This window comes from Kitasatospora sp. NPDC001603 (assembly GCF_040298365.1).
In the GTDB taxonomy this organism is placed as follows: Bacteria; Actinomycetota; Actinomycetes; order Streptomycetales; family Streptomycetaceae; genus Kitasatospora.
Map to the genome: position 1 here is coordinate 67,958 of NZ_JBEPAA010000014.1, position 55,524 is coordinate 123,481.

Here is a 55,524-nt window from a genome sequence, read left to right on the forward strand (position 1 = left end):
CTCGCTGCGCTCGGCGTCCGCTTCGCGAGACACGCCCCTGCCCCATGATTCGCTCGCTGCGCTCACTCATGACAGCTGCTCCTCGCTGGCGCGGGCGGCCCACTGGGCGAAGCGCTCGCCCTCGGCGCGGTCGGCCTGGTAGCGCGTCAGCACCCGCTCGACGTAGTCCGGCAGGCCGTCCTTGGTGACCTTGAGGCCGCGGACCTTGCGGCCGAAGCCGGCCTCCAGGCCGAGCGCGCCGCCCAGGTGCACCTGGTAGCCCTCGACCTGCCGGCCGTCGGTGTCGGTCACCAGCTGGCCCTTGAGGCCGATGTCGGCGACCTGGATGCGGGCGCAGGCGTTCGGGCAGCCGTTGATGTTGATGGTCAGCGGCTCCTCGAAGTCCGGCAGGCGCTTCTCCAGCTCGTCGATGAGCGTGCGGCCGCGCTCCTTGGTCTCGACGATGGCGAGCTTGCAGTACTCGATGCCGGTGCAGGCCATGGTGCCGCGGCGGAAGGGCGAGGGGGTGACCCGCAGGTCCAGCGCCTCCAGGCCGGCCACCAGCGACTCGACCCGGTCCTCGGCGATGTCGAGGACGAGCATCTTCTGCTCGGCGGTGGTGCGCAGCCGGTCGCTGCCGTGGGCGGCGGCGAGGTCGGCGATCCGCCCGAGCAGGGCGCCGTCGACCCGGCCGACCCGCGGCGCGAAGCCGACGTAGTAGTTGCCGTCCTTCTGCCGGTGCACGCCGACGTGGTCGCGCCAGCGGCCGGCGGGCTCCTTCGGCGCGGGGCCGTCCACCAGCTGGTACTTGAGGTACTCGTCCTCCAGGACCTGGCGGAACTTCTCCACGCCCCAGTCGGCGACCAGGAACTTCAGCCGGGCGCGGTTGCGCAGCCGGCGGTAGCCGTAGTCGCGGAAGATGCCGATGACGCCGCCGTAGACGTCCGCGACCTCGTCGAGCGGGACCCAGGCGCCCAGGCGGACGCCGAGCTTGGGGTTGGTGGAGAGGCCGCCGCCGACCCAGAGGTCGAAGCCGGGGCCGTGCTCGGGGTGCTCGACGCCGACGAAGGCGATGTCGTTGATCTCGTGCGCGACGTCCAGCAGCGGGGAGCCGGAGACGGCGGACTTGAACTTGCGCGGCAGGTTGGAGAAGTCCTTGTTGCCGATGAAGCGGCGCTGGATCTCCTCGATGGCGGAGGTGCCGTCGATGATCTCGTCCTCGGCGATGCCGGCCACCGGGGAGCCGAGGATGACGCGCGGGGTGTCGCCGCAGGCCTCGGTGGTGGACAGGCCGACGGCCTCCAACTTCTGCCAGATCGCGGGGACGTCCTCGATCCGGATCCAGTGGTACTGGACGTTCTGCCGGTCGGTCAGGTCGGCGGTGTTCCGGCCGTAGAGCTCGGAGACCTCGGCGATCGCCTTGAGCTGGGCGACGGTCAGCCGGCCGCCGTCGATGCGGACGCGGAGCATGAAGTACTCGGCGTCCAGCTCGTGCGGGTCCAGGATCGCGGTCTTGCCGCCGTCGATGCCTTCCTTGCGCTGGGTGTAGAGGCCCCACCAGCGCATCCGGCCGCGCAGGTCGGCGGGGTCGATCGAGTCGAAGCCGCGCTGCGAGTAGATCGTCTCAATACGTGTCCGCACATTGAGACCGTCGTCATCCTTCTTGAACTGCTCGTTGGCGTTCAGAGGAGTGAAGTGGCCCATGCCCCACTGGCCCTCACCGCGGTGGCGGGTCACCTTGCGAGGCGCGGCGGGGCGGCGTGCCTCGGCGCGATCGGCCGTCGGCTCGGCGGTCTCGGGGGTGGTGGCCATGGTGAAGTCCTTCGGGGCAGGTGGCTCTGACGCCGGATCGGTCGCTGGGCGTGCTCGGCCGGGCGCTGCTGCTGTGACCTGCGGGTTTCTCAAGGCCGGGAGAGCAGTGACCGTGGCCGGGCGGGCGCCTGCGCATCCGCGTCGGCGGGGATGGCGGGGTGGTGGCGCCGGGTGCGGTGGGTGGCGGCGGGGTGGGGCTCAGATCACCGGACAGATGGCGCTGGACACGCGAAGGAGATCGACGTGGAGTCGACCTACTAGGGTGGTTCCGGCGCTAGGCATGGCAAGAGATTCGCACGGAGCACGACGCGAGGTCCACTAACGTCCGAATGATGGACGCAAAGGTTTCGCATACCGAGATGCTGGGGCGTTCCCCCCGCTCCCCGGATCGGACCCCCGTCGAACGGCCCGCGACACGGGAGATCAGCGGACCTGCCCCGGCCCGATACCGTTAGCCCTGTGCAAGCAGCAGGCGAAACGACGAGACCGAACCCGGAGCGGCCCTCCCGTCGTCGGGGCAAGGGCTCCCGACGGGCGGCCAAGGCCACCTGGCGCACGACGGCCTGGGCGCTGGTCAGGGACACCACCAACACCTGCGTCGAGTACCGGGTCACCGGGCTCGCGGCGGAGGCGGCGTTCTTCACCCTGCTGTCCATCCCGCCGCTGCTGCTCTGCCTGGCCGGCACCCTCGGCTACCTGGACGACCTCCTCGGCGCGGGCACGATCGACAAGCTGAAGCAGGACATCCTCAAGGCCTCCGGGACGGTCCTCTCGGACTCGTCCATCCAGGACGTGGTGATCCCGCTGCTGGACGAGGTCTTCAAGCACACCCGCCCGGACCTGGTCTCGATCGGCTTCCTGCTCTCGCTCTGGTCCGGGTCCCGGGCGCTGTACATCTTCATCGACACCATCACCGTGATGTACGGGCTCGACGGGAAGCGCGGCATCGTCAAGACCCGGCTGATGTCGCTCGGCCTCTACCTCGGCGCCCTGGTGATCGGCTCCCTGGTCCTGCCGCTGCTGCTGGTCGGGCCCGGGCTGGTGCAGAACACCGTCCAGGACCTCGCGACCGTGGTCAACGCGCTCTACTGGCCGGTCGCGATCCTGTTGCTGATCGTCTTCCTGACCACCCTGTACCACCTGGCCGTACCCGTCTCGACGCCCTGGCGGGAGGACATCCCGGGCGCGCTGGTCGCGCTGGTGGTGCTGGTCTTCTGCAGCGTCGGACTGCGGCTGTACCTGGTCAGCTCGGTCGAGGGCCCCTCGGTGTACGGCTCGCTGGCCGCGCCGGTGGCCGTGCTGCTCTGGATCTTCGTGGTCGCGCTCGCGGTGCTGATCGGCGCCGCGATGAACGCCGCCATAGACCGCCGCTGGCCGACCCTGGAGACCGCCGACGCCCGCGCCGAGAACGAGCGCGCGCAGGAGGAGGCCGCCGCCGCCGTGGTCCGCGAGGTGGCCGCCCGGCGCGCCGCCGAGCGCGCCCGGCGGGCGCGCGAGCTCGGCCTCGCCGAGGGGGCCGAGGAGGAGCACGCCGAGGAGGGGGAGGACGTCGACGTGCCCTCCGAGTACCCCGAGCGCTGGGCCGACGTGCTCGCCGCCGACAACGTCCGGGCCCGGCTCACCAGCCGGAGCGGTCCGCACCACCGGCCGACCCCGCCGCCGCCGGACAGCGACCGGCCGACCGCGCCGCCGCCCGAGCGCACGCTGCCCAGCCACCCGCCGCGGCCGCCGTGGGACCAGCGCTGACGCGCCGCGGCGCCGGGCGCTCGGCGCGGCGCCGGCCGGCGGCGACCGGATCGTCGGCGACCGGATCGGCGCAGGTGAAAAACCGGTTGGCAGCTCCGGAGACGGCCGCTACGGTGTGACCAGTTCGGTTTGAGGGGACCGCTGTACCGGTCCACGGAGAAGAGACGAGGTGAGCCTTGTGACCGTCTTTGCCGTCACGGCTGCCCTGGGCAGCGCTCGCACCCACCACCTCTCCCTCCCGGCCGCCGGCTGACGCCGCCTTCGCGCGCGCAGCCGTAGCCCGGCGGGATCACTCTCCTCCCGAAGGGCCCACTGCGTTGTTCAACGCTGCCTCCGTTTCGTCCCTCCTCTCCTCCGATTCCGACTCCTGCGATGTCCCGCTGACCGACTACGGCTGGACGGCCGAGTCCGCGGAGCTCTTCGCCCCGCTCGCCGAGGCCGGGCTGACACCCGCCCGGATCGTCCGGGTGGACCGCGGCCAGTGCGACGTCGTCCTGGCCGACCCGTCGACCGGCGAGCCGCGCACCGTCCGGGCCGACACCCGGTCGGTCGGCGACGTCGACATGATCAACTGCCCCTGCACCGGCGACTGGGCGGCCGTGGACCTCGCGGCCCAGCCGATGCCGGCCGTCGCGGCGCTGCTGCCGCGCTCCACCGCGATCATCCGCAAGGTGGCCGGCAAGCGTTCGGACGGCCAGGTGCTGGCGGCCAACGTCGACACCGTCCTGATCGCCGCCTCGCTCGCCGCCGAGCCCGACCTGGGCCGGATCGAGCGCTTCCTGGCCCTGGCCTGGGAGTCCGGCGCCGATCCGGTGGTCGTCCTCACCAAGGCCGACCTGGTGGACGACGCCGACTTCATCCGGGCCGACGTCGAGGCCATCGCCCCCGGCGTCACGGTGCTGGTGGTCAGCGCCGAGACCGGCGAGGGGGTGGACGTGCTGCGCGCCTGCACGCCCGGCACCACCGCCGTGATCGGCCAGTCCGGCGTCGGCAAGTCCACGCTCACCAACGTGCTGGCCGGTGCCGAGGTGATGACCGTTCAGCAGGCCCGCGCGGTCGACCAGAAGGGCCGTCACACCACGACCACCCGTGAGCTGATCCCGCTGCCCGGCGGCGGCGTGCTGATCGACACGCCCGGCCTGCGCGAGGTCGGCCTCTACGGCGGCGAGGGCGTGGCGATGGCCTTCTCCGACATCGAGGAGCTGGCCGAGGGCTGCCGCTTCCACGACTGCGGCCACCACACCGAGCCCGGTTGCGCGGTGCGGGCCGCGCTGGAGGACGGCACGCTCCCGCAGCGGCGGATGGACAGCTACCTCAAGCTCCAGCGCGAGAGCGAGTGGATCGCCTCCCGTTCGGACGCCCGGCTGGCCTCGGCCCGGCTGAAGAAGTGGAAGACCATCACCAAGTCGGTGCGCGCCCGGGGCGTCGTCAAGCGGTGACGGCGGACCGGCGGGACGGCGGGCGCGCTACGGCGGCCCGTCGCCCCGCCGGGCGCGCGCCGCTACGCTCGACCGCGTGGACGAGATCGACGGGGTGGAGGTCCTCGCCTTCGCGGACGCCCGGGCCTTCGAGGACTGGCTGGCCGCCAACCACCCGCGCCACGAAGGCGTGTGGATCAGGATGGCCAGGCGGAAGTCCGGCATCGCGTCGGTCACCGACGACGAACTGGTCGACATCGGGCTCTGCTACGGCTGGATCTCCGGGCAGCGCCGCGCGCTCGACGAGCGGTACTACCTGCAGAAGTACGTACCGCGCCGGCCCAGGAGCCTCTGGTCGCAGGTGAACGTCGACCGGGTGGCGGTCCTGACGGCCGAGGGCCGGATGCGCGAGCCCGGGCTCGCCGAGGTGCGCCGCGCCCAGGCGGACGGCCGGTGGGCGGCGGCCTACGCCTCGCAGCGGGCCGCGACGGTGCCGCCGGAGCTGGCGGCGGCGCTGGAGGCGGACCCGCGGGCCCGGCGGGCGTTCGAGGCGCTCGACCGGACGGCGCGCTACCGGCTCGTGCTCCCGCTGCTCCAGGCGCTCACCCCGCGGGCCCGGCGGGACAGGCTCGACCGGGCCGTGCGGCGGCTGACGGGCGACGGCGGCCCGGCGGCGTAGCGGGCGGCGGGCGGTGTGCGGGGCGAGGCGGCCCCGAGCGGCCGGCGTCGACGGCCGGTCGGAGCTCCGTCAGCGCAGGAGGTCGGCCACCACGCGGAACCGCTCCAGCACCACGGGAGTGGAGTCGTCGACGGTGAAGCCGGGATCGCCCAGCGCCGCCCGCAGCTCCTCGCTGTGCCAGTAGTCCTCGTGGCCCGCACGCCACGCGGCCACCGTGGTGAAGCCCTCGCCCTCGTCCACGGCGTGCCGCAGGTCGACCTCCGCGAGCGGGACGACCCGGACGTCCGTGGTCTCGGTCACCGCCACCGCCCGGCCGTCCGAGTCGATCACCGCCGAGCGGACGCCCACCCTCGGCAGCGGTTCGCGCTCGTGCTCGTACTCGGCGAGCAGGCTGGTGGTGCTGGTCTTGGCGCCGCTGACGACGGCCGCGACCAGCCGGTCGCGCAGCGGCCCGGGGAAGGCGAACTGCTCCACCCGCAACGCGGTGACCCGGGGGTCGTCCGGGCCGGTGTACGGCTGCTCGGTCACGGGAGGCTCCTTGTCGCGGGGAGAAAAGGGTCAGTCGGTCGGGCGGATCGGGTGCCCGGCCCGGCCAGGGTAGCCGCGGGCCCGGCCGCCCGGCTCGTGGTTTTCCCGGCGCGGGCGAGCGGCCGGAAAGCCGCTCCGGCGGACCCGCACGCCCATGTCCGATTCCCGCCAGTCCCACCCCGCCGAGTGCCGCAGACTGGACAGCGTGATTGACGACGACATCCGGTACCGAGCCGTGGACAGCAGGGACTCCCGCTTCGACGGCGTCTTCTTCACGGCCGTCACCTCGACCGGCATCTACTGCCGGCCGAGCTGCCCCGCCGTGACCCCCAAGCGCGTCAACTGCACCTTCTACCCCAGCGCCGCCGCCGCCCAGGGCGCGGGCTTCCGCGCCTGCCGGCGCTGCCGCCCCGACGCGGTGCCCGGCTCGCCCGAGTGGAACCACCGCGCCGACCTGGTCGGCCGGGCGATGCGGCTGATCGGCGACGGCATCGTGGACCGGGAGGGCGTCGCCGGTCTGGCCCACCGCCTCGGCTACAGCTCCCGCCAGCTCCAGCGCCAGCTCACCGCCGAACTCGGCGCCGGGCCGATCGCGCTGGCCCGCGCCCGGCGCGCCCAGACCGCCCGGCTGCTGCTGCAGACCACCGAGCTGCCGGTCACCGAGATCGCCTTCGCGGCCGGGTTCGCCTCCGTCCGGCAGTTCAACGACACCGTCCGCGAGGTCTACGACCGCACCCCCAGCGGGCTGCGCGCCGAGGTCGCGGCGGGGCGGCGCACCGCGACCCCGGCCGGCGGGCTCACCCTACGGCTGGCCTACCGGGGCGCGCTGGACAGCGACCACCTGATCGGCTTCCTGGCCCTGCGCGCCGTGCCCGGGGTGGAGGAGGTGGTCCCCGGCCCGCGCCCGGGCCTGCGCACCTACCGCCGCACCCTCACGCTTCCGTACGGCCACGGCATCGCCGAGGTGGACGGGCTGGCGGCCGACGAACCCCGGACCCGCGGCTGGCTGGACTGCCGCCTCTTCCTGACCGACCTGCGGGACCTGCCGACCGCCGTCCAGCGGCTGCGGATCCTGTTCGACCTGGACGCCGACCCGGACGCGGTGGACGGCCGGCTCGGCACCGACCCGGTGCTCGGCGCGCTGGTCCGCGCCCGCCCCGGGCTGCGCTCGCCCGGTCACGTCGACCCGCACGAGCTGGCGGTCCGCGCCGTCCTCGGCCAGCAGATCACCGTCGGCGCGGCCCGCACCCTGGCCGGGCGGCTCGCCGAGAAGTACGGCGCCGTCCTGCCGGAGCCGAACGGCGGGCTGCGGCTGCTCTTCCCGACCGCGGCCGCCCTGGCGGTGGCCGACCCCGAGGACTTCGCGATGCCGGCCGCCCGCCGCCGGGCGCTCACCGGTCTCTGCGCGGCGCTGGCCGAGGGCGTCGTCCGGCTGGACGGCGGCGTCGACCGGGAGGAGGCGGCGGCGCAGCTGCTCGCCCTCCCCGGCATCGGCCCCTGGACCGTCGGCTACCTGCGGATGCGGGCCCTCGCCGACCCGGACGTCTTCCTGCCGAGCGACGTCGGCGTGCGCCACGGCCTCGTCCGGCTCGGCGCCCCCGGCGACCCGAGATCCGCCGACCGCGCCGCCGAGGCCTGGGCCCCCTGGCGCTCCTACGCCGTCCACCGGCTCTGGGCGGGCGCCGCGAGTGACCTCAGCACTGGAACGGAGAACACCCGAGCATGAGCACCACCGTCTTCACCTTCATGGAGAGCCCGTTCGGCCGGCTGCTGCTCAGCGGCGTCCTGCCGACGGACGGCGGACCGGCCGCGCTGGCCACCGTCACCGCCCCCGGCCAGAAGTACGCGCTCGCCGAGCCCGCCGACCACTGGGTCCACGACCCGGACGCGCTGGTCGAGCCGGTCGCCCAGCTCACCGCCTACTTCGCCGGTGAGCGCACCGCCTTCGACCTCCCGCTGGCCCCGGTCGGGACCGACTTCCGCCGCAGCGTCTGGGCGGCGCTGGACGACATCCCGTACGGCGAGACGGTCACCTACGGCCGGCTCGCCGAGCTGGCCGGTGCCTCGCCGAACGCGGTCCGCGCGGTGGGCGGCGCCGTGGGGGCCAACCCGCTGCTGATCGTCCGGCCCTGCCACCGCGTGATCGGGGCCAGCGGCTCCCTCACCGGCTTCGCCGCCGGGGTGGACCGCAAGCGCTGGCTGCTGGAGCTGGAGGGCGGCACGCTGTTCTGAGCCCGGCGGGGACCGCGCCCGGCGTGGTCCCCGCCGGGCCCGGTCCGTCAGGAGGGCCGCTCCGGCCCGTCAGGAGGACGCCAGGACGTGGCGGTCACGGCTCGCGCCGAAGGCCGCGACGGTCTGGGCGACGAGCACGGCGAGCAGCACGGCGACCCGCAGCGACCATCCCCCGCTCGCGGAGTGCAGCAGGCCGAGACCGAGCGGGCCGAGGCAGGCGATGAGGTAGCCGATCCCCTGGGCCATGGTCGAGAGCCGGCCGGTGTGGTGCGCGTCGGGCGAGCGGGCGACGATGTAGCCGAGGGCGAGACCGACGGCGAGGCCCTGGCCCAGCCCGAGCGCGGTCATCCAGAGGTAGGCGCCCGACACGGGGGACGTGAGCAGGCCGACGAAGCCGGTGGCGCACAGCAGGGACGCCGCCAGGGGCGGGACGAAGGCCGGGCGCAGACGGTGCTGCAGCCAGGGGGCCGCGAAGGACGCGGCCATCCCGGGGAAGCTGGAGAAGGAGAGCATCCAGCCGGCCTCGCTGTCGCTCATGCCGTGGTCCCGCAGGAGCGTCGGCAGCCAGGAGAGGATCGCGTAGTAGCCGAGGGACTGCAGACCCATGTACAGGGTCACCGCCCAGGCGGTCCGGTCGCGCCACAGCGACCCGGGTGCGGCGGTACCGGCTCCTCCCCGCTGCACCGGCTCCGGTCGCCGGCGGCTCGCGGAACGCCGGTCCGGCACGAGCAGTTCGGGAAGCCAGGCGAGAGCGGCCAGGAGGGCGGGGACCGCCCACAGCGCGAGCACCGGCCGCCAGCCCCAGCCGGTGGCCGACGCCAGCGGGACGACCAGGCCCGCGGCGAGCGCGGCTCCGCCGGACAGGGCCAGGGAGTAGCAGCCGAGCATCAGCCCGGCGCGGCCGGCGAAGTCGTGCTTGATGAGCTGCGGCATGAGGACGTTGCCGACCGCGATCGCCACCCCGGCGATCAGGGTCCCGCCGAACAGGGCGGGCACTCCCGGGACGGAGCGCAGCACGATGCCGCCGGCCAGCGCGAGCAGCGCGTACCAGAGCAGGTGGTGGGGGCCGAAGCGGCGGGTGAGCCGGGGCGCGAGGAACGCGAACGCCCCGAAGCAGACGACCGGCACCGTCGAGAGGGCTCCGGCGCCGAACGACGAGAGGTGTTCGTCGTGCTCGACCTCCGCGAGGACGGGGGACAGGGACGCGACGGCGATGCGCAGGTTCAGCGCGGCCAGGCTGAACGCGAGAGCGGCTTGTACGGCGCGTGCTCCGGCCGGTCCGGGGAGGGACGGCTGCCGGGACGCCGACGGATGGGCCGCTGGGGCCTGATGGGTCGCTGGGGCCTGATGGGCTGCTGGGGCCTGATGGGTCGCTGGGGCCTGATGGGCCGCCGGGGCCTGATGGGTCACTGGGCTGGTCATGCCGTCCACTCTCGGGCGGGGCCGGGGTGGCGGGCCACCGATAGGATGCCAAGTTATGAGGGAAACCCGCCATCTCGATCCCGCGGAACGCGGCCGCATCGCCCTGGCGCACGGGCAGCGGCTGCCCGTCCATGCCCACGACCGCGGTCACCTGGTCTATCCGGCCACCGGCGTGCTGTCCGTGACCACCGTCGGGGGCACGTGGATCGCCCCGCCGACCCGGGTGGCGTGGACTCCCGCGGCCTTCGAGCACCACCACACCGCGCACGGCAACGCGGACATGCGGATTCTGTTCCTGGTCGACGCGCTCGCCGCCCGGCTGCCCGCGCGCCCGGCCGTGCTCAGCGTCTCCGGGCTCGCCCGCGAAGCCCTGCTCGCCCTCACGGCCGAGGGGGCTGCCGCCGGCGGGCGGGCGCCGGAGGCGGTCGACCGGCTGCACGCCGTCGTCGTCGACGAGCTCGCCCTGGCGCCCGAGCAGCCGCTGCACCTGCCCGAGCCGGCCGACGACCGGCTCCGGGCGCTGACCGGCATCCTCTACGCCGACCCGGCCAACCAGCAGACGCTCGCCGAGCTCGGGGCGCGGGTCGGGGCGAGTGAGCGCACGCTCAGCCGGCTCTTCGGGCAGGAGCTGCGGATGAGTTTCCACCAGTGGCGCACTCAGCTCCGCGTCCACCACGCGCTCACCCGGCTCGCCGCGGGGAAGTCCGTCACCGAGACCGCTCTCGCCTGCGGCTGGGCCAATCCGACGACCTTCATCGAGGCTTTCGCCGCTCTCGTCGGCGAGACCCCCGGCCGTTACCGCACCCGTCAACTCCCCGGCGGGCGGGGCTAGGCGGGGTCCGCGCGGAGGTCCACCCGCCAGTCGTTGCTGCGCATGGGGCGCCCGGGCGGGAACTCGAAGGCGGTCTCGCCGAGGAGGGTGAAGCCGGCCTTGCGGCAGACGGCGTTCGAGGCGGGGTCGGCCACGCCGGGGAAGGCGTGCAGATGGGGGCGGCGGGCCTCGCGGCGGGCCGCGGCGACGGCGGCCCTGGTGGCGGCCACCGCGATGCCCCGGCCCTGGTGGGCGGGCAGGACGTTCCAGCCCATCTCGTGGACGGTCGCGCCCTGCCACGTCCGGGTGCCGTAGCCGACGGTGCCGACCGGCTCGCCGCCGGGGAGCAGCACGATGCGGTACATGCAGCCGACGCCGGAGGGGACGAAGCCGAGGTAGCGGCGGTGCCGGTGGAGGAGTTGCCGCTCCGTCTCCGGGCCGCCAAGGTGCCGCTTCATCTCCGGGGTGTTGACCTGGCGGAGCAGCGCCGGATCGGCGTCCGTCCAGGGCTCGATCCGTATCCGTGCGGCGGCCGCCCGAGGGCTCTCCATCCACGGACGGTAGCCGCCGCCGGGCCCGCTCGTCACCCGACTATTCGGGCCCGGTCCGCTGCTCGGGCGCACCCGGGTCGGCCAGCGCGCGGGCGAGCCGGTCGAGGGCGGGGAGCGCCTGCATGACGGCCTCGCGGTCGGCCGCGGTCAGGGTGGCGAGGGCGGTGGCGATGCGGCGCTCGTGGGCGTGCCGCCAGTCGTCCAGCTGGCGCAGACCCGCCGGGGTGAGCGCGATCCGGGCGGTGCGGCGGTCGCCGGGATCGGCCTGGCGGTCGACGAAGCCGGCCTCCAGCAGCTTGCCGACCAGGCCGCTGACGGTGTTCGGGGCCAGCCGCTGGCGGGCGGCGAGTTCGCCGACCCGCAGCGGCGCGGCGGCGAGCGTCTGGAGGAGTTCGACCTGCGCCATCGGCAGGGACTCCCACGGGTACTCGGTGCGGATGCTGCTGCGCAGGGCGCGGCGCAGCCGGGTGACCACGTCGGTCAGCCGCCGGGCGCGTTCGATCGCCGGAGCGGGGAGCTCCGCCGGGACCCCGCGGGCGGCCTGGGTGTCGGCAGGCGCGGCGGCGGGGTCGGGAACGGGGGGTGACGACGGCATGGCGGACAGCGTAGCGCCTGGTGGCGGCCGCGCCGTCGGCCCGATCACCTGCCGAGAAGGGGTCGATCGCCCACCTCCGGCTGCCCGCCGACCGGCCACCCCCGGCCGCCCGCCGGCCGCCCACCCCCGGCCGCCCGCCGACCGGCCGCCCGCCGACCGGCCACCCCCGGCCGCCCGCCGACCGGCCACCCCCGGCCGCCCGCCCCCGACCGCCCGCCGGAGGCTGCGGCCTCCGGTCGCGTACCGTCTCGACACCGGGCCGACGCCCATCGGCGACCGAACAGCTCGTAGAAGGAACATATCTGCGTCCGATATATTTCGCCGTATGAACGCCACCGCCCTCGCCACCAGGCTGCTCGCCGAGCGCCCCCGGCCGCGCGGCATCGCCGGGTGGCGGCACGCCCACTGGCTGGCCGTCGGCACCGTCTGCCTCGGGGCGTTCCTCGGCCAGCTCACCGCCGGCATCACCGCCCTGGTGCTGCCCGCGCTCGGCGGGCACTTCCGGGCCGGCTTCGCCGCGGTGGAATGGGTCGCGCTGGCCTATCTGCTGGTGCTGGTGGCCCTGCTGGCCCCGGTCGGCCGGCTCTCCGACCTGGTCGGGCGCAAGACGATGTACCTCGGCGGCTTCGCCGTCTTCGCCCTGGCCTCGCTCGGCACGGGGTTCGCCGGCGGCCTCTGGATCCTGGTGGCCTGCCGGGCCGTGCAGGCGGTCGGCGGCGCGATGATGCAGGCCAACAGCGTCGCCCTGGTGGCTCGCGGCGTCCCCGGCCACGCGATGCGCCGGGCGCTGGGCATCCAGGCGGCCGCCCAGGGCCTCGGCCTGGCGCTCGGGCCCAGCCTCGGCGGGCTGCTGGTCGAACACGCCTCCTGGCGCTGGGTGTTCTGGATCAATGTGCCGATCGGAATGTTCGGCATCCTGGCGGGCTGGTTCCTGCTGCCCCGCACCCGCGCCCGGGCGTGGGTCCCCGGTGTCGCCGACGGCGACGGGGGTGGGGGCGGGGGCGTTACCGGGGGCGGCCGGTTCGACCTGTCCGGGCTGCTGCTGCTCACCGGAGCCAGCACCGCGCTGCTGCTCGCCCTCTCCACCGCGTCCGGCCTGCCCCTGCCCGGGTGGGCCGCGGCGGCCCTGCTGCTCGCCTCGGCGCTGCTCACCCTCGGCCTGGTCCGCCAGGAGCGGCGGGCCGCCCGGCCGATCCTGGCGCCGGGGCTGGTCAACACCCCGGGCGTGCGGCCCGGGCTGGCCGTCGCGCTGATCGGCTATCTGCTGCTGTTCTGCCCGCTGGTGCTCGGCCCGGTGCTGCTCGCCGGGGCGGGCGTCCCGGTGGTCCGGGCCGGTCTGGTGATCACCCTGCTCCCGGCCGCCTTCGCGCTCGCCGCGACCGTCGGCGGCGCGCTGCTGCCGCGGGGCTGGTCGGACGTCGACCGCTGCCGGTTGGGCGCCGCCGTCGCGGGCGCCGGGCTGCTGCTGCTCGCGCTGCTGCCGGTGGGGGCGGCGACGCCGGCGGGCCCGCTGCTGGTCGCCGGGTACGGGCTGGGGCTGCTGCTGCCGGCCAACAACGCGCTGGTGATGCGGGCGATCCCGCCGCAGTGCTCGGCGGTCGGCGGCGGCATGGTCAACATGGCCCGCAGCCTGGGGACGGCGCTCGGCACCGCGCTGCCCGTCCTCGGTGTCCATCTGGCGGGCGCGGCGTCCGGCGGGCGGACGGTCCTGCTCGCGCTCGCCGCCGTGGCCGTCCTCGCGGTGGCGCTGGTCCGCCCGGCCGGGCGGACGCCGGGGCGGTCGGAGCCGGGCGGGGCCTGACCGGTGGCGCCGCGGAGGGCCACCGGGGCGCCGGCCCCGGTGGCCCGTCACCCCTCGGCCCGGGCCTTGAGGTGGTGCAGCCAGGCGTCCAGCGAGGCGTCCAGCGCCGCCTGGAGTTCCGGCCGGGCGGCCTCCACCGGTGCCCCGGCCCAGGACTCCTCGGTGTGGACGCGCACGCCGTCCCGGACCGGGGTGAAGGTCCAGACGTGCACGGCGGTGATCCCCTGGGCCGGGCCGCCCCAGACGATCCGGTGCGGCGGGCGCACCTCCCGGACGGTGGAGGTGATGTCGCTCAGGCCGTGCACCGACCAGCGGAACACCGAGCCGGTGCGCAGCGGGCCGGGAGTCAGCCACTCGGTGCGGGTGACGTCGGGCTGCCAGGTCGGCCAGGCCCCGATGTCCGTCTGGATCCGCCAGATCCGTTCCAGCGGCGCGTGGATGACGATGTCGTCGCGGGTGATCACCGGGGCCCGGTGATCGATCCGGACGGCGGGCTGCTGCCCGCCGCCTCCGCAGAGCCCGGTGACGACGGCGACGGGCAGGGCGGCGGCCCTGGCGGCGAGGGTGGTGAACACGGTGGGTCTCCTGGTCTGGTGGCCTGAGGGGGATGCCTGGGGGGATGCCTGGGGGCGATCGGGCGGGGCCGTGCCTACGGGACGAGGACGACCTTCCCGGCGACGGTGCCGGACTCCGCCAGGCGCATCGCCTCGGCGGCGCGTGCCAGCGGCAGCTCGGCGGCGATCCGGGCCGTGATCTCGCCCCGGTGCAGGGCCGCGAACACCTGGGAGAGGTCGGCGCGCAGGCGGGCCCGGAACCGGTTCGGGGTGAACGCGCGGCTGGCCCAGACGTTGTAGAAGTAGGCGTGGCGCCCGTTGGGCAGCAGGTTCCACAGCCACACCCGGCCGAGCAGCGCGAGCACGGGCAGCTGCTTCGAGCCCTCGGCGTCGCGGGTGGCGGCGCTGCCGTAGGAGACGAGCGTGCCGCCGGGGGCGAGCAGCCGCCAGGAGTCGGTGATGCCGCGGCCGCCGACGTGGTCGAACACGGCGTCCACGCCGCCCGGGGCCAGCTCCCGGACCCGGGCGGGGACGTCCTCGCGGCGGTAGTCCACGGGCGTGACGCCGAGGGCCCGCAGGGCGTCGTGGTGGCGGCCCGAGGCGGTGCCGATCACCCGGGCGCCGGCGCCGAGCGCCAGCTGGACCAGCACCGAGCCGACCCCGCCGTTGGCGCCGTGGACCAGGACGGTCTGACCGGCCCGCACCCGGGCCTTGCGGTGCAGCATCTGCCAGGCGGTCAGGCCGTTGACGACCGCGGTCTCGGCCTCCGCCGCGCCGACGCCGTCCGGCACCTCGACGAGGTCCGCGGCGTCCAGCGCGACGTGGCTCGCCCAGCCGCCGGTCTTGGTCATGGCGGCGACCCGACGGCCGACCAGCTCGGGCCCGACGCCGGGGCCGGCCGCCAGGACCGTACCGACCAGGTCGTACCCGGGGACGAAGGGGAACGCCGGCTGGTCGTAGTAGCGGCCGCGCCGCATCTGCTGCTCGGCGAACGAGACCCCGGTGGCCTCCACCCCGACCAGGACCTGACCGGCGGCGGGCACCGGGAGCGGCAGCCCCGAACGGATCTCCAGGCCCTCCGGCTCGACCTTGCCCGGCAGGACGACCTCGACGTACTCGGTGGCAACCATGGTGATCTCCTCTTTGTTTGATGCTCTCGCTTCCGTTAGAAGCTATAACTAGAATGAATGCCGCCGAGGGTCGTGTCAAGCGAGCGAATCCATCGATCGTGAGCGCCTCTGCCGTGAGTGATACCGTCTAACCCATGCTGCGGTCCCCGTATCCGGCGGGCGGCCGGGGCGGCCGGGGCGGGCGAGCGGGCAGGACGGCAGGGGCCGGCGGCCGGGTACGGCGACGGACCGATCCCGGGGCGGACCGACCCCGAGGCGGACCGATCCACGGACGGGCGGATCCCGGGGCGAGCGGAAGAAGGAGACGGACATGGCCGACAAGGCGCCGACCCCACGCGAGCGGTACCGGCAGCAGGTCCGCGCGGAGGTCAAGGAGCGGGCCTGGGAGCAGATCGCCGGGGTGGGCGCGTCCGCGCTCTCACTGAACGCGATCGCCAAGCAGATGGGCCTGAGCGGACCCGCGCTGTACCGGTACTTCGCCAACCGCGACGAGCTGATCACGGAACTCGTCCGGGACGCCTACCGCAGCCTCGCCGACGCCCTGCTGGCCACCGGCTCCGCCGGGGGCACCCACCCGGCGGACCTGCTGGAGCTGACCCGGACCCTGCGCCGCTGGGCGCTGGCCGACCCGCACCGCTACTTCCTCGTCTACGGCACCCCGGTCCCGGGCTACCACGCTCCCGAGGACACCACCGTGATCGCATCGGAGATCATGTCGACCCTGCTCGACGCCTGTGTCGCCGCCGGTCCGGGGCCGGAGCCGGCGGGGCCGGCCGCCGCGCTCGACGCCCACCTGGAGCACCACCGCCCCTGGGCCGCCGGACACCCCGGCGCCCGCCCGGCCGAGCTGCGCCGCGCGCTCGCCTTCTGGACCCGCCTGCACGGCACGCTCTCGCTGGAACTGGCGGGCCACTTCACCGGGATGGACCTCGACCCGGAGCTGCTCTACGCCGCCGAGGTGGCCTCCCTCACCTCGTGACGCCCGCCCACCGGGCGGCCCCGTCCGATGGGAGAGACGGCCGGGGCGGGCCGTCCGATGGGAGAGACGGCCGGGGCTGAGAGGGTGTTCGATAGGGGATTCCCCCCAGCTGTCCGGCTTTGATTCTTGGGGCGCGGACTCGGTCCCAGGATCTCGTGGCGGCCGGGTCCGTGTCCGCGACATTGATCAATTGTGACGGAACGACGCAGGTATCCCTCGGGCCTGAAGGACGATCAGGGGAGCTCATCGAGCCGATGCCGGTGGAGTGGCGACGCAGCCGCGCTGAAGGGCGTGAGCCCACGACCGGGCTGCGTGAGGTGGTGAACGCGATTCCCTACGTCGCACGGACCGGGATCGCCTGGCGGTGCCTGCCGCACGACTTCCTGCCCCACGCCACCGTCCACGGGTACTTCAAGGAGTGGGAACGCGAGGGCACCACCGAGCTGATCCACGACTCACGAAACGGGCGGAGTCCCCGGCCCCGGGCGGGGACGGCGACCGCCGCCCCGGTGGCGAGGGCGACAGCGGCGGCGGGGCCGAGGCGGGTGGTCGTGGCGTTCCTCCTGGTGATGGGGCACGAGGTGGGCGGCGCAGGGTGCGTGTGGCAGGCGGGCGGCAGGAGGGGCGGGGTGGGTCCGGGGTGGGGAGTCCGCCGACTCCCCACCCCGGACGTTCAGGATCAGCGCGCGGCGGTCGCGGGCGGGGTGAGGAGCAGGCGCTGGTTGCGCACCCCGGTCGAGTACCACTGGATCACCGGGGCGCCGTCGGCGAAGTCCCCGCCGTTGACGTCCAGGACGAGGTCGCTGTGGAAGTTGACGACGGCCATGCTCCGGTCGCTGACGCCCAGGCCCCCGTTGCCGACGTCGACGGCCCCCCAGCGCTGGTTGTTGCCGCCGGTGCAGGTCCACTGGCCGATCGGGGCGGCCGGGGTGGTGCTCCAGCCGGGGACCTCCAGGCACTTGCCGCTGTGCACGTTGACGGCGTAGCCGTCGGTGAAGCGCCACTTCTGGTTGTCACCGCCGGTGCACGTCCACTGGCGGACGGGGGCGCCGTCGTCGGTGCGCCAGTCGGCCACCTCCAGGCACTTGTCGCTGAAGGTGGCCCGGATCTCGACGTCGCCGGTGCTGTTGACGGGCCGGTAGGCGGTCGTGGCCGAGGCGGGTGCGGCGATGCCGACCGTGCCTGCCGCGCCGAGGAGAAGGGCTGCGGCGGCGGAGCCGAGGTGTCGCTTGAGGCTGTTCATGAGTCCCCCTGGGACGGAGCTGTGCAGACGATCGGGCAGGACGGACCGCCCCGGTCCGGCCGGCGGCCGGTTGCGCGGATCGGGCGCCGGGTGGCCGGATGCGTCATGTGACTGGACGTGCGTCGTTCGAGAAGGTTGTGCGTCGCTCCGGTGGTGCCGGCCGCCGGCGGACCGGCGGGTGCGCGACAGACGCAAGGCCCGGCCGAAGGCGCCCTTCGGCCGGGGCTCCGGTGGTGTTCCGGATCAGGAGGCCACGTAGTGCCAGCCCTGGTTCGTGCCGCCGGTGCGGGCCCACTGGATCACCGCGGCGCCGTCGGCCGTGCTGGCACCGGACACGTCGAGCAGCAGCCCGCTGTTCAGGTTGGGGAACCGGCGGGCGGAGTCGTTGGTGCCGTCGGACTCCTCGAACCACCACTGGTTGTCGCCGCCGTGGCAGGTCCACTGGACGGCCTGGGTGCCCCACGCGGTGCTTCCGCCGGGGATGTCGAGGCACTTGCCGGTGAGGACGTTGACCAGCAGGCCCCGGTCCCAGGTCCACTTCTGGTTGGCCCCGCCGTGGCAGCTCCACTGGATCACCGCGGCGCCGTCGGCGGTGGACCCGCCGGAGACGTCCAGGCACTTACCGCTGGCCGCGTTGACGAGCTGGAACACGCTCGGGGTGTCGGCCTGGGCCGGGGCGGCGGGCGCGGCCACGGCGAGCCCCGCGGTCGCGGCGAGCACCGCGGCGGCGGAGGCGATGCGTCTGGTGTCGATGGCTCTGATCATTGGTCCCCCCGTGGATCGGTGGCGTGCTCCCTGCACGGCCGCGCGTATTGGATCACACCGCGGGGACGGTCGGGAAGCGTGTTTCACCCTGTCAGGACCGAGGTGGAGTGCGGGCGGCCGGAGCCGGCCGGCACGGCGGCACGTTCGGCGCGGCGCAGTGCGCCCGCGCCCAGGACCAGCGCGAAGGCGAGCGCGGTGACCAGGGAGCCACCAGCATCGGCTCGATGAGCTTCCCCTGATCGTCCTTCAGGTCCGAGGGATACCAGCGTCGTTTCGTCACACTGATCAACATCGCGGACACGGACCCGGCCGCCACGAGATCCTGGAACCGAGTCCGCGCGCCAAGAATCAAAGCCGGACAGTTGGGGGAATCCCCTATCGAACACCCTCTGGGAGGGCCGAGGCTGAGAGGGCCGAGGCTGAGACGGCCAGGGTTGAGACGGCCGGGGTTGAGACGGCCGGGGATGAGACGGCCGGGGGCGGTGGACGGAATTCGTCCACCGCCCCCGGCCGGGTGCTGCGGGTCGATCAGGACGCGGGCACACCAGGGGTGGCGCCGCGCTCGGTGAGCATGTCGGTGATCAGCTGGATCTCCGAGGTCTGCCCGACCACCATCGACTGGGCGAGCCGCTTCTCGGTCTCGTTCTTCGCCAGGTCGACGTAGCCCTGGGCCATCTCCACCCCGCCCTTGTGGTGCTCCAGCATCAGCTGCAGGTAGAGCACCTCGGCGTCCCGCCCGCTGAGCGAGCCCAGCTTGGCGAGCTGGGTGTTGGTGGCCATGCCGGGCATCAGCGAACCGTCGTGCGCCGCGTAGTCGTGGCCCATCTTCATCCAGGCCATCGGCTTGGCCGCCGCGTGCTGCGGGAGCCCCCACTGGTCGAGCCAGCCCATCATCATCCCGCGCTGGTTCGCCTGGGTGTTGATGATGTCGAAGGCGAGGGTGCGCACCGACGCGTCGCCGGTCCGGTCCCGGACGATGAACGACAGGTCCACGGCCTGCTGGTGGTGGGTCGCCATGTCACGGGCGAACCCGGCCTCGGGCGAGTCGTCCGCCGGGGCCGCGATCGAGGACGAGCCGGACGCCGACGTCCCGCTCGCCACCAGCGCGGGGACCCCGAGCGCGAGGGCGAGCGCGGCGGCCAGCGCCGCCGGCCACCAGAGCCGCTTGCGGCCGGGCCGGGGCGCCGCGTCCGGGGTGTCGTCCAGGGCGTCGCCGTGGCCGGTGTCCCGGCCGTCGTCGTGCGCCCCGGACACCGCCGCGTCGGCGGTCACATCGCCCCCATGGTGCAGGACGCGCCCGGCTCCTGGGTCTGCTTGCCCTGCACGTACTTGGTGAAGAACTCGCCCACCCGCGGGTCACTGGCGCTGTCCACGACCAGCTGGGTGCTCCAGGCGCTGAGGGTGATGGTGCCCTTCTCGTCCGGGTACGGGCTCATCAGCGAGTACGGGGTGGCCTTGACCTTGTCGGAGAGGGTCTTGATGTCGTCCGGCGTGGCCTTGCCGTTGTAGGTCACCCAGACCGCGCCGTGCTCCAGCGAGTGGACGGCGCGCTCGTTCTCGACCGGCTGGTCGTAGACGTGGCCCATGCAGTCCAGCCAGATCGCGTTGTGGTCGCCGCCGACCGGCGGGGTCTGCGGGTAGGTGACCTTCTCCTTGACGTGGTTGCGGCTCAGGTCGCCGAAGGTCTGGACGCCGTCGATCGGCGCCGCGGCCGCGGTCTCCTTGGCCTTCTTGTCGTTGTTGGCGTCGACCACGATCCAGGTGCCGGTGGCGATCGCGGCGATCACCAGGGTCCCGGCGACCACCGAGGCGATGATCTTGTTGCGACGGTCGCGGCGCTGCTCGGCGGCGCGCAGCTCGGCTATCCGGGCACGACGGTCGAGACCGGCCTGCTTGCCGCTCGGCTTGTTGGACTGCTTCGAGGCGGAACCCATGAGGTGTCCTTGTCCCCGCCGCGCGCTTCGGGCACGGCGGTCAGATGAGAGGGCGGAGGGGCGGATCCGTCAGTGCCGCCCCGGCCGCCGTCCGTTCGGACGGGCGGGGGGAGGGCCGGCGGTGGGTTCCGCTCAGGACCGGTGAACTTGGAGCTCGTGCAGGTCGGGTGCCGGGCGCGGACCGTTCGGGAGCCCGCGCGGAAGCATCCGGGGCCGGGCCCCGGGAGTCTCCGGGCGGGGCGTCAGGGCGGGCTGCTGCTGGGGCGGCGGATTGGGCAGCTGGGCGTCCTGGGCGCAGTACGGGTGACCGGAGCAGCCGTTGTCGCGGTGCGGCGGCTCGCCGTCGGCGGAGCACCACGTCCGGTGCCGCTTCTGCTCGGCGAGCCGGTCGGCGAGCGTGCCGGCCGGACCGGTGCGCGGGGCTCCGGCCTGCCGGGACGCGTGCTCCGCCGCCGGCGTCCGCGGTGCTTCGGCGGTCGACGGTGTCCCGGGGGTCGGAGGTGTCCCGGCGGTCCGCGGCGTCCCCGTCGTCGGGGCGGCCGCGAGGGCCGGGCCGGCGACGCCGTCCGGAACGGACGCGGGGGCGGACCGGTCCACCGAGACCGCCTGGGCCTGGCCCGCGCACGGGAGCGCCGCCAGCAGCCCGACCAGCAGGAGGAACCACAGGGCGCCCACCGGGCGGCCCGCGAACGCGGTCCTCCCCGGTCGGAGCGATCTGGGGGCCGACGCGGTCATGCGCACATTTAATCAGCCGAACGGGTGAAGCGATGCCCCTCCTCGGCCCCCATTTTCGGCCCCCGAACCTCCTGAATACCCCGGAAACGCCCTGCTCGGGGCAGTTCCGGCAAGCGCGGACGGAACGGAAACGAAACATGGGGCGAACCCGGTCATCGGGATCATCCGATCAGTGTGCGGTTGTCGCCGAAACCCGGACACCGTCGTTGCACTCGGAGACAATGACGTCGAGTCCGGCCCCGCCGGGGGCGGCGCGACCACGGACCGATCAGGAGCCGCCAGATGAGCAAAAAGGGTGCACCCGCACAGCAGCCCCGACCGGACGACGGTTGGTGGGAAACGGTCTACGAAGGGCCGGCGGGCACCCTCCCCGACACTCCGGACGCGGTACCGGGGGAGGGCAGCGTCGACGACTGGTTCGACACGGCGGCCGGGCTGATCGGCCAGCAGCGGACGGGCGGGCCGGAGGGCGGGGCGAAGCCCGCGGTGGCGCCCGGGGTGGCGGAACCGGAGGCGTCGGCGGCCGAGGCGTCGACGCCCGAGGCGTCGGAGCGGGCCGTGCCGGAGCCCGGGCCGCTGGAGCGGGACAGCATCGACGACTGGTTCGACACCGCGGTCGGGGTGATCGGGCAGCAGCGCGGGCCGGAGGAGACGCACCGGTTCCCGGCCCCGGCCTGGGCGCCCGCGCCCGAGGCGGAGGCGGTGGAGGGGCCCGAGCCGGAGCCGGAGCCGGAGCCGGGTCCGGAGGCGGTGGAGGGGCTCGTTCTCCGGAAGGACCCGGAGCCGAACCCCGTGGTAGAGCCTGAGCCCGAGCCGGCGGCTGCCGGTCCTGAGCCCGAGCCCGAGCCCGAACCCGCCCCTGCGCCCGAGGCCCCCTCTGTGTCCGACCCCGTCGCCCCGGCTGCGGCGGTGGCCGTCGCCCGCCCCGCGGCCCGGTCGGTGCTCGCCGACGCCGGGCCCGCCGTCCCGCACGTCGGCGAGCGCCCGCCCACGTACGGGCCCGAGCCGACCGCCGTACCGGAGGCCGACCCGGGCTCGCTCGGCGCCGTGGTGCCGGACACCGTGCTGGAGGGGGCCCAGTACGCCACCGCCACCGTGCGCGCCGTCTCGGTCCGCGGCGACTCCGCCCGCTACCGCGGCGAGCCCCGCCGGGACGCGCTGCTGGTGACCAGGTTCGGCGAGGGCACGGACGGCCTGCTGCTCGCGGTGCTCGGCGGCTTCGACCGCACGGGCGCGGGCTCCGCCGAGGCGCTTGCCGACATCGCCGACGTCGCCCCGGAGGCGGTCGCGACGGCCTCCGCCGAGGCGTGCCGCCAGCTCGCCGCGGCGATCGGCCGCAGCCGGGCCGGCCTCGCCGCCGACCTGCGCGACGGCGCGCGGGACCGCCTCCGCTACGGCCTCCAAAGGCTCGCGACGGCCGCCGCCGCCCCGCTGCGCGGCCTGGCCCCCCGGGCAGCCGGCGAGGACCCGGTCTTCCCGGCCTCGCTGCACTGCCTGCTGCTCTCGCTCGACCCGGCGGCCTCCTACCGGGCGGCCTTCGGGGTCGGCCCGGGCGGGCTCTACCTGCTGCGCTCCGGTCACTGGATCGACGCCTACGCGGCCCGGCTGCTGCACCACCCGGACGGTCAGCCCCCGCTGCCGGACGGTCCGGCGCCGGACCCCCGCCCGTTCCGGTTCCGGATGGTCCCGGCCACTCCGGGCGACATCCTGCTGCTCTGCACCCCGGGTCTGGCCCGGCCGATCGCCGACGAGCCGGCCGTCGCGCACTTCCTCGCCGCCCACTGGGCACACCCCCACCCGCCGGGCACCGTGGACTTCCTGCGCCAGGTCCAGGTCCGTGCCAAGGGGTACGCCGACGACCGCACGGCGGCCGCGATCTGGACGGAGTGACGCTGCCGGAGTCCCTCCGTCAGGCGGGCGCCAGCAGGGTCCGGCAGGCCGACTCCGCGAGGTGAAGGGCCCTCGCGCGGAGCGCGCCGGGCAGGCCGAGCGCGAGCGGTACGGCGAGTCCGTCCAGCAGCGCGCGGATCTGGGCGGCCCGCTCGGTGGTCGCTCCGGCCGCCGCGGCGAAGGAACCGGAGGCGGCGCCCTCGTCGAGCAGGGCGACCAGGTCGGCGTCCCAGGGGGCCTCGATCTCCAACTGCCCCTGCCGCAGCTCCTCGCTGGCGGGGGAGCGCCCCCACACCTCCACCCAGAGGATCCAGCGCGGATCGCCCGCGCCCTCGGGCAGGTAGAGCCGGGTGTAGTCGCCCAGCCGCTCCCAGACATCGCGGTCGCCGTCGGCCAGCGCGGTGCGGCGGCGGGCCCCGAGCTGGTCCTCGCTCCAGCGCAGCGTCTCCAGCAGCAGCTGGTCCTTGCTGCCGAAGTAGTAGAGCAGGTGACCGGCGCTCATCTGCAACTGCTTGCCGAGGCCGGCCATGGTCAGCTTGGCGAGCCCGTGTTCGGCGATGGCGGCCCGCGCGGTGGCGAAGACCTCCTCGCGGGGCCGCGCCGGCCGGCGCGGGCGGGCGTCCGCCATGTGCTGCTCTCCTCTGTGCCGCTGCGACCGCGCCGCAGCGGCACCCACGATACCGGCGGCCCCCGAAGCCCCCTGACCAGGAGCCCACCGACTCGACGCCCCGCCCCGGCCCTCTCGGCGAGCAGCCGCCCCGGGCCGAGCCGGATCGGACGGGGGCCCCGGGGTCCGGTGGGAGCCCGGGTCCTGCTGATGACGGACGCCCAGCGCAGCCGGCCCGGCCTATCCTCCCGACGCCGACCACTGAACGACCGCGCCCCCGCTCGGCCACGTGCCGGAGCGGGGGCGCGTCCTTATGTTCGGGTGCCGCTGCCAGAACGCGAGCCGCGCTCCCGGCGTACTCCCTTTCGTCGTGCCTGGGGTCAGGGTGCGGCGTACCGGGTGACGTTGGTGACCTTGCAGCTGACCTTGCCCTTGGCGTCGGTGGCGCCCTGGGCCTTGAGGGTGGCGGCCTGGCCGGCGGCAAGGTTGTTGGTCGCGGCGACACCCTCACCGATGCGAGTGCCGGCGGCGTCCACGAATTCGACCTGGATCATGTAGTTCGAAGACTTGCTGCTGTGGTTGGTGACCTTGAGCTGGGCGGACGGCCAGTGCAGGGTGGCGTCGACCTCACAACCGGCGAGCTCGACGTCGCCGGTGGCGTCTGCGGCGCCGGGCACGGTCGGGATCGCGGGCAGGCTGGGCACGGTGGCGCCCGGCGCGCCCGGGGTGGTGGCTTCGACGGCGGGCCCGGTCGGCTTGCTGGTGGTGGCGCTGGGGTCGCACGCGGCCAGGCCGAGGACGGCGAGGCTCGCGGCGGTGATGGTGAGGGTGGTGCGGCGCATTGGTCCCCCTGGGACACGGCGGGTCGTAGTGAGGGGACCGTATCGACACGAGCAGCGGCGGGTGCACGGTGTGACGGAGCTGTGACCAAAGAGCAAACAGGGCGGGCTCACGTGGGACGGGCCCGCGCCCCCAGCCACTCGTATTTGCATCAACTCCCCACCGGGGTCGGGCAGGAGTCGTTTGGCAGCGGCGACGGCTTCGGGATGCCGTCGCCGTACGAGAGGTGACCGACCTCGCCGGGGCAGCTCAGCTGCTGGCCTGCGCGAGCCGGTAGGGGCCGAGGTAGTAGGAGAGTGCGGCGTGGGAAGGGCCGTCGGAGCTCTCGCCGCCGGTGAGCAGCTTCACGACTCCGGCTTCGGACACCCACTCCACCCGGGCCGCCTCGGAGATGTCCTCCGGCTCGCCGATGCGGGTGCATCGGGTGACGTGGTAGCTGCGGAAGTGTGCGTCGGAGATGCCGGCCATGGCGTCGTACTCGGTCATCAGCTCGACCCGGCCCGGACGCCAGCCGGTCTCCTCCTCGACCTCACGGGCGATCGCCACGGCCGGGTCCTCGCCGGGATCGGCCCAGCCGGCCGGTACCTCCCAGCCCCACCGGCCGGTGATGAAACGGTGCCGGTGGATGAGCAGGAACTCGCCCGCCTCGTTGGTGACGACGGAGGTGGTGGAAGCCCGGGGCATGCGGACGACGTGATGCTCGATCCGGCCGACGCCGGGGATGTCCACGTCGTCGAGCCAGACCTCCACCCATGGCGAGCCGTACACCTGCCGCCGGCCATGCACCGGCCACTCCGCTCCCGCCACCGGGCCCTCCTCATGCGCGTGCGAGCTGGTGCCTCGACTCTCTCACGCGTGCGGCCAGCTCCTGGACGGGCTTCTCGCCCGCCCAGGGGGCGAGGGCCTGCTGGAGGGCGCGGGCCCGGAGGATGAGCGGCTGGACGACGGCAGGGCCGGCGAGGTCAAGGCCGGCGTGCGCGGTGGCACATGCAGCATCGAGGTCGCCTTGGCCGAGTCGAACTTCGGCGAGGTCGAGGGTGAGGACGGCCCGGCCCTTGATATCGGCGACGGCCCGGTGGGCGATGGCGGTCTCCAGGAGGTGACCGGCGGCGTCGTGTTCGCCGAGGTGGGCGTAGGTCTCGCCGGCGAGACCGTCGAGGCGTGGGGCGGTGAAGAAGTCGAGGCCCGCTGGCTCCTCGCCGGCGAGGTCGAGAAGGCGGGCCGCTTGGTCGAGAGCTGCGAGCGCCTTCTCTCGGAGCCCGCTGGCCGCGAGAGCGCGGGCGAGGTTGGCGTTGACCCATGCCCGCCGCCGGGGCGCCGCCGTCTCAGCGGGGGTGACGGCCTTCTGAAGGAAGGCGGCGGCGGTGTCTCGGCGGCCCGCGGTGTACTCGACGATCGACTGCACGGTGTAGAGCCAGGCCGTGAGGTCGTCAGCTTCGCCTTCGCCCGCCGCGACGGTTCCGAGGTGGAAGTGCGCCTCGGACCGGCTGCGGTCGCCGAGGGTCGTGGTTGACAAGCCCGAGGAGCCCCGCGACGACAGCCAGTATCCGTACGCCCCGGCGCCGGGCGGCGAGGGACTGGGGCCGGGCGAGCATCTCGTGCACGCCGACGAGCTGCCGCTGGAGTAGGGGCATGGACTCTGCGGGCGGGGTGGCCGGATAGCGGTAGGCCGCGTCGGCGACGGCCGCCTCCAGGTGGGTGAGGGCGGCATTCGATGCGGTGGACCGGCTGAGCATGTCGAGGACTTCCCAGGTCTCAGGGACAGCTGTGGGCCGATATGCCTCCGAGGCCGGCTGGTTCTCCCAGGGGCGCGCGGCAAGCCCGAGCAGCTGGCCGGGGATGTGTAGGCCGTCGGCGATGCGCTCAATGACGTCCATGCTGGAGACGGATCGGCCGCCGGTCATGATCTCGGTGACGCGGCTGGTCGTCAGCCCGGTACGTCGGGCAAGGTGCGCCGGGCCGATGCCGGCCCGTCGGGCTAGCTGAAAGACGGTGCCGACCTCTCGCTGAGCGCACGCGCTGATGAACGCGGGGTCAGCGAGAAGTCGGGCGGGGAGTGGTTCCGGTGCGGGCACGGCGGCCTCCCGGGTCGGTGATGGCAGAAGCGTAGTGGTGCCATCGGGCTCGTCGGGGCGCCACGATGGGTACCCATGGTGGCTCTGGTACCGGTGTGTGTGGGTGCCGATGCTGTGGCCGTGACGATCGTTCAGTTGTCTCCCCCGACACCGTTCACCCGGGCTCAGCGCGAGCTCCAGGCGTGCATCAGGTGCGGGGGCGAGGACGGCGAGCTCGTGCCGGACGGCCACCGCTACACGGCGACTGGGTCCGCCACGTCTCCGCTCGGCTGGGCGGTCGTCGCACACCCCGCCTGCCGGACCGCCGTTCCCGAGGAGGAGCAGTGACCACTTCAGACCCCGAGTCCCAGTCCGAGCCGGAGCTCCGCGACATGGCCGACCTCATGGGCTCGACCCCGCCGGCGCTCCCGCCGATTCTCCCGCAGGATCCCCGGTGAGTGCTGTCGGCGGCCGTGCCCTCGATCGGGACGACGTGGGCGTGATGCCAGCCCCGCACGGCGGGTGCCACACGTGCGCGGAGCTGACACGCCAGCACGGGGACGCGGTGGAACGGCACGACCACTCGGCTGCTGTCGACGTGCGCATCTGGATGCGCGGACACCAGGAGCAGGACCACCGCTGATCTCCCTGGCCGGCCGTACCGCGGTACGGCCGGCCAGGGCTACTCGTCTCGGAAGAGGTGATCTGGAGGGATGCCGAGTGCGTGGGCGATCAACAGCAGGCTGTCGACACTGATGCTGTTCGTCCCAAGCTCGGTCTCCGGGAGATGGTGCGCCGGTCTAGGCCTGCCGCGTGGGCGAGGCCCTCCTGGGAGCGGCCAGCTGATCTTCGTACCGCGCGCATGCGGCGGCCACTCCGCTGGCGCTCGTGGAGAACCCAGCTGGGGAGATGGGACGGCACGCCGGCTCTTTCATGATCAAGTGGGAGAGAGAGGGGAGATGATCTACGAAGGAGCTGCTGTCCAGTGCCGGCACTGGACAGCAGCTCTCGGTAATCCGGCAGGTCAGGCGCCTCACCTGCCGGAATGTCACACCTTCGGCTGCTGCTGGGTGATGCAGTGGATGCCGCCGCCGTTGGCGAAGATCTCGCGGGCGTCGACCAGTTCGACGGTGCGGCCGGGGTAGGCCTGGCCGAGGATGGCGGCGGCCTCCTGGTCGCGGGGGTCGTCGAAGGCGCAGAGCACCACGGCGCCGTTGGCCACGTAGTGGTTGATGTAGGAGTAGTCGACCGGCTCGCCGTCCTCGTCCGACAGGACGGTGGGGGCGGGGAGTTCGATGACCTCCAGGGCGCGGCCCCGGGCGTCGGTGGACGCGCGCAGGATCGCCACCAGCTCCTGGCACACCTCGTGGTCGGGGTGGGCCGGGTCCGGCTGGACGTGGGCGACCACGACGCCGGGGCGGACGAAGGAGGCGACGATGTCGATGTGGCCGCGGGTGCCGAACTCGTCGTAGTCGCGGGTGAGTCCGCGCGGCAGCCAGATCGCCTTGGTGGTGCCGAGGTGGGCGTGCAGCTCGGCCTCGACCTCCTCGCGGGTCCAGTCGGAGTTGCGGCCCTCGCCGAGCTGCACGGTGTCGGTGACGAGCACGGTGCCCTCGCCGTCGACGTGGATGCCGCCGCCCTCGTTGATCAGGCGGGAGGCGAACCGCTGAACGCCCGTCAGTTCGCTGATGTGCTCGGCGATGTGCTGGTCGTTGTCCCAGCGGGCCCAGGACTGCGCGCCCCAGCCGTTGAAGATCCAGTCGGCGGCGGCCAGCGAGCCCTTGCCGTCGATCAGGAAGGACGGGCCGATGTCGCGCATCCAGGCGTCGTCCAGCGGGCGCTCGACGATCTCGACCTCGGGGGCGACGTACTTGCGCGCCTCCTCGGTCTCGCCGGTGTTGACCACCAGCGTCACCGGCTCGTACCGGACGATGGTGTTGGCCACCGCGGCCCAGGCCTCGCGCCCGGCGTGCAGGTGCTCCGGGCTGTCGAAGGTCGGGTTGGTGGTGGGGAACGCCATCCAGGTCCGCTCGTGCGGGTGCCACTCGGCGGGCATCCGGTAGCCGAGCGAGGCGGGGGTGGGGGTCATCTTCGCGTCCTTGGAGGGGAGGTGAGGGTGAGTCAGAGGAAGTACAGGCGGCTGAGCGAGACGCTGTCGGCGGGCTCGGAGCGCAGCGGGTCGCCGTCCAGCGAGACCAGGCCGGTCTCGGTGACCTGCACGTCGCCGATCCGGGCGTTGCGGACCATGTCGCGCGGGCCGATGCCGCGGGTGTTGCGGACGCCGACCCGGCGGCGCCGGGTGGGCATGCCGTCGGCGGCCCGGTCCAGGTAGGCGCCGTCGGCGGCGGCCTGGGCGACGAAGGCGACCGAGAGGTCGGCGGCGGTGGCGCCGTGGGCGCCGAACTGGGGGCCCAGTACGAGGGGTTCGCAGCGGTCGGTGGAGGCGTTGGGGTCGCCCACGACGCCGTAGGCGGGGAAGCCGGCCTTCAGGACGAGCTGCGGCTTGGCGCCGAAGTGGTCGGGGCGCCACAGGACGATGTCGGCGAGCTTGCCGACCTCGATCGAGCCGACCTCGTGGGCCAGGCCGTGGGCGATCGCCGGGTTGATGGTGAGCTTGGCGATGTAGCGCAGGACGCGCTCGTTGTCGTCGCCGCCCTCGGTCGTCCCGTAGGAGCCGGTGCCGTCGAGGGCGCCGAGCTCGGCCTTCATCTTGCCGGCCATGGCGAAGGTGCGGCGCACGGTCTCGCCTGCCCGGCCCATGCCCTGGGCGTCGGAGGAGGTGATGCCGATGACGCCGAGGTCGTGCAGGACGTCCTCGGCGCCCATGGTGCCGGCCCGGATGCGGTCGCGGGCCATCGCGGCGTCGCCGGGGAGGTCGACCTTGAGGTCGTGGGCGGAGACGATCATGCCGAAGTGCTCGCCGAGGGCGTCGCGGCCGAACGGCAGGGTGGGGTTGGTGGAGGAGCCGATGACGTTCTCGACGCCCGCCATCTTGAGGACGTTGGGGACGTGCCCGCCGCCGCAGCCCTCGATGTGGAAGGCGTGGATGGTGCGGCCTTCCAGGACCTTGAGGGTGTCCTCCACGGAGAGGCACTCGTTGAGGCCGTCGGTGTGCAGGGCGACCTGGACGTCGTACTCCTCGGCGACCCGCAGGGCGGTGTCCAGGGCGCGGGTGTGGGCGCCCATGTCCTCGTGCACCTTGAAGCCGGAGGCGCCGCCCTCGGCGAGGGCCTCGACCAGCGGGGCCGGGTCGGAGGAGGAGCCGCGGCCGAGGAAGCCGATGTTGACCGGCCAGGCGTCGAAGGCGTTGAAGGCGTGCCGCAGCGCCCAGGGCGAGTTCACGCCCACGCCCCAGACCGGGCCGAACTCCTGGCCGATGATCGTGGTGACGCCGGAGGCGAGCGAGGCCTCCATGATCCGCGGCGAGAGCAGGTGGACGTGGGTGTCGATGGCGCCGGCGGTGGCGATCATGCCCTCGCCGGAGACGATGGTCGTCCCGGTGCCGACGACGACCTCCACGCCGGCCAGGGTGTCCGGGTTGCCGGCGCGGCCGATGGCGGCGATCCGGCCGTCGATCAGACCGATCGAGGTCTTCCGGATGCCCTGGATCGCGTCGATCACCAGCACGTTGCTGATCACCACGTCGCAGGTGTCGCGGACGGCGGCGGCCTTGAGGTGCAGGCCGTCCCGGGCGGTCTTGCCGAAGCCGGCCAGGAACTCCTCGCCGGGCGCCTGCGAGTCGGACTCGACCCGGACGATCAGACCGGAGTCGCCGAGCCGGATCCGGTCCCCGGCGCGCGGACCGTGCACCGCGATGTAGTCGTGGGGGGTGATGGCGGTCACGATTCCACCTCGGCGTCGTCGAAGTTGGTCAGGTAGCCGGTCGCGCGGGCCTTGGCCAGGGCGGCCTCCTTGGCGCCGGGCGCGTCCAGCGGGCCGTCCACCAGCCCGGCGAAGCCGATCGCGACCCGCTCGCCGCCGATCGGCACCAGGCCGACCTCGACGGTGGCGCCCGGGTCGAAGCGGACCGAGGAGCCGGCCGGTACCGCGAGGTGGGTCCCGTAGGCGGCGGCGCGGTCGAAGGCCAGGCGCGGGTTGGCCTCGAAGAAGTGGAAGTGCGAGGTGACCGAGATCGGCACCCCGGAGGTGTTGTGGACGGGCAGCACCACCGTCTCCTCGACGGGGTCGTAGCCCGTGCCCGCGCCGAGCAGCGCGCCGCCGGGCGCGTCGTCGCCGAGCGAGCCGGCGCCCTTGAACGGGTCGTTCACCACGGCCAGCCGGGTGCCGTCGTCGAACACCGCCTCGACCTGTACCACGGTGACCACGTCCGGGACGCCGGGGAGCACGTCGTCGGCGGTGAGCACGCTGCGCCCGGCTTCGATGGCCTCGGCGAGCCGCCGGCCGTCGCGCGCGGCCTCGCAGACGGTGTCGGCGATCAGGGCGTGCGCTTCGGGGACGTTGAGGCGTACGCCTCGGGCGCGCCGGGCGCGGGCCAGCTCGGCTGCTGTGAAGATCAGCAGCCGGTCCCGCTCGGTGGGGGTCAGTCGCACGGTTCCTCGCTCGCGGTCGCCGGGGGGTGCCGATGGGTGCTGGGGGTGTCGGGGGTGCTGGGGGTGCCGGAGGTGACGTTAGAACGGCGTTCAAACATCTCGGGTCATTGAACCCGGACCCGGCCGCTCTGTCCAGCGTTGCCCGAAAACGACTCGTACGCATCGCAAACCTGTCCGGCGCGGGCAGTTGGATCACGAGTGCCGCGCCGTGCCCCTTTCACCCCAGGTGATCGGACGCACACTGTTCCAAACGGCGAAAGCTGGGCATGAGGATGGTGGTCAGAACGAGGCGGCCACCCGACCGGCGGGGGATCCGGCAGCGGGTGCCCGGATTGAGGGCGGGGGCAAGTGGTGATGGACGGTCAGTCGCGATTCCCGCGGCAGCGGACGGGCTCGGGGGACGCCTTCCGAGCCAGGCCCCAGGGGGGTGCGCCGGGTGCGTCGGCGGCCACGGGCACGGCGGGCCAGGCACTGCCGAGCATCCCGGCCCCGGGGTGTGCGCTGAACCGCCGGCTGCACGTGACGCTCGACGCGGCCGACCTGGTCGCGGTCGGCGCGGTCCGCCGGCGGCTGCGCTCCGCGCTCGGCCACTGGGGGGTGCCCGAGCTGGCCGACACGGCGGAGCTGCTCTCCTCCGAGCTGGTCACCAACGCGTTGCTGCACACCGGCCAGGGCGCGGTCTTCGACGCGGTGCTCACCGCCGACCTGCGGTTGCGGATCGAGGTCCAGGACAGCGTCACCCGGCTGCCCGGCCGCCGCCGGGACGCGGACGCCGAGTACGCCACCTCGGGGCGCGGGCTGCTGCTGGTCGAGGCGCTGGCCGACTCCTGGGGGGTCCAGCTGCGCGGGGACGGCAAGGTCACCTGGTTCGAGCTGGTCACCGCCTGAGCTGTTCGAGCTGGTCACCGCCCAGGCTGTTCGAGCTGGTCACCGCCCGGGCTTTTCGGGCTGGTCGCCGCCCGCGCCCCCGCCACGCGACGCCCGCCCGCCTCCGCGTCCGCACCCATCGCGCCGCGCCGCTGCGGTGGCCCCGGCGCCACCCGTTCGGCGCAGTTCCCGGACCCCGGCCGACCCGGCGTCCGAGCCGGGAGGAAAAGGTCGTTCGCTGCCGAACGGAACCTCCGGGCGAAGGGCGGGCCGAAGATTCCCGGTCCGGTGCCATTGCCGCTCGGCCGAACATTGGCGAGGATGGTGGGAATGTGTGTCCACGTGCGGCAAACAGCGGGGAGACCTCACCTCGACTGGTCGCCGCCCGGCCGCACGGTCCGATCGAGCACCACCCACTCACACTGCCCCGCGGCCACGCCGGACACCCGGCGCGGCTCGCCACGGCAGCGGCAGGAGCAGCATGCCCACTGAGCCCGAGTCGCCGGGGCCGGCGCTTCCTCCCGGTCAGTCCACGGCCGGGTCGGGGCGGGCGAGACCACCCGCCCAGGCGGTGCGCAGGCACGCACTGCGGACGACGCCCGGACTCGCCGGGGGCCGGCTGGCGCCGATGCTCTCGGGTGGCCTGCCCGTCGCCTCCGGGGACTCCAGGCCGGACTGGCTGGAGCCCGCGATGGCCGCCAACGGCATCGGCTCCTTCGACTGGGACATCCGCCGCGACGTCCTGGAGGGCGACCAGCGGGCCTGCGCGATCATGGGCCTGGACGCGGCCGAGCGGGACCGCTTCGACCGCACCTCGTCCTCCTTCCTGGCCCTGCTGCACCCCGAGGACGCGCCGGTGGTGCGCCGCCGGGTCGAGCGCGCGGTCGCCGAGCTGGGCCAGTGCGGCGCCTACTACCGCACCGTCGGGCCGAGCGGGACGATGCGCGCCGTGCGGTTCCGCGGCCGGGTCCTCGCGGACGCCTTCGGCCGGGCCTCGCGGATGGTGGGCTTCATCTGGGACGCCACCGTCGAGCTGCGCAAGCGCGACCGCGCCGACCGGATGGCCCTGCTGCGGGAGGAGCGCTCGCGGTTCATCAAGGAGGCCGCCCGCGCGCTCTCCGAAGCCGTCACCGTCCGTGACGTCGCCCGGGTCTTCACGGAGCTCCCGCTGCCCGGGCTGCCGCCGGACGGCCTGGTGCTGGCCTCCTTCGAGTCCGGCCGGGTACAGATCCTGGGCGCCTCCGGCTACCGGCCCGAGGAGCTCACCTTCTGGGACCGCTCGGTGCTGCCCGCCGACCACCCGGCGGCCGAGGCGCTGCGCAACCGGGCGCCGGTCTTCATCGCCAGCCGCGAGGAGTTCCTGGAGCGCTACGCGAAGGTGTGGACGCCGACCAGCCGGACCGGCCGCAGCTCCTGGGCCTTCCTGCCGCTGGTCGCCAGCGGCCGGCCGATCGGCGTCTGCCTGGTCAGCTTCGACGACGACCGCCAGCTGGACACCGACGAGCGCACCCTGCTCTCCACCCTCGGCGGCCTGGTCGCCCAGTCGCTGGCCCGGGCCCGGCTGCACGACGCCGAGCACGAGCTGGCGGCCGGCCTGCAGCGGGTGATGCTGCCGCGCACCGTCCCGTCGGTGCCCGGCGTGACCACCGCCGTCCGCTACCTGGCGGCCGGCTCCGGCCTGCAGATCGGCGGCGACTGGTACGACGTCGTCCCGCTGCCCGGCGGGCACGTCGGACTGGTGATCGGCGACGTCCAGGGGCACGACGTGCACGCGGCCGGGATCATGGGCCAGCTGCGGATCGCGCTGCGCGCGTACGCGGCCGAGGGCCACCCGCCGGCGGCGGTGATGGCCCGCGCCTCCCGCTTCCTCGCCGACCTGGACACCGACCACTTCGCCACCTGTACCTACGCCGAGGTCAACGTCGACTACGGCGTGGTCTACGCCGTCCGGGCCGGCCACCTCGACCCACTGGTCCGCCGGGCCGACGGCACCGCCACCGTCGTCCAGGTGGCCGGCGGGCTGCCGCTGGGCATCGCCCCGGACGAGGAGTACCGGGTCACCCGGTTCAGCCTGGACCCGGGTGAGACGGTGCTGCTCTGCACCGACGGCCTGGTCGAGGCGCGCGGCATGGACCTCGACGACGGGATCGCCCGGCTGGCCGAGGTGGTCGCCGGCCCGCTGGCCGAGCGCCGGGAGGGCCACGCCGACCCGCTGGAGGAGCTGGCCGACCGGATCTCCTCCCAGGTCGCCGACTCCAGCGAGCGCGAGGACGACATAGCGCTCCTGCTGCTGCGCTGGGACGGCCCGGAGGGCGGCCTCGCCGCCCAGCAGCTGCGCCGCCGGATCGGGCAGGCCGACCTCGAACGGATCTCCGAGGTGCGGGCCGAGCTGCGGGACGCGCTGCGCCGCTGGGGCGTGGCCGAGCTGGTGGACACCGCCGAGCTGCTCGCCTCGGAGCTGGTCACCAACGCGATCCGGCACACCGACCGGGACGCCATGTTCACCGCCCGGCTCTACCGCGAGGCGGCGGCGGACGGCGGCCGGGCCCGGCTGCGGGTCGAGGTGGAGGACGAGTCCGACCTCTGGCCGACCCGCCGGACACCGGGGGAGCAGGCCTCCTCCGGGCGCGGGCTGATGCTGGTCGAGGCGCTGGCGGACGGCTGGGGCGTGGAGCCGCGCGGCTCGGGCAAGCGGATGTGGTTCGAGCTCACCGCGACGACGCCGGCGGCCTGACCGGCTCGGCCCAGGGGCGCCGGCCGGGCCTGAGTCGGGCGCCCCTGAGGCGGGCGCGGGTCGTGCGCCGAGCGCTGCCGTCCGGCGCCCGCCCGTCGGCCCTGCGGCGTCCGAGCGGCCCGGGGCCGGCCGGTGGAGCGCCGGCCGGCGGGCGGCCTCAGCCGAACTGCTGCTCCAGGTCCTTCAGCTTGCGCTCCAGCGAGTCGAGCCGGGGCAGCGCGACGGTGTCCTCCTCCATCGTGAGGTCGATGGTGCGCCGCTCCGGGCGGGCCGGCAGCCCGGTCTGCACCACCGGGCCCTCGGCGACCGGCGCGGGCGGCTCCACGGCGGGCGGCTCCACGGCGGGGCGCTCCGCCATGGGCCCGCCGGCTATGGCGGACTCCTGGCCGGCCTCCAGCTGCCGGGCCGCGGCGCGGCCGCGCCAGGCACTGTGGGAGCGGTTGATGGCCCGGATCTCGGCCCGTTCGCGGCGCCCGGCCAGCCTGCGGCGCTCCTTCTCCATGATCTTCTCCCGCTTGTCCTCGCGGACCTCGTCCACCGCCTCGTCCAGGCTGCGCACGCCCTCCAGCAGCATCAGCGACCAGGCCGCGTAGGTCTCGCGCGGGGCGCGCATCCAGCGGACGATCCGGATCTGCGGCAGCGGGCGCGGGACGAGGCCCTGCTCGCGCAGCGCGGCCCGGCGGGTCTGCTTGAGCGCCCGGTCGAACAGCACGGCGGCCGAGAGCGACATCCCCGCGAAGAACTGCGGGGCACCGGCGTGGCCGAAGCCGCGCGGGGCGTGCACCCAGTTGAACCAGGCGGAGGCACCGGCGAACAGCCAGACCAGCAGGCGCGAGCCGAGTGCGGCGTCACCGTGGCTGGCCTCGCGGACGGCGAGCACCGAGCAGAACATCGCCGCCCCGTCCAGGCCGAACGGGACGAGGTATTCCCAGCCGCCGGAGAGGTTGAGGTTCTGCATCCCGAAGCCGACCAGGCCGTGGAACGACAGCGCGGCCGCGACCCCGGCGCAGCAGAACAGCAGCGTGTACGAGGCCGCGCCGTACAGGGATTCCTTGCGGCGGCGGCGTTCCTCGGAACGCTCCCAGGAATCCGAGCCGCCCGGGCCGGCGGATCCCCGATTCCGGACCAGGGCCACCAGCAGGGCGGTGACCAGCAGCACCGCAACGCCGGTGACGGCCCAACCGAGCGGTATGTCGGACAATTTCATCGCCTGGACCAGCCTCGCTTTCCTGCGTCGTGATGGCGGGGACCATCATGGCGGATGCTCGGCCCGAGAATGGCCGATTCTCCGTCAATGCGCTGAGGAGAGGGATTTCTGACGTGGGAGAAGTCCCATTGTCGTATTAATTAAGGGGTGCCATTCCCCGGAATTCCGGGGATTCCGGGGGCCTTCCGAAGGCCGATGCCGTCAACCTCGCGTGACGCGGGGGCAGCCGCCGCACATCTCCTCCGGCCGCACGGTGTAGACGAGGCAGCAACTGGCCCGGGCACGGTCGGTGCCCGAAGCACCTTCGGTCGCGAAGCCCGCGCCGGGGGTGAAGGACGGCGCGCACACGCCGGGCGTGCACGCCCTGGCCACCGGGAGCGCCGGGCCTTCCGCCGGCCCGTCGGCCGCCCGGTCCGGTGCCAGCAGGTCCGAGAGCTCCGCCCGGGCCCGTTCCTCCTCGCCGAGCAGCCCGCCGACGTACCAGAGGCCCTCCACCACCGCGTCGGTCGCCATCGCCCAGAGCATCCGGGGGCTGCGCCGCACCGCCGGGCGGAAGGCGGTCAGCACCGGGGCCAGGAAACCGGCCAGCGCGGTGCGCAGTTCGGCGGCCAGTGCCGCCTCGTCGGCCACCGTCCGGGCGCCGGGCAGCCCGGCCGCCGGGTCGTCCGGCAGGCAGACGAACGCCCCCGGGCGGGCGGTGAGTTCGCCGGTGGCGCGGCGGATCGAGACGTCCTCGGGGGTGAGCAGCGGCACCCGGCGCTCCAGGAACCAGGGCAGGGTGAACAGCAGCGCCGCCGGCCAGCTGAAGCGGTGCAGGCCGAAGCCGGCCGCGACGTCGGGGCGCAGCGGGCGGCCGTACCGGGCGAGCCCCTCCCGGGCGTCGTGGGCGATCAGTTCGGCCAGCGCGTCCGGGTCGGTGAGGAGGTCGGTGCCGCTGATCCAGCCGTCGCCGGTGCGGGGAGGGGCGCTGTGCACCCGCAGTGCCGGGAAGAGCCGGCCGAGTCTGCGGTAGCTGGTGGTGCATGGCGCCGGCGTGCGGGTGACAGCGTGCGCGGGGGTGGTGCGGGGGGCGTACGGCGCGGGGCCGGGTCGGGTGCTGCTCGCGGTCATGGTGCGGGCCCTATCGGGTCGACCGGACCCGTGCCGGACCGTCCGACCCGTGCCCGGCCGGGTTCGGCGGCGGCCGGGCCCGGCCGGCCGGGGCCTGGCGGAGCCCGGGAACGGCAAGGCGAACCTGGCCGGAGTACTGCTCACCCCGGCCAGGTTAGGCTCACCTTAGCTGATGGTTCCCCGGGGTTCCCGTTCGACGCGTCCGTCCGGGGGAGCGCCCGGCGTGCGCACCGCGCTCAGCTGGCGTGCGAGCCAGACCGGTACGCCCCCGAGCGCCTGGACCAGCCTGGTCGCCTCGGCCCGCAGCCGGACCGCCTCGTCCGGTTCGGAGACCTCGGCCAGCGCCGCCAGCGCGGGTGCCACCCCGACCGTGAAGCCGAGCTGCTCGCGCAGCCGCAGCGAGGCGTCGAACCCCTCCCGGGCCCGGTCGTGGTCCCCGGCGGCCTGGGCCAGTGCGGCCAGGTGCCGCCAGGTGTACGAGCGCAGCAGCTCGTCCCCGCGCTCGTCGGCCCCCTCGTGCGCGCGGCGGTAGGCGATCCAGGCCGCCGTCGGGTCGCGCAGCAGGTTCTCCGCGACCAGCCCCCGGCGGAAGTCCAGCAGCGGACGCCCGGGGGCGTCCGGCGGCAGCAGCGCCGAGGTGCGTCCGAGCGCCGCCTGTGCTTCGTCCAGCCGGTCGCGTGCGCCGAGCACGCTGGAGACGTAGGCGAGGAACCCGCGGGCGCAGGAGGCGCCCGCGCGCTGCTCGGTACTGGTCACCAACGCCTCGGCGAGGCGCAGCGCCTGTTCCGCCTGGGTCCAGTTGGCCGCGGTGAACAGGCATTGCTCGATGAGGAGTTCGGCCCGGCCGAGGGCGGCCTCGGGGTCGCGTTCGGCGGCCGGGCGTAACAGCTCGGCGGCCTCCTGCCAGCACGCCCGGGACCGCAGCCGCCATACGGTGTCCCCCGGTTCGCGGGGCGCCGGCCGCCCCCGACCGTCGCTCCCGCCCTGGCCACTCGGGCCCCATCCGTGCTCCGACAACGCCACCTCCTTGTGTGCGCCATCCAGCAGGACGCCGGCCTCTGCCCCCAAGGCCCGCGTTGTGGCGGCAATTCAACACGGGGGTGAGCTTGTGCACCAGATCACGAGCGCAGGTTGTTGCGGGCGAACCGGTTCCGCGCCGATCGCTCCCGGAGGCGGGTAGGTCCGCCGGGACGGCCGGGACCGGTGGGCCGGGCAGGCCGACGGCCCGGGCCGCGGGCGGACGGTGTCGGGCGGGCCGGGCCGGTCGGAGCGGGGTCAGGACGTCCAGCCGGTCTCCATCAGCGCCTCGGCGGCGCCGTTGGCGGGCTGGGGCACTCCGGCGAGGTCCAGGCTGAACAGGGCGACCAGCAACTGCTCGCCGCGCACGGTGGCCTGGTGCGAGTAGCCGGCCAGGGTGAACATCGCGGCGGCCATCTCCTCGGCGTGCAGGGTCTGCAGCCAGAGGCACTCCACGGACTTCACGTCGGCCGGCTCGGTCCAGGTGTCCACCTGGGCGACCATCCGGCTGCCGAGCAGGGTGACGCCGTCGCGCTCCTGGGCCTCCGTCAGCTCCAGGTCGTCGAAGCCCAGCCACTCCAGGTAGCGGGCGGCGGTGAACACGGCGTCCTGCGAAGTGCGCACCGGGTGCGGGCGGAACGGCGCGCGCCGCCGCCAGGGGGTGGCCGAGGCACCGGAGCCGCCGGGCGGGGCCGGGACGGGCGCGTTGAGCGGGTGGGCGGGGTGCGGGCGGGAGTTCTGCGGGCCGGCGGTGCCGAGCTGGCCGGTGGTCGCGCTGCCGCCGAGGCGGGTGGTGCGGTCCACCGGCAGCCGCACGGTCGCGCCGCAGTTGCAGGTGAACTCGGGCTGCGGCCACTGGTCGGAGCGGCCGCAGTGCGGGCAGCGCATGTTCAGCCAGGAGTCCTCCCAGGACCGGAACCGCACCTGGACCGGTACGCCGCCGCGCAGCAGCGGCACCTTGAGCGAGGCGCCGCACGGGCAGGGCAGCGACGGCGGCTCGTACAGGTGCTCGCGCCGACAGGCGGGGCAGCGGATCGCCCGGGCGCCACCACCCGCCACCGGCCCGTGCTGTGCGGGGTCGCGTCCGGTGAAGTCGTCGGGCAGTCCGGACATCGCGGGCACCGTCCGTTCGAATCGAGGGGAAGGACGTGTCCCATGCTCCCCGAAACGCGGGGGCCGCGGCGCGGAATGGGGCAATCCTCAGGGACAGATCAGGGGTGTGCGGTCGATCCCTCGTCGGGGAGGAGGAGCCCGCCCCACCCCGTGGGGGGACCGGCCGCCGGTCCGGACCGGGAGAGGATCACCCCGTCGTCCAACGGGCGAGGTCGGCGGGGGTGTCCAGGTCGTCGGGGACGGCGATGTCGGCGCACTCGACGAGCGTGATCCCGTCGGCGTGCGCCGCCAGCAGAGCCCGCGCGCCGGAGTCGCCGGTGGCGCCCGCCGCAGCCTCGGCGAAGTGCCGGGCGCCGATCAGGACGGGGTGCCCGCGCCGCCCCGCGTAGGCCGCCGCCGCCAGCTCGGCGCCGGCCCGGTGGGCGGCGAGCAGCCGGGCCACCGCCGCCGGGGTGACGCCGGGGGTGTCCACCAGCATCACCAGGACGGCCGAGGCCTCCGGCGCCAGGGCGGCCAGCCCGGCCCGCAACGAGGAGCCCATCCCGCCGGCCCAGTCCGGATTGGCCACCAGCCGGCAGCCCGGCAGATGGGCGGTGGAGCGGACCCGGTCCCCGGCCGCGCCCAGCACCACCGTCACCGAGGCGCAGCCGCCGGCCCGGACCACCCCCGCCGCGTGCTCGACCAGCGGCCGGCCCCGGTACCGGATCAGCGCCTTCGGCCGGCCGCCGAGCCGCCGCCCGCCCCCCGCGGCCAGCACCAGGGCGGCGACCGGCCGATCACCACCCGTCCGGCCGCTGGTCCCCGTGCGGTCACTGCTCCCCGGCCGGTCACTGCTCCCTGTCCGGCCGCTGGTCCCCGTGCTGTCGCGCATGGACCCAGCCTGCCCGTCCGGGGTGCCCCGGCGCAGCCGTAGGAAGCCACAGTTGGACGAACGCACAAGGAGAATCCGCAGGTCGGGGCAGCTCCCCGGTGGTTCGGCCGCTGGTATCCCGGCCCGGTTGCCCCTGTACTGGGCCGATGAACACCGCACCGCGCCCGCTGTCGGACCGCTTCGGCAGGGTCCACACCGACCTGCGGGTCTCCCTCACCGACCGCTGCAACCTGCGCTGCACCTACTGCATGCCGGCCGAAGGCCTGAACTGGCTGCCGAAGGCCGAGGTGCTGAGCGACGACGAGGTGGTCCGGCTGGTGCGGATCGCCGCCGGGCGGCTGGGCATCGGCTCCGTCCGGCTGACCGGGGGCGAGCCGCTGCTGCGCCGCGGCCTGCCGGACCTGGTCCGGCGGATCACCGCCCTCGGCCCCGAGGTCTCGCTGACCACCAACGGCATCGGCCTGGCCCGCACCGCCGACGCGCTGCACCGGGCCGGCCTGCACCGGGTGAACGTCAGCCTGGACACCCTGCGCCCCGAGCGGTACGCGGCGATCACCCGCCGGGACCGGCTCGCCGACGTCCTCGCCGGCCTGGCCGCCGCGCAGGCCGCCGGGCTCGCGCCGGTGAAGGTCAACGCGGTGCCGGTGCGCGGGGTCAACGACGACGAGATCCTCGACCTGGTGGAGTTCGCCGCCGAGCACGGCTACCGGATGCGGTTCATCGAGTCCATGCCGCTGGACGCGCAGGGCGCCTGGGACCGGGCGACGATGGTCACCGCCGACGAGATCCTCGCCGTCCTCGGCACCCGGTGGGACCTCGTCCCGGTCGGCCGGGACGGGAACGCGCCGGCCGAGGAGTGGCGGATCGCCGGCACCGGCACCGTGGTCGGCGTGATCGCGTCCGTCACCCGCCCGTTCTGCGGCGGCTGCGACCGCGTCCGCCTCACCGCCGACGGCCAGTTGCGCAACTGCCTGTTCGCCACCGAGGAGTCCGACCTGCGGGCACTGCTGCGCGGCGGCGCGGACGACGACCGGATCGAGGCCGCCTGGCGGGCCACCATCGGGCGCAAGGGCCCCGGCCACGCGATCAATTCCGCCGACTTCGTCCAGCCGGACCGGCCGATGTCCGCGATCGGGGGCTGAGCCCGGCGGGAGGAGGCGGGGCGGGGCCCGGGCGGGCGCCGGGGTGTGAGCTTCGACATGCTCGAACGCTCCGTGCCGCGCCGCCTTGACGGCCCGTGGGGCGACTGGTCTGCTGGGGCGCCGTCAGCCACCCCCCCAGTCCGGGAGTCCCCGTGCCCGCCCGCCGCACCGTTCTGCTCGCCGCCGTCGCCTTCCTGATATCCACGCCGGCGCTGGCCGGTTGCACCGGGGGTGCCGGGAAGCCGGCCACCGAGGCGGCCGGGCCCGCCGGCGCGGGCACCAGCCCGCTGCAGAATCCCGACGGCACCAGGCCCGGCCTGGCGCCGCTGACCACGCCCGAGGAACGGAAGGCCGGCCGCGACATCATCGCCGGGGTCGCCACCGCCGCCGCCGGACCCAAGGACGGCTACGACCGTGACGAGTTCGGCCCGGCCTGGACGGACAACGTCGACGGCGTCCCGGGTGGCCACAACAACTGCGACACCCGCAACGACCTGCTGGCCCGGGACGGCCGCTCGGTCGAGCACAAGGACGGTTCGGCCTGCACCGTCACCGCCATGACCATCGACGACCCGTACACCGGGAAGACCGTCCGGTGGAGCAAACAGCAGGCCTCGAAGATCCAGATCGACCATGTGATGCCGCTGTCCTACGACTGGCAGATGGGCGCGTCGACGTGGGACAAGGCCAAGCGCGTGCAGATCGCCAACGATCCGCTCAACCTCGTCCCGGCCGACGGCTCGCAGAACGCCTCCAAGGGTGACTCCGGTCCGGCCGCCTGGCTCCCGGCCAACACCGCCGTCCGCTGCTCGTACGCGGTGCGCTTCGCCCAGGTCTCGCTGAAGTACCGACTGCCCGTCACCGAGGCGGACAAGAAGGCCATGCTCCAGCAGTGCGGCGGTTGAGGAAACGTTCCGTCACGCTTTGCCCCCCTTCGCCGTCCGCCGGCCGATCACGATATGACCGGTGTGACGGTCAGGTGATATTCGTGTGCGGTGCATTCGATGATCACCCGGTTCTCCCGGCGCGCCCTGCCCGCGGCCGTCGCCGCCGCCCTCCTGGCCGGCTGCGCCGGCTCGGGCGGATCCACCGCCACCGACGCGGCCTCCGGCACGCCGTCACCTGCCGCCGCCCCGGCCACGCCCAGCGCGTCGCCGACCACCCCGCCCACGCCGACGCCCAGGCCCACCGGCGCGGCCGACCCGGCACTGGGGCCCTTCTACGGCCAGCAGATCGCCTGGGCGCCCTGCGCCGACGACCCGAAGACCGCCAAGGTCGACGAGTCGGTGCTGCAGTGCGGCTCGCTCAACGTCCCGCTGGACTACGCCCATCCGGCCGGCGACCCGCTGGCCGTGGCCGTCGTCCGGGTCCCCGTCGCCAGGCAGGACCAGCGGCTCGGCTCCCTGCTGGTCAACCCCGGCGGCCCCGGCGGCTCCGGCGTCGGCATGGTCAAGGCCGCCCCCGCGCAGTTCGACGGCCCGATGCACGACCGCTTCGACGTGGTCGGCTTCGACCCGCGCGGCGTCGGTCTGACCACGCCGCTGAACTGCCTGGACGACAAGGCCCGCGACGAGTGGCTCGCCACCGACACCCCGGGCGACGACCACGGCAAGGTGCTCGCCGACGCCTGCCAGGCCAAGTTCGCCAAGCTGCTGCCGTTCATCGGCACCCGCGACACCGCCCGCGACATGGACGTCCTGCGGGCCGCGCTGGGCGACCAGAAGCTCAACTACTTCGGCATGTCGTACGGCACCTACCTCGGCAGCCTCTACGCCGAGGAGTTCCCCGACCGGGTCGGGCGGCTGGTGCTGGACGGTGCGGTCGACCCGTCCGTGCCGCTGGCCCAGCACAACATCGTGCAGTACGCGGGGTTCGAGCGCTCGCTGCGGCTCTTCGCCGCGTACTGCGCGAAGCAGGACCAGTGCCCGCTCGGCAAGGACCCGGCCAAGGCGGCCGACAAGCTCGCGGAGTTCCTCGACGGTCTCAAGGCGAAGCCGCTCACCACCACGAGCGGGCGCGCCCTCACCGCCAACGCCGCCTGGGCCGGCGTGCTCGACAGCCTCTACGGCGACGAGAAGACCTGGGACGCGCTGCGCAACGACCTCGGGTGGGCCATGGTCCGGAGCAAGGGCGACAACCTGCTCGCCCGCGCGGACGGCGCCTACGGCCGTGACGAGAAGGGCCACTACGGAGTCTCCGCCGACGCCTACACCGCCATCCACTGCGCCGACGGCGCGACCGCCGTCCCGACCGGCGAGGCCCTCCAGGCCGCGTACGCCGACCTGGCGGCGAAGGCCCCGCTGATCACCCGGCACGAGCCGAGCCTGGCGCTGTTCGACCCCGACTGCCGTGCCTGGCCGTTCCGTTCCGCCGAGCAGCCGCACCCGATCGTCTCGAAGAGCGATGCCCCGATCGTGGTGGTCGGCTCGACCGGCGACGCGGCGACGCCCTACGCCTCGGCCGAGAAGCTCGCCGCCCAGCTCGGCAACGCCGTCCTGCTCACCCGCGAGGGCGAGGGCCACATCGGCTACGGGCGGAGCAAGTGCGTCCGGGCCGCGGTCGACGCCTTCCTGACGGACGGCACCGCGCCGGCCGCCGGAACGCGCTGTCCGACCGACTGATCCGCGCCGAACGACGACGGAGGGGACGCACCGCCGCTGGGCGGTGCGTCCCCTCCGTCGTTCTCCCGCGGCTCCCGGCTCAGGGGGCGCGGCTCAGGGGGCGGGCGTCTGCGTCAGGTCGTAGAAGGTGGTGCCGCCCACCGTCTTCGCGGTGAAGTGGCTCGCCACCCAGGTCTCGATCTGGGCGGTCTGCGACTCCTGGGCGCCGCCGTCGGCACCGGTGGTCGGACCGGCGGTCGCGGCGGGATCGGTGCCGGTGCCGGTGCCGGTGCCGGTCCCCGTGCCCGTGCCGGGCCCGGCCGTCCGGCGGGAGCCGCCGCTGATGAACCAGTGCACCTTGCCCTCCCGGACGTACTGCCGGAAGGCGTCCAGGCCGAGCGACGGGTCGGTGCCGTTGAAGCCGCCGAGGGCCATCACCGGTTCGCCCGAAGCGAGTTGGTAGCTGGCGGCGGTCTGCGAGCCGCCGGTCGCGGCGGCCCAGGCGTAGCGGTCGGCGTCCTGCCGGAGCAGGGCGGCGGCCTCGTCGCTCACGCTGGCGCCGTTCAGCAGCCCGCCGATGCCGCCGGGGGCGCCGCCGGCCATCCCGCCGCCGCCGAAGCCACCCGTGCCGCCGAAGCCGCCGGCTGCGCCGCGTCCGTTGCGGCCGCCGCCGGTGCCGTCGGTGCCCGTGCCGCCCGCGCCGTTCGGGGCCCCGCCGGGGAGCTGCCCGGGCGCGCCGCCCTGACCGGGCGAGCCCTGCTGCCCGTTGAGGAAGAACCGGCCGTCGCCGCCGGGCGGCATCCCGCGCATCCCGCCCGGCCCCATCCCCCGCCCGCCCGCGACCGCCGGACCGGCCGTCACGATCGAGCCGGTGTGCGGCGTGTTCACGGTGTCCACCGCGTACGCCGCCGGACCGCCCAGCGCCGCCGCCAGACCCACCAGCCCGACCGTCGTGGCGAGCCGTGCCGCCAGCCGCCCGGCCAGCAGCAGCGCCGCCCCGGCGGCGAGCCCGCCGACCAGGACCGCCCAGCGCAGCCACGGCAGGAAGTCCGCGCTGCGCCCGAGCAGGACGTACGCCCAGACCGCCGTGACCGCCAGCGTGGCGCCCAGCACCGCGGCGTAGGGCAGCCGGTGCCGGACCCGCCAGAGGCCGTCGACGCCCATGCCGACCAGCGCCGCGACCGCCGGGGCCAGCGCCACCGTGTAGTACTGGTGGAAGATGCCGGACATGAAGCTGAAGGTCAGCGCGGTGCAGACCAGCCAGCCGCCCCAGACCAGGAAGGCCGCCCGGGCGGTGTCGGTGCGGGCGTAGCGGCGGGTCGCCCAGAGCCCGAGCAGCAGCAGGATCAGCGCGGCCGGCATCAGCCAGGCGATCTGCCCGCCGATGTCGCCGTCGAACAGCCGGGTGATGCCGGTCTCGCCCCAGCCGCCGCCGCCCATCGCGCGGCCGCCGCCGGGCGGTGCCTCGGCCCCGGCCATCAGCCGGGCGCCACCGCCGCCGACACTGCCGGTCTCGTCGCCGTTGAGCCGGCCGAAGCCGTTGTAGCCGAAGGTGAGCGAGAGGAAGCTGTTGTCCTGCGAGCCGCCGATGTACGGGCGGGCCGAGGCCGGCACCAGCTCGACCACCGCCACCCACCAGCCGCCCGCCACCACCATGGCCAGGCCGGCGGCCAGCAGTTGCCGCACCCGCCGCCAGAGCCCGGTCGGCGCGACCACCAGGTAGACCAGCGCGAACGCGGGCAGCACGAGGAAGGCCTGGAGCGTCTTGGTGAGGAAGGCCAGCCCGAACATCACTCCGGTGAACACCAGCCACCGGGTACCGGCCGCCTCGGTGGCCCGCAGCAGGCCGTACGCGGCCAGCGTGAGCAGCAGCACCAGCAGCGCGTCGGGGTTGTTGAACCGGAACATCAGCGCCGCCACCGGGGTCAGCGCCAGGGCACCCCCGGCCAGCAGGCCGCCGAGCGGCGAGAACCGGCGGCGCACCGTCGCGTACAGGGTGGCCACCGTGGCGACCGCCATCAGCGCCTGCGGGGCCAGCACCGACCAGGAGGAGAGGCCGAAGAGGCGGGCGGAGAGCGCCATCGGCCAGAGCGCGAGCGGCGGCTTGTCGACGGTGATGAAGTTCCCGGCGTCCGAGGAGCCGTAGAAGAAGGCCTTCCAGCTCTGGCTGCCCGCCTGGGCGGCCGCCGAGTAGAAGGAGTTGGCCCAGCCGGAGGCGCTCAGGCCCCAGAGGTAGAGGACGGCGGTGGCGGCCAGCAGCGCCAGCAGCGCGGGGCGCACCCAGCGCGGGTCGTCGGCGCGGCCGCGCCAGGACCGGGCCGCCAGGGTGCGCAGCCGGCCGGCCCAGGACGACGGGCCCTTGGGACCGGCGGCGGGTGGCGGGCACGGCGGGAAGAGCGCCTCGGCCGGCGCGGGGGCGGGAGCCGCTCCGGGGACGGGGGCGGGGCCGGGGAGCCCGGGGGCCGGCTGCGGCACCTCCGGCGGCGGATAGTTCGCGGCCTCCGGCCACGGTTCGCCGGCCGGAGGGGAGAAGCTGGTCGTGGTCATGGACGCTACGCTCGGCCGCCCGGCTGAGAGGACCGTGAGACCGGGCTGTGAGCCGTCTCTAATCCTGCCGGGGCCGTGCGGACGGCCCCGGCGGCCGGGGCGGGTCGGTGAGCGGTGGCCGCGCGGAGGGGTGTGCGCGGCAGGGTGTGCGCGGCGGGTGCTACGCGGCCTGGGGCATCGTCAGGTGCTTGCCCAGCCACTCCATCGCCGGCGGGATCTCCCGCGTCCAGGTGTGGAAGTTGTGGCCGCCGGTGTCCAGGGTGATCGTGGAGAGCTTGGTCGGCGCCTTGAACGCCTTCACCATGTCCTGGGTGGCGGCGTAGTTGTTCTCGTCGTGGGCGGTGGCCAGCAGCAGCGAGACCGGCGCGGCCGGCTGGTTCTGCAGCCGCCACAGCAGGTCGTTCTCCTGCTTCAGCCGGCTGTCGCCGCCGAAGAGGTCACCGGTGGTCTCGTCGATCGGCGCGGTGTAGTAGCCGGAGAGGGAGACGGCGGCCCGGTAGGCGTCCGGCTTGCGCAGCGCGAACTTCAGCGCGCAGTAGCCGCCGGTGGAGTTGCCGATCACGGCCCGGTTGGCCGGGTCGGTGCCGATCCGGTAGGTGGTGCCGAGCGCCTTGGGCAGGTCGCTGGTGAAGAAGGTCTCCACCTGCGGGCCGTTCGGGACGTCCACGCACTCGGTGTCCCGGTTGTTGACGAGGGTCGGCCGCATCATCACCAGGATGGTCGGCGGGAGCTTCTTCTGGTCGATCGCCTCCAGCGCGGAGGCCGGGTACTGCATCAGCGAGATCAGCTTCTCGGGGGTGCCGGGGTAGCCGGCCAGGACCAGGGCCATCGGGAACTTCTGCTGCGCGAAGTCGGGCTGGAAGTACTGCGGCGGCAGGTAGACGAAACCGTCGGTGCTCAGGCCGCTGCCCGCTCCTTTGACGGAGACCTTGTGGATCAGGCCGACCCGCTCCGGGTTGGAGCCCTGCTGGGCGTAGAACTTCTGCTCGCCGGTGATGGCGACGGAGGCGTTCGGCTGGTGGTCGACCACCGTGCCCGGCCCGCCGTTGGTGCCCAGGAGGTCGGTCCAGGAGCTGTAGAAGCCGAAGTAGCCGTTGGCGATCAGCCCCATCGCGACCAGCACCGAGATCTGGGTGGCGAGGAAGGCGCCGATCCGCCCGAGCCAGGCCTGCCAGCCGCGCCCGCCGAATCTCGGCCAGAGCCACATCGTGGCGGCGAAGACGCCGATCGCGAGGAGGGACGCGATGATCTGGAGGGGGAGTCCCGTAAGCCTGAGCACGTGACCGATCGTAGTTGACGGGCGGTGGCACCCCGTGCGCCCCTCTCTGCGCCCCACCTGCGCCTCAACACGCCCCTTGTGCGCCCTGTTGACCGCGTGACAAAGGCTCGGGATCATGTCCGCGGGGAATGCACGGAGCGTGCATGAGAGATCACCGGGGGAGCGGGCATGAAGTCCTTCGTCAAGGTCGGCCTGGCGGCCGGCACAACGCTGCTGCTGGCGGCGTGCTCCAGTGGAGGGTCCGGAGGGGCGGACTCCTTCGGCCTGGGCCCGGGCAAGAGCGCCCCGGCGTCGGCGAGCGCCAGTGCGAGCCCCAGCCCGACCCCCACCCCGACCCCGACGCCGACCAAGCCGCCGTACGGGCCTGTCCTGGTGAGCTACATCGACCCGGTCAGCGCCGCGCTCGGCAAGCTCAACGCCTCCGCCGGTCTGGACGCCTTCGCCACCACGCTCCAGGAGGCGGCCACCGCCGCGTCCTCGGCCGGCAGCGGCCTGGGCCTCGCGGGCGAGCCGGCGGCCGTCAGCACGGCGCGGCGCCAGCTGGTGACGGCGCTCGGCCAGCTCTCCACCGACCTGACCAAGGTCCGCAGCGACATCAAGGCGAAGAACCTCTGTGCCACCACCTCGGCCTTCGCCCAGGTCGGCCTCTCCGAGGGCCTCAAGGCGGTGCCCCCCGCCCTCGCCCAGATGGCCGCCGCCGGGTACCCGACCACCTTCAACGTCCCGCAGACCCCGCAGCTCCAGACCCGGTCACTGGAGAACGGCACCATGGTCCGCTCGGGCCGCCTCAAGGGCGAGGGCGTCCTCAACGTCGACAACGGCGGCAGCTCCGACGCGGTGGTCTCGCTCGCCCAGAACGGCAAGTCGATCCACTCGGTCTACGTCGGCAAGGGGAAGAAGGCGTCCATCGAGGGTGTCGAGGACGGCACCTACGACGTCTTCTTCGCCGGCGGCGTCGACTGGGACCCGACGCTGAAGGCGTTCACCCAGAGCTGCGACTTCAGCAAGTTCGACGACAGCATGGCCTTCGAGACCGGTCGCACCTACACCTCGTGGTCCATCACCCTCCAGCCGGCGGTCGGCGGCAACGCCAAGACCAGCGACGTGGACGAGGACACCTTCCCGCAGCCGTAGCGGAAGAAGTACCCGCGGCGGGCCGGGAGCCCGCGGCGCCGTCGGCCGGCCCGGCCGGCGGCGTTGTCCTGCGTGGGGTGCCGTCCCGTGTCGCGGGCGACGTGCGCCGGGGCGGCGAGCGGTGTGCCGACGAGGACGGGCAGATCCAGGTGCCGGTGGTGCCGGCGGGGGCGGGCAGGTCCCGGGTGGGCCTCGGAATCTGCGACATCTGACGGTTCACCCGGTGGCACCGGTCCTGCCGCCGCACCGCCGGGCAGGCCCGCGGGCGGCGCCGCGGACCTGTGGTGCACATCTCGAACCTGCCTCCCGGGTAGCAGGTTTGGGGCGGGGCGCGTGCTGCGACCTCGGGTGATGGGGCGTAGGGCGGCGAAGGCCGTGGCAGCGGCGCGGAATCGGTGGCGCGAGTTCTGTCGGCATGGTTGACCCGTTGAGGTGGGCATGGCACTTTCGTGCGGCGCGGGCGTCCGCGACCGGTCGTACGCCCCGCAATCCCCCACAAGGAGAAGCATGTTCAAGAGACTTGCCGCCCTCGTCGGCGCAAGCGCCGTCGTCGCGGGTGGGCTGACCCTCGCCGCGACCCCCGCCCAGGCGGTCCAGGCCGGCGATCTGACGTCCACCATCGCGCTGAGCAACTGCTCGGCCTCGCTGGTCCGTTACCCCTCGTCGGTGGACACCGACCGGGCCCTGATGCTCACCAACGGCCACTGCCTGCCGACGATGCCGGCGGCCGGACAGGTCATCCAGAACCAGAGCGTCAGCCGCAGCGGCACGCTGCTCGGCTCCTCGGGCAACTCGCTCGGCACCGTCCAGGCGGACAAGGTCCTCTACGCGACCATGACCGGCACCGACGTCGCCCTGTACCAGCTGACCGACACCTTCGCGTCCATCACCACGAAGTTCAGCGCCACGGCGCTGACGATCAGTGACACGCACCCGGCCGACGGCTCGGCGATGTACATACCCTCGTCGTACTGGAAGCAGGTGTGGAACTGCTCGGTCAACGGGTTCGTCGACACCCTGCGCGAGGACGAGTGGACCTGGCACGACTCGCTGCGCTACAGCGCGGGCTGCAACACCACGCACGGCACGTCCGGTTCGCCGATCGTCGACGCCGCCACGAAGAAGGTCGTCGGCATCAACAACACCGGCAACGACGACGGCCAGATGTGCACCCTCAACAACCCGTGCGAGGTGGCGGCCGACGGCACCACCAAGGCCACCAAGGGCCAGAGCTACGGCCAGGAGACGTACTGGTTCACCACCTGCCTCGGCACCGGCCGGGCCATCGACCTCAACGTCAGCGGCTGCCTGCTCACCAAGCCGGCCGGCACCAGCGTCTCGGTGACCAACCCGGGCAGCCAGAGCACCGCGCTGAACGGCTCGGTCAACCTGCAGATCTCGGCCTCCGGCGGCACCGCCCCGCTGACCTTCACGGCCACCGGCCTGCCGACCGGCCTGTCGATCAGCTCCAGCGGCAAGATCACCGGCACCGCCACGGCCGCGGGCACCTACAACGTGACCGTGACCGCGAAGGACGCCGCCAACAAGACCGGAACCGCCGCCTTCACCTGGACCGTCTCCGGCGGCGGTGGCGGCACCTGCACCCCGGCGCAGCTGCTCGGCAACGCGGGCTTCGAGACCGGCGGCGCCGCGCCCTGGACCGCCTCCAGCGGTGTCGTGGACAACAGCGCCTCGCAGGCCGCGCACGGCGGTTCGTGGAAGTCCTGGCTGAACGGCTACGGCTCCGCCCACTCGGACAACCTCTCGCAGGCGGTGGCCGTCCCGGCCGGCTGCAAGGCGTCGCTGAGCTTCTACCTGCACATCGACACGGCGGAGACCGGCTCTACGGCGTACGACAAGCTGACCGTCTCGGTGAACGGCACCGCGCTGAAGACCTACTCCAACGTGGACGCGGCGGCCGGCTACCAGCTGCGGACCTTCGACCTCTCGTCCTACGCGGGCCAGACGGTCACCGTGAAGTTCGCGGGCACCGAGGACGCCTCGCTGCAGACCAGCTTCGTGATCGACGACACGGCGCTGCAGACCAGCTGACGCCTGCGCCGTAGTCCCCTCGGCCGCCCGGTCCCCGACCGGGCGGCCGTTCGCGGGTCAGAACAGCCGGTGCCCCTTCACCCAGACGCTGCGCTTGCCGTTGGCGCCCACCAGCCGGAACTTGTTGATGCCGGGGTAGGACCAGCCGACCCGGAAGAAGCTCAGCCCGAAGACGAACGCGAGGAAGGCCCACAGGAGCAGGAGCCCGAAGCCGTCCGTCGCGTCCGGGTCGTTCTCGTCCACGGTCTGCCCGCCCAGCTGGACCAGCATCGGAACGACGACCGCCAGCGAGAGCAGCAGCACCGCCCCCACCACCAGGTAGATCCACCGCTTCCGGCGCGCCGTGGAGCGGCTCTCGACCCTGGCGCAGAACGCCCGCCGGCACCGATCGCAGGTGAACGACGCCACCGCGCTGCCCTGTGGAGGGCGCTTGCGGTCCTCGCCCGAGATGATGCCGATGCTCCAGTTGACCCTCGTGGCGGTGAGCCCGGCCTCGACGCTCACCCGGCACCCCAGCGCGATCGAGTACCGCTCCTCGATCGACGGATTCCTGACTCCCATACGTCCCCCCCTGCCGCCCGCGCCCGCCGCGGGTGAGCCAGGGTACCGCCCGAGGCCGGTCCGAGGGGTCGGAATGCAGCCCAAGTTCCTTCATTTCCACGTGTGTTGATGTCAGTTGGCTCCGGGGTGGTGAGAGTGGCCCTCTGGAGGTGCCCCTTCTCTGGTGTCGTCGGGTGCCGGTGCTGCTCCTGGCCACCGGGGGCTTCCTGGTGGGCGCCGGGGGACCGCACGCGGCCCTGCCCGCGGCGCCGGTGGCACCGATGACCTCGGAGGAGGTGACGCGGCTGGGTTCCGGGCTGCTGCCGCCGGGTTCGGTCGAGGTGATGTACGCGGGTACGCCCGGTGTGGCCGGGGGCAACGGTGACGTCTACCGGACCGACGGGACGTTCCTCTTCGACGACGGCAAGGGGGCCAGCATGATCTCCTACACCGTCGACCGCACCGAGCTGGCCCCCGGGGCGGGCGCCGTCTGCATGGACCCGACCCGTTCAGCACGCCGCAGGACTCCTGCGAGCGCACCGACGGCCCCGACGGGTCGGTGCTGGTGATCGACAAGTTCCGGGACCGGACCGACCCGGCCCAACGGGAGTGGCGCGCGACCTGGGCGGCGCCGGACGGGCCGGATCCGGATCATCGAGCACAACGGCCGGCCCGCCGCGGCGAATCGGGAGGAACCGCCGCTGGACGCCGAGCAGTTGCGCGCGCTGGTGACCTCGCCGGCCTGGCAGCGGGTCATCGACGCGCTGCCGGCCCGGGCCAACCCGCCGGTGCCGCCCGGCTCGTCGGCCACGCCGACCGGCGACCCGACCCCGTCGGCGGCCGACGTGCTCGCCCGGCTGGTGCCACTGCTGCCGCCGGGTACCACGCGGACCCCGGTGCCGGGCGGGGACGGTGCCAACCTCCTGGTGACCGCCGAGGAGCGGACCAGCCTGCTGACGGTGCACACGGGGCCGCCCGGCGCGCGGGGGCGGGAGGACCGCGCGTTGGCGCTGTCCGGTCCCCGACCCCGCTGGAGGTCCGCGAGGTCCTGGCCGACGGGACGCTGGTGGTGGTCAACCGGTTCGGGAACGGCAAGACCGCCGTCGATCCGGTCCTGCACCGGGCGGCCGCGGTGTACTACCCGGACGGCCGCCAGGTGTCGCTCTACGAGCAGAACGGCGAGAACGGCTACACCGCCCGGCCCGGCACCCCCGCACTGAGCCTCGACCAGCTGAAGGCGATCGTCACCGACCCCGTCTGGCGGTCCTGACCCCGCCCCCGCGCCGCCGCCGGGACCGGTGGCGGCGCGGGGGTCCGCCCCGTGGGGTGGGTCACGGTGCGGGGGATCCGCTGCTGCCACGCGCGGGTGGCGGGGGGCCCGCTCGGCGGGCCACGGTGCGGGGCGGGCCGGAGCCCGCCCGCGCCGCAGGCGTCAGCAGTCCGACCCTAGGGGAGGATGCCGGCACTGTTCTGGTGAGCGGGCCCCGGCGGGGCGCGACGGGGGCGTCAGGCCTTGCTGAGCCAGGCGGTGGCGTTGAGGGCGAGGGCGGCGTTGGTGCCGGCCGGGTCGTTCCAGCCGTCGAAGAGGGTGTTGCCGGACTGCCCGGTGCCGTCGTCGGCCGGGGAGCTGTCGCCCCAGATCGCGACCCGGCCGCTGCCGTAGCCGCTGGTGACGAAGAAGGCACCGGTGGTGCCGCTGTAGCCGGTCCGGTAGAGCAGGCCCTTGACGGAGGGGTTGTCGGCGGGCTTCAGGGTGAAGGTGGTGCCGGAGCGCAGGATCGAGCCGGTGACGGTGCCGAAGGCGCCGTGCAGGACGGGGTCGGCGGGGTCGTTGACGGCGCGCGGGTTGTCGGTGGAGATGTTCTTGACGTCGACGCTGAAGCCGAAGGGGTCGTTGTTGTCCACCCCGTTGTTGGTGAGCAGGTCGTTGATGACGGCGGGGGAGTCCCAGCCGTCGTTGTTGCGGTCGCTCTGGTTGTGGTCGGAGATCAGGAAGAGCCCGCCGCCGTTCTGCACGAAGCGGATCAGGGCGGCCTTCTCGGTGGCGCTGAAGCGGACGTTCGGCTCGGGCACCACGAAGGTGTCGAAGTTGGCGAGGTCGAGCGCGGCCCCGGTGCCGTAGCTGATGGTGGAGCCGGCCGGGAGGGTCTTGAGGCTGTACTGGCCGGTCTTCTGCAGGGCGACGCCCCAGGCGGAGAGCGCGCCCGTCCAGCTCTTCTCGGTGCTGGGGCTGGCGTTCTGGGCCAGCGGGTCGGGCTGGCTGGTGGAGATGATCCAGTCGGCGTTGCCGGCGGTCTCGGCCTTGGTGTTGTCGAACAGCACCCGGTGGGGGGCGGCGGCGGTGGCCGCGGTGGGGGCGGCTGCGGTGCCGGCCGCGGTGCGGGCGGTGGGGGAGGCCGAGGCGGTGGGGGCCAGGCCGGAGAGGCCGGCCGCGAGGAGGGCCGGGGCGACCAGGGCGGCAGCCGTTCTCATGCGGATCATGTGCCGTTCCTCCGTGGGGAGTTGAGGTGTCGGCGCCCGAGTATTCGCGCGTAGATCCGAGTATCCGCGCGCGGTCCGTCCGGTGAAAGCCTCCGGAGGTTACGGGTATTTGTACGGTACATGGCGATCTTTGGGAGGACCGGAGCGCTTCCGGAACGCGCCCTCCGCGCGCCGTCACGTCCCGACCGCCCCGGACCAGTACTTGCGTATGACTTGCAAGTACTTCCTCGCCGAGGGAAAGATGGCCCAGCTCCGCCCGCTCCCCCGAAAGGACGACACGATGTCCAGCCCCGCCGCAGGTGCCACCGCCGTCAGATGGCGCGACCGGCTCACCCGTGAGGAGTGGATCCGCCTGGCCGGCATGGGCGGCTTCATCCTCGCGCTGCACGTGATCGGCTGGTTCACCCTCCTCGCGGTCATCGCACCCGAGCACTACGACGTCGGCGGGCAGGTGTTCGGCGCCGGGATGGGCCTCACCGCCTACACCCTCGGCATGCGGCACGCCTTCGACGCGGACCACATCGCGGCCATCGACAACACCACCCGCAAGCTGATGGGCCAGGGCAAGCGACCGCTCTCGGTCGGCTTCTGGTTCTCGCTGGGGCACTCCTCGATCGTCTTCGGCCTCTGCGCGCTGCTCGCCTTCGGCATCCAGTCGCTGGCCGGCCAGGTCGAGTCCGACGACTCCACCCTGCACGACACCACCGGCCTGATCGGCGTCTCCGTCTCCGGGACGTTCCTGCTGCTCATCGGCCTGATCAACCTCGGCGCCTTCAACGGCATCCTCAAGGTCTTCCGCAAGATGCGCGAGGGCGAGTTCGACGAGGCCGAGCTGGAGCAGCAGCTCGACAAGCGCGGCTTCATGAACCGCATCCTGGGCCGGGTGACCAGGGCCGTCACCAAGCCCTGGCACATGTACCCGGTCGGCCTGCTGTTCGGCCTCGGCTTCGACACCGCGACCGAGGTCTCGCTGCTGGTCCTGGCGGGCGGCGCGGCCGCGTTCCAGCTGCCCTGGTACGCGCTGCTGGTGCTGCCGGTGCTGTTCGCGGCGGGGATGAGCCTGCTGGACACCATCGACGGCTCGTTCATGAACTTCGCCTACGAGTGGGCGTTCTCGAAGCCCGTCCGCAAGATCTACTACAACCTGACCGTGACCGGTCTCTCCGTCCTGGTCGCGCTGGTCATCGGCTCGATCGAGCTGATCGGGCTGCTCGGCGAGAAGCTGGACATCACCAGCGGGCCGGTCGCCTGGATCGGTGAGCTGGACCTCAACTTCGTCGGCTACGCCATCGTCGGCCTCTTCGTGCTCACCTGGGCGGCGGCGATCGCCTACTGGAAGCTCGGCCGGGTCGAGGAGAAGTGGTCGGCGGGCCTGGCGAGCGCGGCGGAGAAGGCCGAGTAGCGGCGGGGCTCCGCGGGCGGGCGGTCGGCGCCGGCCGCTCGGAGCGCGCGAACGGCGGGCCGGTCCGGGGTTCTCCCCCGGACCGGCCCGCCGTTTCGTCGTTCGGTCCGTCTGTGTCCGGCCGCGTCTCTCCCCATCGTCCCGGCTCCGCCCGGAGCCCGCTCGGAGCCCGCCCGGAGCCCGCCCGGACCGGCCGGCCGACCCGCCCCGGGGGCGGAGCGCGGGTGCCGGGCACCCGGACGGAGCGGTGAGCGCTCGAAATCGGCCAAATTTCCGAGGGATGGGGATCGGTGGAAACCCCTACGGAAGGCCGGAAAGCGGCGCCGGCGGTGCCGTCAGGGCATCGCGGGCGCGAAGCGGCCGGTCGGGCCGGCCGCCAGGGTGCGGTCGAGCAGGGACAGCGCCCGCAGCTCGGCCACGCCCTGGTCCGGCGCGCGGACGTACAGCACCAGTCCCACACCCCCCGGGACGGCGCAGGCGCGCACGTGCTCCAGACCGTCGCCCGGCCCCGCGCACCCCCACACGGCTGCCTGGACGTCGGCGGCCCCCGCCTCGCCCGTCGGCGCGGCGGAG

The 55,524-nt window shown here is 74.1% G+C and carries 51 protein-coding genes and 4 pseudogenes (1 of these 55 running past the window's edge); 24 read left to right on the forward strand and 31 right to left on the reverse strand.

Annotated elements, in window-relative coordinates:
- Positions 1-66: 66 nt before the first annotated feature.
- Positions 67-1,791 carry a nitrite/sulfite reductase gene (locus tag ABT263_RS12160; RefSeq protein ID WP_352290315.1) on the reverse strand — a complete coding sequence of 575 codons (1,725 nt, stop codon included), beginning with the start codon at positions 1,789-1,791 and terminating at the stop codon, positions 67-69.
- A gap of 198 nt (positions 1,792-1,989) precedes the next feature.
- Positions 1,990-2,073 (reverse strand): putative leader peptide, encoded by an 84-nt coding sequence (locus tag ABT263_RS12165; RefSeq protein ID WP_329492070.1) that lies wholly within the window; start codon positions 2,071-2,073, stop codon positions 1,990-1,992.
- A gap of 177 nt (positions 2,074-2,250) precedes the next feature.
- Here ABT263_RS12165 and ABT263_RS12170 point away from each other — a divergent pair, with 177 nt between their 5' ends.
- The 3 genes from ABT263_RS12170 (at position 2,251) to ABT263_RS12180 (ending at position 5,634) form a co-directional block, all read left to right on the forward strand.
- Positions 2,251-3,537 carry a YihY/virulence factor BrkB family protein gene (locus ABT263_RS12170; protein ID WP_352290317.1) on the forward strand — a complete coding sequence of 429 codons (1,287 nt, stop codon included), beginning with the start codon at positions 2,251-2,253 and terminating at the stop codon, positions 3,535-3,537.
- A 317-nt stretch (positions 3,538-3,854) separates the two neighbouring features.
- Positions 3,855-4,976 (forward strand): ribosome small subunit-dependent GTPase A, encoded by a 1,122-nt coding sequence (gene rsgA, locus ABT263_RS12175; RefSeq protein ID WP_502885788.1) that lies wholly within the window; start codon positions 3,855-3,857, stop codon positions 4,974-4,976.
- Between the two features lie 76 nt (positions 4,977-5,052).
- Complete coding sequence (locus ABT263_RS12180) at positions 5,053-5,634, forward strand: YdeI/OmpD-associated family protein (RefSeq protein ID WP_352290319.1); 582 nt, start codon at positions 5,053-5,055, stop codon at positions 5,632-5,634.
- Between the two features lie 69 nt (positions 5,635-5,703).
- On the opposite strand, the gene ABT263_RS12185 is transcribed toward ABT263_RS12180, so the two are convergent.
- Positions 5,704-6,114, reverse strand: a complete 411-nt coding sequence (locus tag ABT263_RS12185) for an ASCH domain-containing protein (protein WP_352290398.1) — start codon at positions 6,112-6,114, stop codon at positions 5,704-5,706.
- Positions 6,115-6,367: 253 nt separating this feature from the next.
- On the opposite strand from ABT263_RS12185, the gene ABT263_RS12190 reads away from it, so the two are divergent.
- Together ABT263_RS12190 and ABT263_RS12195 are read left to right on the forward strand one after the other, a co-directional pair.
- On the forward strand, positions 6,368-7,888 hold the full coding sequence (locus ABT263_RS12190) for a DNA-3-methyladenine glycosylase 2 family protein (RefSeq protein WP_502885789.1): 1,521 nt from the start codon (positions 6,368-6,370) through the stop codon (positions 7,886-7,888).
- Positions 7,885-8,394 carry a methylated-DNA--[protein]-cysteine S-methyltransferase gene (locus ABT263_RS12195; RefSeq protein WP_352290322.1) on the forward strand — a complete coding sequence of 170 codons (510 nt, stop codon included), beginning with the start codon at positions 7,885-7,887 and terminating at the stop codon, positions 8,392-8,394. Before ABT263_RS12190 ends, ABT263_RS12195 begins: the two co-directional genes overlap by 4 nt.
- Positions 8,395-8,463: 69 nt before the next feature.
- On the opposite strand, the gene ABT263_RS12200 is transcribed toward ABT263_RS12195, so the two are convergent.
- The gene (locus ABT263_RS12200; RefSeq protein WP_352290324.1) at positions 8,464-9,816 is read right to left on the reverse strand and encodes an MFS transporter; all 1,353 of its coding nucleotides are present in this window, start codon (positions 9,814-9,816) and stop codon (positions 8,464-8,466) included.
- A gap of 55 nt (positions 9,817-9,871) precedes the next feature.
- Between ABT263_RS12200 and ABT263_RS12205 the strand changes: the two genes are divergently transcribed.
- The gene (locus tag ABT263_RS12205; protein WP_352290326.1) at positions 9,872-10,648 is read left to right on the forward strand and encodes an AraC family transcriptional regulator; all 777 of its coding nucleotides are present in this window, start codon (positions 9,872-9,874) and stop codon (positions 10,646-10,648) included.
- On the opposite strand, the gene ABT263_RS12210 is transcribed toward ABT263_RS12205, so the two are convergent.
- Together ABT263_RS12210 and ABT263_RS12215 are read right to left on the reverse strand one after the other, a co-directional pair.
- Positions 10,645-11,178: a GNAT family N-acetyltransferase gene (locus ABT263_RS12210; RefSeq protein WP_352290328.1), complete on the reverse strand. Its 534-nt coding sequence runs from the start codon at positions 11,176-11,178 to the stop codon at positions 10,645-10,647. The genes ABT263_RS12205 and ABT263_RS12210 overlap by 4 nt on opposite strands.
- A gap of 40 nt (positions 11,179-11,218) precedes the next feature.
- On the reverse strand, positions 11,219-11,773 hold the full coding sequence (locus tag ABT263_RS12215; RefSeq protein WP_352290330.1) for a MarR family winged helix-turn-helix transcriptional regulator: 555 nt from the start codon (positions 11,771-11,773) through the stop codon (positions 11,219-11,221).
- A 325-nt stretch (positions 11,774-12,098) separates the two neighbouring features.
- On the opposite strand from ABT263_RS12215, the gene ABT263_RS12220 reads away from it, so the two are divergent.
- Complete coding sequence (locus ABT263_RS12220; RefSeq protein WP_352290332.1) at positions 12,099-13,574, forward strand: MFS transporter; 1,476 nt, start codon at positions 12,099-12,101, stop codon at positions 13,572-13,574.
- A gap of 47 nt (positions 13,575-13,621) precedes the next feature.
- Here ABT263_RS12220 and ABT263_RS12225 read toward each other — a convergent pair whose 3' ends face one another.
- Entirely contained in the window at positions 13,622-14,149 is a 528-nt protein-coding gene (locus ABT263_RS12225) for an SRPBCC family protein (RefSeq protein WP_352290334.1), read from the reverse strand.
- A 74-nt stretch (positions 14,150-14,223) separates the two neighbouring features.
- A complete protein-coding gene (locus ABT263_RS12230) occupies positions 14,224-15,258 on the reverse strand; it encodes a medium chain dehydrogenase/reductase family protein (protein WP_352290336.1) in 1,035 nt (344 codons plus the stop codon).
- A gap of 310 nt (positions 15,259-15,568) precedes the next feature.
- On the opposite strand from ABT263_RS12230, the gene ABT263_RS12235 reads away from it, so the two are divergent.
- Together ABT263_RS12235 and ABT263_RS12240 are read left to right on the forward strand one after the other, a co-directional pair.
- Positions 15,569-16,237 (forward strand): TetR/AcrR family transcriptional regulator, encoded by a 669-nt coding sequence (locus ABT263_RS12235; protein WP_352290338.1) that lies wholly within the window; start codon positions 15,569-15,571, stop codon positions 16,235-16,237.
- A gap of 170 nt (positions 16,238-16,407) precedes the next feature.
- Positions 16,408-16,677, forward strand: a pseudogene (locus tag ABT263_RS12240) (transposase); the annotation flags it as partial.
- Between the two features lie 239 nt (positions 16,678-16,916).
- On the opposite strand, the gene ABT263_RS12245 reads toward ABT263_RS12240, so the two are convergent.
- Both ABT263_RS12245 and ABT263_RS12250 read right to left on the reverse strand, forming a co-directional pair.
- Complete coding sequence (locus ABT263_RS12245; protein ID WP_352290340.1) at positions 16,917-17,480, reverse strand: RICIN domain-containing protein; 564 nt, start codon at positions 17,478-17,480, stop codon at positions 16,917-16,919.
- Between the two features lie 243 nt (positions 17,481-17,723).
- Positions 17,724-18,245 carry an RICIN domain-containing protein gene (locus ABT263_RS12250; protein WP_352290342.1) on the reverse strand — a complete coding sequence of 174 codons (522 nt, stop codon included), beginning with the start codon at positions 18,243-18,245 and terminating at the stop codon, positions 17,724-17,726.
- Positions 18,246-18,352: 107 nt separating this feature from the next.
- Here ABT263_RS12250 and ABT263_RS12255 point away from each other — a divergent pair, with 107 nt between their 5' ends.
- Positions 18,353-18,484, forward strand: coding sequence for a hypothetical protein (locus ABT263_RS12255; protein WP_352290344.1), 132 nt, complete (start codon positions 18,353-18,355; stop codon positions 18,482-18,484).
- 289 nt (positions 18,485-18,773) lie between these two features.
- Here the strand turns inward: ABT263_RS12255 and ABT263_RS12260 are convergent, their stop codons facing one another.
- From ABT263_RS12260 to ABT263_RS12270, 3 genes are all read right to left on the reverse strand, one after another.
- On the reverse strand, positions 18,774-19,517 hold the full coding sequence (locus tag ABT263_RS12260; protein WP_502885790.1) for a DUF305 domain-containing protein: 744 nt from the start codon (positions 19,515-19,517) through the stop codon (positions 18,774-18,776).
- On the reverse strand, positions 19,514-20,179 hold the full coding sequence (locus ABT263_RS12265; RefSeq protein WP_352290346.1) for a thioredoxin-like domain-containing protein: 666 nt from the start codon (positions 20,177-20,179) through the stop codon (positions 19,514-19,516). Before ABT263_RS12265 ends, ABT263_RS12260 begins: the two co-directional genes overlap by 4 nt.
- Positions 20,180-20,311: 132 nt before the next feature.
- The gene (locus tag ABT263_RS12270; protein WP_352290348.1) at positions 20,312-20,914 is read right to left on the reverse strand and encodes a hypothetical protein; all 603 of its coding nucleotides are present in this window, start codon (positions 20,912-20,914) and stop codon (positions 20,312-20,314) included.
- Between the two features lie 282 nt (positions 20,915-21,196).
- Here ABT263_RS12270 and ABT263_RS12275 point away from each other — a divergent pair, with 282 nt between their 5' ends.
- Positions 21,197-22,804 carry a PP2C family serine/threonine-protein phosphatase gene (locus ABT263_RS12275; protein WP_352290350.1) on the forward strand — a complete coding sequence of 536 codons (1,608 nt, stop codon included), beginning with the start codon at positions 21,197-21,199 and terminating at the stop codon, positions 22,802-22,804.
- A 19-nt stretch (positions 22,805-22,823) separates the two neighbouring features.
- Here the strand turns inward: ABT263_RS12275 and ABT263_RS12280 are convergent, their stop codons facing one another.
- The 4 genes from ABT263_RS12280 to ABT263_RS12295 all read right to left on the reverse strand — a co-directional run bounded on the left by ABT263_RS12280 (position 22,824) and on the right by ABT263_RS12295 (position 25,767).
- Positions 22,824-23,432, reverse strand: a complete 609-nt coding sequence (locus ABT263_RS12280) for a TetR/AcrR family transcriptional regulator (protein ID WP_352290352.1) — start codon at positions 23,430-23,432, stop codon at positions 22,824-22,826.
- A 359-nt stretch (positions 23,433-23,791) separates the two neighbouring features.
- Complete coding sequence (locus tag ABT263_RS12285; protein WP_352290353.1) at positions 23,792-24,253, reverse strand: FxLYD domain-containing protein; 462 nt, start codon at positions 24,251-24,253, stop codon at positions 23,792-23,794.
- A gap of 247 nt (positions 24,254-24,500) precedes the next feature.
- Complete coding sequence (locus ABT263_RS12290; protein ID WP_352290355.1) at positions 24,501-25,058, reverse strand: NUDIX hydrolase; 558 nt, start codon at positions 25,056-25,058, stop codon at positions 24,501-24,503.
- A gap of 10 nt (positions 25,059-25,068) precedes the next feature.
- A complete protein-coding gene (locus ABT263_RS12295; protein ID WP_352290357.1) occupies positions 25,069-25,767 on the reverse strand; it encodes an NsdA family TPR-like regulatory protein in 699 nt (232 codons plus the stop codon).
- On the opposite strand from ABT263_RS12295, the gene ABT263_RS12300 reads away from it, so the two are divergent.
- Positions 25,757-25,879 carry a hypothetical protein gene (locus tag ABT263_RS12300; protein ID WP_352290414.1) on the forward strand — a complete coding sequence of 41 codons (123 nt, stop codon included), beginning with the start codon at positions 25,757-25,759 and terminating at the stop codon, positions 25,877-25,879. The genes ABT263_RS12295 and ABT263_RS12300 overlap by 11 nt on opposite strands.
- Before the next feature lie 210 nt (positions 25,880-26,089).
- Here the strand turns inward: ABT263_RS12300 and ABT263_RS12305 are convergent.
- A pseudogene (locus ABT263_RS12305) lies at positions 26,090-26,326 on the reverse strand (helix-turn-helix domain-containing protein); the annotation flags it as partial.
- A 120-nt stretch (positions 26,327-26,446) separates the two neighbouring features.
- On the opposite strand from ABT263_RS12305, the gene ABT263_RS12310 reads away from it, so the two are divergent.
- Positions 26,447-26,653 (forward strand): hypothetical protein, encoded by a 207-nt coding sequence (locus ABT263_RS12310; RefSeq protein WP_352290358.1) that lies wholly within the window; start codon positions 26,447-26,449, stop codon positions 26,651-26,653.
- Positions 26,654-27,353: 700 nt separating this feature from the next.
- Here ABT263_RS12310 and ABT263_RS12315 read toward each other — a convergent pair.
- From ABT263_RS12315 to ABT263_RS12325, 3 genes are read right to left on the reverse strand one after another with little or no spacing between them, the layout of a single operon-like run.
- Positions 27,354-28,394 carry an agmatine deiminase family protein gene (locus ABT263_RS12315; RefSeq protein WP_329487127.1) on the reverse strand — a complete coding sequence of 347 codons (1,041 nt, stop codon included), beginning with the start codon at positions 28,392-28,394 and terminating at the stop codon, positions 27,354-27,356.
- A 32-nt stretch (positions 28,395-28,426) separates the two neighbouring features.
- Positions 28,427-30,148 carry an urease subunit alpha gene (locus tag ABT263_RS12320; RefSeq protein ID WP_396486802.1) on the reverse strand — a complete coding sequence of 574 codons (1,722 nt, stop codon included), beginning with the start codon at positions 30,146-30,148 and terminating at the stop codon, positions 28,427-28,429.
- Positions 30,145-30,855, reverse strand: a complete 711-nt coding sequence (locus tag ABT263_RS12325; RefSeq protein WP_329487126.1) for an urease subunit gamma — start codon at positions 30,853-30,855, stop codon at positions 30,145-30,147. The genes ABT263_RS12320 and ABT263_RS12325 overlap by 4 nt, the downstream gene beginning before the upstream one ends.
- Positions 30,856-31,374: 519 nt before the next feature.
- On the opposite strand from ABT263_RS12325, the gene ABT263_RS12330 reads away from it, so the two are divergent.
- Positions 31,375-31,743, forward strand: a complete 369-nt coding sequence (locus ABT263_RS12330) for an ATP-binding protein (RefSeq protein WP_352290360.1) — start codon at positions 31,375-31,377, stop codon at positions 31,741-31,743.
- 550 nt (positions 31,744-32,293) lie between these two features.
- Positions 32,294-34,456, forward strand: coding sequence for an ATP-binding SpoIIE family protein phosphatase (locus ABT263_RS12335; protein WP_352290362.1), 2,163 nt, complete (start codon positions 32,294-32,296; stop codon positions 34,454-34,456).
- Positions 34,457-34,613: 157 nt separating this feature from the next.
- On the opposite strand, the gene ABT263_RS12340 is transcribed toward ABT263_RS12335, so the two are convergent.
- The 5 genes from ABT263_RS12340 to ABT263_RS12360 all read right to left on the reverse strand — a co-directional run bounded on the left by ABT263_RS12340 (position 34,614) and on the right by ABT263_RS12360 (position 39,663).
- The gene (locus ABT263_RS12340; protein ID WP_352290364.1) at positions 34,614-35,663 is read right to left on the reverse strand and encodes a DUF2637 domain-containing protein; all 1,050 of its coding nucleotides are present in this window, start codon (positions 35,661-35,663) and stop codon (positions 34,614-34,616) included.
- A 201-nt stretch (positions 35,664-35,864) separates the two neighbouring features.
- Positions 35,865-36,773: a (2Fe-2S)-binding protein gene (locus ABT263_RS12345; protein WP_352290366.1), complete on the reverse strand. Its 909-nt coding sequence runs from the start codon at positions 36,771-36,773 to the stop codon at positions 35,865-35,867.
- 165 nt (positions 36,774-36,938) lie between these two features.
- Positions 36,939-37,790, reverse strand: coding sequence for a tetratricopeptide repeat protein (locus tag ABT263_RS12350; protein ID WP_380390210.1), 852 nt, complete (start codon positions 37,788-37,790; stop codon positions 36,939-36,941).
- Between the two features lie 258 nt (positions 37,791-38,048).
- Positions 38,049-38,903 carry a hypothetical protein gene (locus ABT263_RS12355; protein ID WP_329487120.1) on the reverse strand — a complete coding sequence of 285 codons (855 nt, stop codon included), beginning with the start codon at positions 38,901-38,903 and terminating at the stop codon, positions 38,049-38,051.
- A gap of 187 nt (positions 38,904-39,090) precedes the next feature.
- Entirely contained in the window at positions 39,091-39,663 is a 573-nt protein-coding gene (locus tag ABT263_RS12360) for a nucleotidyltransferase family protein (RefSeq protein WP_352290404.1), read from the reverse strand.
- 257 nt (positions 39,664-39,920) lie between these two features.
- On the opposite strand from ABT263_RS12360, the gene moaA reads away from it, so the two are divergent.
- The 3 genes from moaA to ABT263_RS12375 all read left to right on the forward strand — a co-directional run bounded on the left by moaA (position 39,921) and on the right by ABT263_RS12375 (position 43,537).
- Complete coding sequence (gene moaA, locus ABT263_RS12365) at positions 39,921-40,916, forward strand: GTP 3',8-cyclase MoaA (protein ID WP_352290368.1); 996 nt, start codon at positions 39,921-39,923, stop codon at positions 40,914-40,916.
- Between the two features lie 152 nt (positions 40,917-41,068).
- Positions 41,069-41,821 (forward strand): HNH endonuclease family protein, encoded by a 753-nt coding sequence (locus ABT263_RS12370; RefSeq protein ID WP_502885791.1) that lies wholly within the window; start codon positions 41,069-41,071, stop codon positions 41,819-41,821.
- A 99-nt stretch (positions 41,822-41,920) separates the two neighbouring features.
- Entirely contained in the window at positions 41,921-43,537 is a 1,617-nt protein-coding gene (locus ABT263_RS12375) for an alpha/beta hydrolase (protein ID WP_352290408.1), read from the forward strand.
- 93 nt (positions 43,538-43,630) lie between these two features.
- Here ABT263_RS12375 and ABT263_RS12380 read toward each other — a convergent pair whose 3' ends face one another.
- Both ABT263_RS12380 and ABT263_RS12385 read right to left on the reverse strand, forming a co-directional pair.
- The gene (locus ABT263_RS12380) at positions 43,631-46,063 is read right to left on the reverse strand and encodes a glycosyltransferase family 39 protein (protein ID WP_352290370.1); all 2,433 of its coding nucleotides are present in this window, start codon (positions 46,061-46,063) and stop codon (positions 43,631-43,633) included.
- A gap of 160 nt (positions 46,064-46,223) precedes the next feature.
- A complete protein-coding gene (locus tag ABT263_RS12385; RefSeq protein WP_329487115.1) occupies positions 46,224-47,342 on the reverse strand; it encodes an alpha/beta hydrolase in 1,119 nt (372 codons plus the stop codon).
- Between the two features lie 168 nt (positions 47,343-47,510).
- On the opposite strand from ABT263_RS12385, the gene ABT263_RS12390 reads away from it, so the two are divergent.
- The 3 genes and pseudogenes from ABT263_RS12390 to ABT263_RS12400 form a co-directional block, all read left to right on the forward strand.
- The gene (locus tag ABT263_RS12390; protein WP_352290372.1) at positions 47,511-48,476 is read left to right on the forward strand and encodes a hypothetical protein; all 966 of its coding nucleotides are present in this window, start codon (positions 47,511-47,513) and stop codon (positions 48,474-48,476) included.
- A gap of 507 nt (positions 48,477-48,983) precedes the next feature.
- Positions 48,984-49,601: pseudogene (locus ABT263_RS12395) on the forward strand (S1 family peptidase); the annotation flags it as partial.
- 201 nt (positions 49,602-49,802) lie between these two features.
- Positions 49,803-50,528 (forward strand): annotated as a pseudogene (locus ABT263_RS12400) (Ig domain-containing protein); the annotation flags it as partial.
- A gap of 57 nt (positions 50,529-50,585) precedes the next feature.
- Here ABT263_RS12400 and ABT263_RS12405 read toward each other — a convergent pair.
- Complete coding sequence (locus ABT263_RS12405) at positions 50,586-51,089, reverse strand: hypothetical protein (RefSeq protein ID WP_352290374.1); 504 nt, start codon at positions 51,087-51,089, stop codon at positions 50,586-50,588.
- 173 nt (positions 51,090-51,262) lie between these two features.
- Between ABT263_RS12405 and ABT263_RS12410 the strand changes: the two genes are divergently transcribed.
- Positions 51,263-51,637, forward strand: a complete 375-nt coding sequence (locus ABT263_RS12410) for a hypothetical protein (protein WP_352290376.1) — start codon at positions 51,263-51,265, stop codon at positions 51,635-51,637.
- Between the two features lie 497 nt (positions 51,638-52,134).
- Positions 52,135-52,338: a hypothetical protein gene (locus ABT263_RS12415; protein ID WP_352290378.1), complete on the forward strand. Its 204-nt coding sequence runs from the start codon at positions 52,135-52,137 to the stop codon at positions 52,336-52,338.
- A gap of 236 nt (positions 52,339-52,574) precedes the next feature.
- Here ABT263_RS12415 and ABT263_RS12420 read toward each other — a convergent pair whose 3' ends face one another.
- Complete coding sequence (locus ABT263_RS12420; RefSeq protein ID WP_352290380.1) at positions 52,575-53,549, reverse strand: motility-associated ABC transporter substrate-binding family protein; 975 nt, start codon at positions 53,547-53,549, stop codon at positions 52,575-52,577.
- Between the two features lie 280 nt (positions 53,550-53,829).
- On the opposite strand from ABT263_RS12420, the gene nicT reads away from it, so the two are divergent.
- Positions 53,830-54,951 (forward strand): Nickel transporter NicT, encoded by a 1,122-nt coding sequence (gene nicT / locus ABT263_RS12425; protein WP_329492064.1) that lies wholly within the window; start codon positions 53,830-53,832, stop codon positions 54,949-54,951.
- A 335-nt stretch (positions 54,952-55,286) separates the two neighbouring features.
- Here nicT and ABT263_RS12430 read toward each other — a convergent pair whose 3' ends face one another.
- Positions 55,287-55,524 carry the 3' portion of a hypothetical protein gene (locus tag ABT263_RS12430; protein WP_329487110.1) on the reverse strand. 32 nt of this gene lie beyond the right edge of the window, so only the last 238 of its 270 coding nucleotides appear in the window; its start codon lies off the right edge, out of view; its stop codon occupies positions 55,287-55,289.

Bases quoted from the DNA above. Each gene is read 5' to 3' on its own strand.
- ABT263_RS12160 (WP_352290315.1), bottom strand. From the start codon at position 1,791: ATGGCCACCACCCCCGAGACCGCCGAGCCGACGGCCGATCGCGCCGAG.
- ABT263_RS12165 (WP_329492070.1), bottom strand. From the start codon at position 2,073: ATGCCTAGCGCCGGAACCACCCTAGTAGGTCGACTCCACGTCGATCTC.
- ABT263_RS12195 (WP_352290322.1), top strand. From the start codon at position 7,885: ATGAGCACCACCGTCTTCACCTTCATGGAGAGCCCGTTCGGCCGGCTG.
- ABT263_RS12200 (WP_352290324.1), bottom strand. From the start codon at position 9,816: ATGACCAGCCCAGTGACCCATCAGGCCCCGGCGGCCCATCAGGCCCCA.
- ABT263_RS12205 (WP_352290326.1), top strand. From the start codon at position 9,872: ATGAGGGAAACCCGCCATCTCGATCCCGCGGAACGCGGCCGCATCGCC.
- ABT263_RS12210 (WP_352290328.1), bottom strand. From the start codon at position 11,178: ATGGAGAGCCCTCGGGCGGCCGCCGCACGGATACGGATCGAGCCCTGG.
- ABT263_RS12215 (WP_352290330.1), bottom strand. From the start codon at position 11,773: ATGCCGTCGTCACCCCCCGTTCCCGACCCCGCCGCCGCGCCTGCCGAC.
- ABT263_RS12220 (WP_352290332.1), top strand. From the start codon at position 12,099: ATGAACGCCACCGCCCTCGCCACCAGGCTGCTCGCCGAGCGCCCCCGG.
- ABT263_RS12230 (WP_352290336.1), bottom strand. From the start codon at position 15,258: ATGGTTGCCACCGAGTACGTCGAGGTCGTCCTGCCGGGCAAGGTCGAG.
- ABT263_RS12235 (WP_352290338.1), top strand. From the start codon at position 15,569: ATGGCCGACAAGGCGCCGACCCCACGCGAGCGGTACCGGCAGCAGGTC.
- ABT263_RS12245 (WP_352290340.1), bottom strand. From the start codon at position 17,480: ATGAACAGCCTCAAGCGACACCTCGGCTCCGCCGCCGCAGCCCTTCTC.
- ABT263_RS12250 (WP_352290342.1), bottom strand. From the start codon at position 18,245: ATGATCAGAGCCATCGACACCAGACGCATCGCCTCCGCCGCCGCGGTG.
- ABT263_RS12265 (WP_352290346.1), bottom strand. From the start codon at position 20,179: ATGGGTTCCGCCTCGAAGCAGTCCAACAAGCCGAGCGGCAAGCAGGCC.
- ABT263_RS12270 (WP_352290348.1), bottom strand. From the start codon at position 20,914: ATGACCGCGTCGGCCCCCAGATCGCTCCGACCGGGGAGGACCGCGTTC.
- ABT263_RS12275 (WP_352290350.1), top strand. From the start codon at position 21,197: ATGAGCAAAAAGGGTGCACCCGCACAGCAGCCCCGACCGGACGACGGT.
- ABT263_RS12280 (WP_352290352.1), bottom strand. From the start codon at position 23,432: ATGGCGGACGCCCGCCCGCGCCGGCCGGCGCGGCCCCGCGAGGAGGTC.
- ABT263_RS12285 (WP_352290353.1), bottom strand. From the start codon at position 24,253: ATGCGCCGCACCACCCTCACCATCACCGCCGCGAGCCTCGCCGTCCTC.
- ABT263_RS12315 (WP_329487127.1), bottom strand. From the start codon at position 28,394: ATGACCCCCACCCCCGCCTCGCTCGGCTACCGGATGCCCGCCGAGTGG.
- ABT263_RS12340 (WP_352290364.1), bottom strand. From the start codon at position 35,663: ATGAAATTGTCCGACATACCGCTCGGTTGGGCCGTCACCGGCGTTGCG.
- ABT263_RS12345 (WP_352290366.1), bottom strand. From the start codon at position 36,773: ATGACCGCGAGCAGCACCCGACCCGGCCCCGCGCCGTACGCCCCCCGC.
- ABT263_RS12355 (WP_329487120.1), bottom strand. From the start codon at position 38,903: ATGTCCGGACTGCCCGACGACTTCACCGGACGCGACCCCGCACAGCAC.
- moaA (WP_352290368.1), top strand. From the start codon at position 39,921: ATGAACACCGCACCGCGCCCGCTGTCGGACCGCTTCGGCAGGGTCCAC.
- ABT263_RS12375 (WP_352290408.1), top strand. From the start codon at position 41,921: ATGATCACCCGGTTCTCCCGGCGCGCCCTGCCCGCGGCCGTCGCCGCC.
- ABT263_RS12380 (WP_352290370.1), bottom strand. From the start codon at position 46,063: ATGACCACGACCAGCTTCTCCCCTCCGGCCGGCGAACCGTGGCCGGAG.
- ABT263_RS12390 (WP_352290372.1), top strand. From the start codon at position 47,511: ATGAAGTCCTTCGTCAAGGTCGGCCTGGCGGCCGGCACAACGCTGCTG.
- ABT263_RS12405 (WP_352290374.1), bottom strand. From the start codon at position 51,089: ATGGGAGTCAGGAATCCGTCGATCGAGGAGCGGTACTCGATCGCGCTG.
- ABT263_RS12420 (WP_352290380.1), bottom strand. From the start codon at position 53,549: ATGATCCGCATGAGAACGGCTGCCGCCCTGGTCGCCCCGGCCCTCCTC.
- nicT (WP_329492064.1), top strand. From the start codon at position 53,830: ATGTCCAGCCCCGCCGCAGGTGCCACCGCCGTCAGATGGCGCGACCGG.